Genomic DNA, 41,103 nt, shown 5'->3' with positions numbered 1-41,103 from the left:
AGTTCCTCCTCAGAGGACTGGATCGCCACCATCGCCCCACCTTGTGGTAGCGCCTGCATCAGCCGGGCTCGTGCTGCCACCAGCGCGCACGCGTCGCCCAACGACAACACCCCGGCCACATGCGCAGCCGTGACCTCCCCGATCGAGTGACCGGCCAGCACGTCCGGCCGTACCCCCCACGAGGAGACCAGGCGGAACAGCGCCGTCTCCAGCGCGAACAGCGCCGGCTGCGCCCAACCCGTCTGATCCAGCGCCTCCGCATCGGTGAACATGACGTCCCGCAGCGACCCCTCCAGCAGCGGGTCGAACTCGGCGATCACCTCGTCCAGTGCCGCCGCGAACACCGGGAACCGGTCGTAGAGCTCGCGGCCCATCCCGGCCCGCTGGCTGCCCTGACCGGTGAACAGGAACGCCAGCCTCGGCTCGCCACCCGCCACCCCGCGCACCACACCCGGCAGGTCCTGGGCCAGCGCGCCCAGCCCGGCCAGCACACCCTCGCGATCGTCGGCGACCACCACCGCCCGGTGCTCGAACGCCGACCGCGTCGTCGCCAGCGAGAACGCCGCGTCGGCCAGGGCCAGCTCAGGTGTGTCCTCCAGGAAGGACGCCAGCCGCCCGGCCTGCGCCCGCAGCGCCTCCGCCGTACGACCGGAGACCAGCACCGGCACCACACCGGCGACCGGCACCCGATCCTGGGGGCTGTCCTCTTCTTCCGGCCCCTGTTCGATGATGACGTGCGCGTTGGTGCCGCTGATTCCGAACGACGACACCCCCGCCCGCCACGGCCGATCCACCCGAGGCCACGACCGGGATTCGGTGAGCAGCTCCACCGCACCCATGGACCAGTCCACATGCGACGACGGCGCGTCCACATGCAACGTCCGGGGCAACACCCCGTGCCGCATCGCCAGCACCATCTTGATCACACCGGCAACGCCTGCCGCCGCCTGGGTGTGACCGAGGTTCGACTTGATCGAACCCAGCAGCAGCGGCCGGTCCTCCGGCCGGTCCTGACCATAGGTGGCCAGCAGAGCCTGAGCCTCGATCGGGTCACCCAACGTCGTCCCCGTACCGTGTGCCTCCACCACATCGACGTCGGCTGACGACAGCCCGGCCCCAGCCAGCGCCTGGCGGATCACCCGCTGCTGGGACGGGCCGTTCGGCGCGGTGAGCCCGTTGGAGGCGCCGTCCTGGTTCACCGCCGAACCCCGTACCACCGCCAGCACCCGGTGACCGTTGCGACGCGCGTCCGACAGCCGCTCCAGTACCACCACCCCGATGCCCTCGGACCAGCTCGTGCCGTCGGCCGCCTCGGCGAACGCCTTGCACCGCGCGTCAGGAGCCAGCCCACCCTGCTGACTGAAATCAATGAACGCGCCTGGTGACGCCATCACCGTCACACCACCGGCCACCGCCAGCGAGCACTCACCGCTGCGCAGCGCCTGCGACGCCAGATGCATCGCCACCAACGACGACGAGCACGCGGTGTCCACCGTCATCGCGGGCCCCTCCAAGCCCAGCGCGTACGAGATCCGGCCCGACAACACACTCCCCGCGTTACCGGTGCCGAAGAAGCTCATCACCTCCGGCGGGAACTCTACGCTCGACGCGTAGTCGTGATACGACACCCCGGCGAACACGCCGGTACGGCTGCCCTTCAGCGAGGTCGGGTCCATGCCCGCCCGCTCGATCGCCTCCCAGGTGGTCTCCAGCAGCAGGCGTTGCTGGGGGTCCATCGCCAGCGCCTCACGCGGAGAGATCCCGAAGAACCCCGGATCGAACTCCCCCGCCTCGTGCAGGAAGCCGCCCTCACGCACGTAACTGGTGCCTTGACTCTCCCGGTCCGGGTTGTAGAAGGCCGCCAGGTCCCAGCCTCGGGTCGTCGGGAACCCGCTGATGCCCTCTCCGCCCTCGATCACCATCCGCCACAGGTCCTCCGGAGAGGCCACCCCGCCCGGATAACGGCACGCCATGCCCACGATCACGATCGGGTCGTCCGCCACCGGCACGACGGACACGGGAATGATCACATCGGCCCTGTCGCCGAGCAGCTCACCCAGCAGGAACTCCGCCAGCACCACCGGGGTCGGGTAGTCGAACACCAACGTCGCCGGCAACCTCAACCCGGTCGCCGCGTTCAACCGGTTACGCAGCTCCACCGCGGTGAGACTGTCGAAGCCCAGCTCGCGGAACTCTCTGCGCACCTCCACCGCCTCCGGTGAGGCGTGCCCCAGCACCAGCGCCACCTCGGCGCGCACCAGGTCCACCAGGAGGCGGACCCGATCGGCCTCACCCAGAGCGGCCAGCCGACCCACCAGCGCGCTGTCGCCCGACGCCAACCCCGACGCCGCCGACCGGCGGACCCCCCGGATCAGCCCGCGCAGCAGGTGCGGCACCTCACCCTGCGCCCGCACCGCCGCCACATCGAACCGCGCCGCCACCACCACCGCGGCCTCCACCCCAGCCGCCGCTTCGAACAGCGCGACCCCCTGCTCGGCCGACAGCGGCACCACCCCGGCCCGCGCCATCCGCCGCAGGTCCACCTCACCCAGAGTTCCGGTCATCCCGGCGTCCCGCGCCCACGGACCCCACGCCAGCGACACCCCCGCCAGCCCCTGCGAGCGGCGCACCTGTGCCAACCCGTCCAAGAACGCGTTCGCCGCCGCATAATTGCCCTGACCCGCCCCACCGAACGTCCCCGCCACCGACGAGAACACCACGAACCCCGCCAGGTCCGCGTCCCGGGTCAGCTCGTGCAGATGCCAGGCCGCATCCACCTTCGGCCGCAACACCGCATCCAGCCGCTCAGGCGTCAAGGACGGGATCGTCCCGTCATCCAGCACACCCGCGGTGTGGATCACCGCCGTCAACGGATACTCCGCCGGAACCCGTGCCAGCAGCGCCGCCACCTGATCCCGATCGGACACGTCACACGCGACGATCTCCACCTCGACCCCATGCGCGATCAGCTCGGCCTGCAACTCCACCGCGCCCGGAGCGTCCGGGCCCCGGCGACCGGCCAGCAGCAGGCGCCGCACTCCACGCTCGGCCACCACGTGCCGCGCGAACAGACCACCCAGCCCTCCCGTCCCACCGGTGATCAACACCGTCCCCGCCGGATCCCACACACGGCCCTTGTCCAGGCCGGAGCCGGGCACCACCCGCGCCAGGCGCGGCGCCAGCACCTCACCCCCGCGCACCGCCGCCTGCGGCTCACCCGACGCCAGCACCCCGGCCAGCGTCTCCGGCCGCGCCGATTCCGGCCCGTCCACGTCGACCAGCACGAACCGGTCCGGGTTCTCCAACTGCGCGCTGCGCACCAGACCCCACACCCCGGCCGCCGGCAGGTCGGTGACCGCGTCCCCTTCCCGCGCCTCGATCGCACCACTGGTGAGAATCACCAAACGGGAGTCGGCGAACCGGTCGTCGGCCAGCCATCGCCGCACCAGATCCAGCACTCGGGCGGCCAGCTCATGCGCCGTCTCCACCACTCCGCACGCCGGGTCCGAGATCGCCTCGGCCAATGTCACGCCGAGTACCGGATCCTCCGGAAGCGGCAGATCCGCGTGAACCCGAACCGGCCGGCCGGCCGCCTCCCAAGCGGCGGCGACCCCCAGGAGGTCGGGGCCGAGCACCGCCGTCGGCGCCGCGTCGATCGCCGAGAGCCTCGTCAGCGGCGACCACTTCACCTCGAACAGTCGGCCCTGTTCCGCCCCGCGGCCACCGGAGGCAGCCGTGAGCCGATCGGCGGATACCGGCCGCAGCACCAGTGAACGTGCCGACAGCACCGGCTTCCCTGCGGGATCCGCCGCCGTCAGCGACACGGAGTCGTCACCCGTCCTGGCCAGGCGTACCCGCAGGACCGACGCACCGCCCGCGTGCAGGCTCACCTCACTCCAGGAGAACGGCAACCGGCCGCCCTCCACCGGCTCCAGCCCGGCGAAGCTCACCGCGTGCAGCACCGCGTCCAGCAACGCCGGATGCACCCCGAACGCGCCCGCGCCCGACACCGCCTGCTCGGGCAGCGCCACCTCGGCGAACACCTCGCCACCCTCACCCCGCCAGGCCGCCCGCAACCCCTGGAACACCGGGCCGTAGCTCAGTCCGTCCCCGGCCAGCCGCTCGTACAGCCCGTCCAGCTCGATCGCCGACACCCCTCGCGGCGGCCACACCGCGGTGTCGAACTCCTCATCTCGGTCACCGGCCTTCGCGCTCCGGCCGTTCGCCGCCAGGATCCCCCTGGCGTGCTCCACCCACGGCTCGTCCTCGGCCGCCTTCGCCGGGCGGGCGTAGACGCTCATGCCACGACGACCCGCCTCCACAGGGGCGGTCACCCACACCTGCACCGCCACCGCGTCGTCCTCACCCAGCACCAGCGGCGCGGCCGACGTCAGCTCCTCCACCACGTCGAAACCGACCTGATCACCCGCCCGGATCGCCAGCTCCAGGAACACCGTGCCCGGCACCACCACCGAACCCATCACCGCGTGATCGGCCAGCCACGGATGCGACCGCAGCGACAGCCGCCCGGTCAGCAGCACCTCGTCGGAACCGGCCAGCCCCACCGCCGCACCCAGCAGCGGGTGCCCGGCGGCGGCCAGGCCCGCCGCCGCCACGTTCGCCGCGCGGTCACCGGCGCCCCGGGGCCAGTACCACTGGTGCCGGAAGGCGTAGGTGGGCAGTTCCACCCGCCGCCCACCCGGCAACACCGCCTGCCAGTCGAGCGGTACCCCGTGCACGTGCAGCCCGGCCAGCGCCGTCATGGCCGCCGTCGGCTCGTCACGGTCCTTGCGCAGCACCGGCACCAGCACGGCGCCCGTCCCGTGCGCGTCCGCGTCGGACTCGGCCGCGAGCGTGTCGGCGGCCATCGCCGTCAGCACACCGTCGGGGCCCACCTCCAGATACGCCCGCACTCCCTGCGCGTACAGCGTCCGGACGGCATCGGCGAACCGGACCGCGCCACGCACCTGCTCCACCCAGTACTCCGGCGAACACAACCGCTCGGCGGAGGCGACTTCCCCAGTCAAGGTGGAGACCACCGGAACCTGCGGCCGATCGTAGGTCAGCCCGTGCGCCACCGAGCGGAACTCCTCCAGCATCGGGTCCATCAACGGCGAATGGAACGCGTGCGACACCCGCAGCCGCTTCGTCCTGATTCCCCGCCCCTTCAGAGCCGCGGCGATCTCCAGCACCGCCTCCTCCACCCCGGAGACCACCACCGAGGACGGGCCGTTCACCGCCGCGACCGACACCTCCTTCTCCCGCCCGGCCAGCAACCCGGCCAGTTCCTCCTCAGAGGACTGGATCGCCACCATCGCCCCACCTTGTGGTAGCGCCTGCATCAGCCGGGCTCGTGCTGCCACCAGCGCGCACGCGTCCTTCAGGGACAACACCCCGGCCACATGCGCAGCCGTGACCTCCCCGATCGAGTGACCGGCCAGCACGTCCGGCCGCACCCCCCACGAGGAGACCAGGCGGAACAGCGCCGTCTCCAGCGCGAACAGCGCCGGCTGCGCCCAACCCGTCCGATCCAACTCCTCCGCATCGGTGAACATGACGTCCCGCAGCGACCCCTCCAGCAGCGGGTCGAACTCGGCGACCACCTCGTCCAGTGCCGCCGCGAACACCGGGAACCGGTCGTAGAGCTCGCGGCCCATCCCGGCCCGCTGACTGCCCTGACCGGTGAACAAGAACGCCAGCCTCGGCTCACCACCCGCCACCCCGCGCACCACACCCGGCAGGTCCTGGGCCAGCGCGCCCAGCCCGGCCAGCACACCCTCGCGATCGTCGGCCAGCACCACCGCCCGATGCTCGAACGCCGACCGCGTCGTCGCCAGCGAGAACGCCGCATCGGCCAGGGCCAGCTCAGGTGTGTCCTCCAGGAAGGACGCCAGCCGCCCGGCCTGCGCCCGCAACGCCTCCACCGTACGACCGGAGACCAGCACCGGCACCACACCGGCGACCGGCACCCGATCCTGGGGGCTGTCCTCTTCTTCCGGCCCCTGTTCGAGGATCACGTGCGCGTTGGTGCCACTGATCCCGAACGACGACACCCCCGCCCGCCACGGCCGCTCCACCCGAGGCCACGACCGCGCCTCGGTCAGCAACTCCACCGCACCCGACGCCCAGTCCACATGCGAGGACGGCGCATCCACATGCAACGTCCGGGGCAACACCCCGTGCCGCATCGCCAGCACCATCTTGATCACACCGGCAACGCCTGCCGCCGCCTGGGTGTGACCGAGGTTCGACTTGATCGACCCCAGCAGCAGCGGCCGGTCCTCCGGCCGGTCCTGCCCGTACGTCGCCAGCAACGCCTGCGCCTCGATCGGGTCGCCCAGCGTCGTTCCCGTACCGTGCGCCTCCACCACATCGACGTCGGCCGACGACAGCCCGGCCCCAGCCAGCGCCTGGCGGATCACCCGCTGCTGGGACGGGCCGTTCGGCGCGGTGAGCCCGTTGGACGCGCCGTCCTGGTTCACCGCCGAGCCGCGCAGGACGGCCAAGATCTGGTGCCCGTTGCGCTGGGCGTCCGACAGGCGCTCCAGCACCACCACCCCGATGCCCTCGGACCAGCTCGTGCCGTCTGCCGCCTCGGCGAACGCCTTGCACCGCGCGTCGGCGGCGAGCCCGCCCTGCGCGCTGAAGTCGATGAACGCGCCCGGCGACGCCATCACCGTCACACCACCGGCCACCGCCAGCGAGCACTCACCGCTGCGCAGCGCCTGCGATGCCAGATGCATCGCCACCAGCGAGGACGAGCAGGCGGTGTCCACCGTCATCGCGGGCCCCTCCAGGCCCAGCGCGTACGAGATCCGGCCCGACAGCACGCTCCCGGCGTTGCCGGTGCCGAAGAAGCTCATCACGTCCGGCGGGAACTCCACGCTCGACGCGTAGTCGTGATACGACACCCCGGCGAACACGCCGGTACGGCTGCCCTTCAGCGAGGTCGGGTCCATGCCCGCCCGCTCGATCGCCTCCCAGGTGGTCTCCAGCAGCAGGCGTTGCTGGGGGTCCATCGCCAGCGCCTCACGCGGGGAGATCCCGAAGAAGCCGGGGTCGAACTCCCCCGCCTCGTGCAGGAAGCCGCCCTCACGCACGTAACTGGTGCCTTGACTCTCCCGGTCCGGGTTGTAGAAGGCCGCCAGGTCCCAGCCTCGGGTCGTCGGGAACCCGCTGATGCCGTCCCCGCCCTCGATCACCATCCGCCACAGGTCCTCCGGAGAGGCCACCCCGCCCGGATAACGGCACGCCATGCCCACGATCACGATCGGGTCGTCCGCCACCGGCACGACGGACACGGGAATGATCACATCGGCCCTGTCGCCGAGCAGCTCGCCCAGCAGGAACTCCGCCAGTACCACCGGGGTCGGGTAGTCGAACACCAACGTCGCCGGCAACCTCAACCCGGTCGCCGCGTTCAGCCGGTTGCGCAACTCCACGGCGGTCAGGCTGTCGAAGCCCAGCTCGCGGAACTCCCGCCGCACCTCCACCGCCTCCGGTGAGGCGTGCCCCAGCACCAGCGCCGCCTGCGCCCGCACCACCTCCACCACCAACCGCACCCGATCGGCCTCACCCAGACCGGCCAGTCGACCCACCAACGCGCTGTCGCCCGACGCCAACCCCGACACCGCCGACCGGCGAACCCCCCGCACCAGCCCGCGCAACAGGTGCGGCACCTCACCCTGCGCCCGCACCGCCGCCACGTCGAACCGCGCCGCCACCACCACCCCGGTATCAGCCGCTTCGAACAGCGCGACCCCCTGCTCGGCCGACAGCGGCACCACCCCGGCCCGCGCCATCCGCCGCAGGTCCACCTCACCCAGCGTCCCGGTCATCCCGGCGTCCCGCGCCCACGGACCCCACGCCAGCGACACCCCCGCCAGCCCCTGCGACCGGCGCACCTGCGCCAACCCGTCCAAGAACGCGTTCGCCGCCGCATAATTGCCCTGACCCGCGCCGCCGAACGTCCCCGCCACCGACGAGAACACGACGAAGTCAGCCAAGCCCCCGGTCAGCTCGTGCAGATGCCAGGCCGCATCCACCTTCGGCCGCAGCACCGCATCCAGCCGCTCAGGCGTCAGGGAGGGGATCGTGCCGTCGTCCAGCACCCCCGCGGTGTGAATCACCGCGGTCAACGGATGATCAGGGTCCACTCCAGCCAGCAGGGCCGCCACCTGGTCCCGATCCGCCACATCACACGCGGCGATCTCCACCTGAACCCCGTGCGCGATCAGCTCGGCCTGCAACTCCACCGCACCCGGAGCCTCCAACCCCCGGCGGCTGGCCAGCACCAGGTGCCGGACCCCGCGCTCGGCCACCACGTGCCGGGCGAACACCGCACCCAGACCACCGGTACCACCGGTGATCAACACCGTCCCCTCCGGATCCCACACCCTCTCCGGGTCAGAACCGGGCACCACCCGCGCCAGGCGCGGCACCCATACCTCACCCCCGCGCACCGCCACCTGCGGCTCACCTGAGGCCAGCACCCCCGGCAACACCCCGGGCAGCGCCGAAACCTCCTCGTCCACATCGACCAGCACGAACCGGCCCGGATTCTCCAGCTGGGCGCTGCGTACCAGCCCTCGCGCCGCCGCGGCCGCCAGATCGGCCACCGCCTCGCCCTCACCGGCCACAGCCCCGCGCCGGGTGACGAGCACCAGACGCGAATCGGCGAACCGGTCATCGGCCAGCCACCCCTGCAGCAAGCCCAGGACGCGCGAGGTCAACTCGTGTACCGACTCCACGACCCCGTCAGCCTGGCCGGAGAGCGCCTCCGTCAGCACCATGCCCGGCACCGGACCCGCCTCCACCAGCGACGGAAGATCCCCATGGGCCAGGGCCACCTGCCACGCCCCGGCGAGACCCAACGTGTCCGGGCCGAGCACCGCCACCGGGAGCGGATCGGCGGCCGGGAGATCCGTCAGCGGCGTCCACTCCAGGCCGAACAGGGCGTCCCCACCGGCACCGCCGGAGGCGGTCAACCCCTCCGTCGTGACCGGCCGCAGCACCAGGGACCGCGCCGACACCACCGGCTCCCCGGCCGCGTCCACCGCCACCAGCGAAACCGCGTCCCCCCGAGTCCTGACCAACCGAACCCGCAGCTCCGAGGCACCCCCCGCGTGCAGGCACACCCCACCCCAGGAAAACGGCAACCGCCCACCCCCGGACTCATCCAGCCCCGCGAACGGCACCGCGTGCAACGCCGCGTCCAGCAACGCCGGATGCAACCCGAAAGAACCCGCGCTCGACGCCGCCTGCTCGGGCAGAACGACCTCGGCGAACACCTCACCGTCCACGCCACGCCACGCCGCCCGCAACCCCTGAAACACCGGCCCGTAATCCAACCCACCCGCCACGAACCGCTCGTACACCCCATCCAGCTCGATCACCGACGCACCCCTCGGCGGCCACACCTCCGCGTCGAACGACACGATGGCGCGGCTTCCGGCCGCCAGCACACCGGTCGCGTGCTCGATCCAGGGCTCCTCGTCGGCGGCCTCGACCGACCGGGCGTGGACGCTCATAGCGCGACGGCCCGACCCGTCCGCCGCGCCCACCCACACCTGTACCGCGACCGCGTCCCGCTCGCCCAGCACCAGCGGCGCGGTCAGGTTCAGCTCCTCGATCACGTCGCAGCCGGCCTGGTCACCCGCCCGCACCGCCAGCTCCACGAACGCGCTGCCCGGCACCACCACCGAACCCGCCACCGCGTAGTCGGCGAGCCACGGGTGCGACCACAGCGACAACCGCCCGGTCAGCAGCACCCCGTCGGAGCCGGCCAGCCCGACCGCGGCCCCCAGCAGCGGATGGCCCGTGGCCGCCAGCCCGGCGGCGGCCACGTTACCCACCCGCGAGGCCGCGCCGTCAGGCCAGAAACGCCGGCGCTGGAACGCGTACGTCGGCAACTCCACCCGCCGCCCGCCCGCGAGCACCGACTCCCAGCCCACCGCCACCCCGTGCACGTGCAGCTCGGCCAGCGCCGACATGATCGCCGACTGCTCGTCCCGGTCCCCGCGCAGCACCGGCACCGCCACCGCGTCGGCCCCGGCCACCACGTCCGCGACGGGCCGATACTCGGCGGCGAGGGTGTCGACGGCCATCGCGGTCAGCACCCCGTCGGGGCCCAGTTCGAGGTACGCCCGCACGCCCTGCGCGTGCAGGGTCCGGATGGCGTCGGCGAAGCGGACCGCGCCGCGAACCTGCTCCACCCAGTACTCCGGCGAGCACAGCCGCTCGGCGGTAGCCGTCTCCCCTGTCAGGGTCGACACCACCGGGATCTGCGGCGGGCTGTAGACCAGCGTCCGGGCCACCGCCCGGAACTCCTTCAGCATCGGGTCCATCAGCGGGGAGTGGAAGGCGTGCGACACCCGCAGGCGCTTCGTCCTGATCCCCCGCCCCTCCAGGGCGGCGGCGATCTCAAGAACCGGCTCCTCTACCCCAGAGATCACCACCGAGGACGGGCCGTTCACCGCCGCGACCGACACCTCGCCCTCGCGCCCGGCCAGCAGGGCGGCGACCTCCTCCTCGGAGGTCCGCACCGACACCATCGCCCCACCGGCCGGTAGTGCCTGCATCAACCGGGCCCGCGCCGCCACCAGCGCGCACGCGTCCTTCAACGACAGCACCCCGGCCACGTGAGCGGCGGTGATCTCCCCGATCGAGTGACCGGCCAGCACGTCGGGCCGCAGGCCCCACGAGGAGACCAGGCGGAACAGCGCCGTCTCCAGCGCGAACAGCGCGGGCTGCGCCCAGCCCGTCCGATCCAGCGCCTCTGTTTCGGTGAACAGCACCTCGCGCAGCGACCCCTCCAGCAGCGGATCGAACTCGGCGATCACCTCGTCCAACGCCGCCGCGAACACCGGGAAACGCTCGTACAGCTCGCGGCCCATCCCGGCCCGCTGGCTACCCTGGCCGGTGAACAGGAAGGCGGCCCTGTCGCGTCGTCCGCTCTGTCCCAGCAGGACGCCCGCACCCGACCGGCCCTCGGCCACGGCTCGCAGCCCGGCCACGACCTCCTCGCGAGCACCGGCCAGCACCGCGGCCCGGTGCTCGAAGACCGACCGCGTCGTGGCCAGCGAGAACGCGGCATCGGCCAGGTCCAGCTCGGGCTCGGCGTCCAGGAGGGACACCAGCCGCCCGGCCTGTGCCCGCAGCGCCTCCGCCGTACGGCCGGAGACCAGCATCGGGAGCACGCCCACGGTCGCCGCCGGGGCCCGGTCCTCGGCTCCCACCTCGATCCGCCCACCGTCCGGCGCCTGCTCGACGATCACGTGGGCGTTGGTGCCGGTGAGGCCGAACGACGACACGCCGGCCCGCCACGGCCGGTCCACCTGAGGCCACGAGCGGGATTCGGTGAGCAGTTCCACCGCGCCCATGGACCAGTCCACGTGCGACGACGGGGCGTCCACGTGCAGGGTCCGGGGCAGTACCTCGTGCCGGAGAGCCATGACCATCTTGATCACACCGGCCACGCCCGCGGCGGCCTGGGTGTGGCCGATGTTCGACTTGATCGACCCGAGCAGCAGCGGCCGGTCCCGCGGCCGGTCCTGGCCGTACGTCGCCAGCAGGGCCTGGGCCTCGATCGGGTCGCCCAGCGTCGTTCCCGTACCGTGTCCTTCGACCACGTCCACGTCGGCGGGGTTCAGCCCGGCGCTGCCCAGGGCCTGGCGGATCACCCGCTGCTGCGACGGGCCGTTCGGCGCGGTGAAGCCGTTGGAGGCGCCGTCCTGGTTCACCGCCGACCCGCGCAGGACCGCGAGCACCTGGTGGCCGTTGCGCTGGGCGTCCGACAACCGTTCCAGGACCAGCACGCCCACGCCCTCGGCCCACCCGGTACCGTCCGCCGCGTCGGCGAACGCCTTGCACCGGCCGTCAGGGGCGAGCCCGCCCTGCCGGGTGAACTCCACGAACGCGCCGGGGGTGGACATCACGGTCACCCCGCCCGCCAGCGCCAGCGAGCACTCACCGCTGCGCAGCGCCTGCGTCGCCAGGTGTACCGCCACCAGCGACGACGAGCACGCGGTGTCCACCGTCACCGCCGGCCCCTCCAGGCCCAGCGTGTACGAGAGCCGTCCGGAGGCCGCGCCCGCGCCCATGCCGGTCCCGACGTTGCCCTCGAGGTCGGCCAGAGAGCTCACCATCAGGTACGAGTAGTCCTGACCGCTCATCCCGACGAAGACCCCGGTGCGGCTGCCGCGCAGCCTGGCGGCGTCGATCCCGGCCCGCTCGACCGCCTCCCACGACACCTCCAGCAGCAGCCGCTGCTGGGGGTCCATGGCCAGCGCCTCGCGCGGCGAGATCCCGAAGAACCCGGGATCGAAGTCCGCGACGTCGCGGATGAAGGCTCCCTTGTCGGTGTCGCTCCGGGCCCGGCCGTCCGGGCCACTGGCCGACAGCGTGTCGAGGTCCCAGTCGCGGTCGGACGGGAAGCCCGAGGTGGCGTCACCCCCTTCGGCGACCAGCCGCCACAGGTCCTCGGGGGAGGCCACCCCGCCGGGGAACCGGCAGCTCATCGCCACGACGGCGATCGGCTCGGTGGTGACCGCGACCAGCTTCTGGTACTGACGCCGTAGCCGTTCGGCCTCCCTCATCGAGGTCCGGAGCGCCTGTACGACCTGCTCACTGGGCGTATCCATCACAGCCTCCGTACGTCGGGCGGGGTCGGGAGGCCCACGGCCGGCGTCGCCGGTACCGGGACACCCGCCGCCGCCGCGTCGATCGCGTCAGTCACCACGGCCCTCTCCGCACGCACCGGCACCCGGCGCTCTCACCTGGCGGGGCGGTCCCCGCCGGGGAGGGGAGGCGGTAGCACGGGTCTCCGCATGGTCGAAGAGGGTGACCGGCGGTACGCACGACGGGACTCCCGTTGCGAGGGAGGTCGTCGAGCATGCCATCCATTCGGTGAAGTTAGGCCGATGGCGACTCGGCAAACGCCTAGTCTTTGGCAGGCCCGACGTCTTCGGCAGGCCCGACGCGGCGACCACCGAGGTGGCCGGTGAGGCGACCGCTGAGACGAGCGGTGAGACGAGCGGTGAGACGAGGCGGTGAGGCGACCGCTGAAGCGACCGGTGAAAAGACCGCCGAGACGACCGGTGAGGAGGCCGTGTTCACGGGTCGGGGCGCCCCGGGAAGACTAGTGATCCCCCTAATACCACCGCGATACCGTGCGGGCACGCCGGCGTGCGGGGCAGAGCGGACGCTCACGGCGACGACAGATCCGCACCGGAGCAGGCGCCCGCGCCTCACTGGCCGTTCGGCGGTCCGACTCCCGCGATGGAGGTACGTGTGATGGGCGAGAGCCGCAAACCACTGCTGTTCGTCAGCAATCCGGGAGTCGGTGTCTTCAATCCTCTGTACGTGATCGCCGCCGAGCTGGCCCGGCGCGGCACGGAGGACCTGTGGTTCGCGACGGACGAGTCGCTCAGGGCCGACATCGAGAAGATCGAGGGGGGAGGCGGCGTGCGCTTCGCCTCGCTCGGCGAGACCGACCCGACGCACTCCCCCGCCGACTGGGACGACGAGATGTACCGGCTGGTCACCCAACGGTCCCGCTGGAAGGCGCACCACGCGGTGGTACGGCGCGGGTTCGACCCGGACGGGGGCGAGGCGAAGTATCTGGCACTCGACGCCCTGGCCGAGGAGATCGACCCGGCCCTGATGGTCTTCGACAGCGTGAACCCCCTCGGGCTCCTGATAGCGCTCAAGAGGAAGATCCCGTTCGTCCTCAGCTCGCCCTTCCTGCCGAGCAACCTGCTTCTCGCCAAGACGCCTCGCGGGTTCCCGATGATGCACACCGGGCTGCCCCTGAACATGTCGTTCCGGCAGCGCGTCGCCAACAACGTGTTCAAGATCCGGGCCGGGCTGATGTTCCTGCACCCGAAGATGCTGAGGCTCGCTCTGAAGGGCGTCGCACGGGTCAGGCAGCTCCAGCTCCCACGGGAGATGCTCAGCCCGTCGGCGAAGATCGACTGTGCCGACGCCGTCCTGTGCTACACGGTCTTCGGGCTGGAGTACCCCCTTCCCCTCCCGGACAAGTTCCACCTGGTCGGCGCCATCATCCCGCCGTTGCCCGAGGCGGAGGAGGACGGCGAGCTGTCCCGCTGGCTCGACGCCAACCCCTCCGTGGTCTACATCGGGCTCGGCACCATCACCCGGCTGACCCGCCCCGAGGTGCACGCGCTGGTGGAGGTCGCCCGCCGGCTGGACGGCAGGCACAGCGTGCTGTGGAAGCTCCCCACCGAGCAGCAGCGCATGCTCCCCCCCAGGGACGAGCTGCCGGCGAACCTCAGGATCGAGAGCTGGGTCCCCTCCCAGCTCGACGTGCTGGCCCACCCCAACGTCAGGCTCTTCTTCAACCACGGCGGCGCCAACGCCTTCCACGAGGGCCTGTACTTCGGCAAGCCGCAGATCATCCGGCCCCTGTGGGTCGACTGCTACGACCAGGCGATACGCGGCGTGGACAGCGGGGTCAGCCTCACGGTGGACGACCCGCAGACCATCGACGCCGACGACGTGGTCGCCAAGATGACCCGGCTGCTGGACGACCCCTCCTTCCGCGAGCGCGCCGAGTTCTTCGCCGAGGCGCAGCGCGAGGCCGGAGGCACCCGGGCGGCGGCCGACCTGATCCTGGGCAACCCGGCGCTGAAATGACCTGACAGGTACTGCCGAAGGACGTGGCACAGCATGGAAACGCACAGTGGCGATCCGATATCCATCGAGTTCCCGAGGCGGCGGCGCGGGCAGCTCTCCCCCCCGGACGAGTACGCCTCGCTCCGGGCGCGGCCGGGGCCGGTCAGGTCGGCGCTGCCAGGAGGCAGCGCCGTGTGGCTGGTCTCCCGGCACGACGACGTGCGCACCGTGCTCACCGACCCCCGGATCAGCGCCAGCCCCCTGCACGAGGGCTTCCCGACGATCGGGCGCAACGGGACGGTGCCCCCGCCCGACCAGATCCCCGGCTGGTTCGTCGCGTACGACCCGCCGGAGCACACCCGCTTCCGCAAGGCCCTGATCCCCGAGTTCACCGTACGGCGGGTCGCCGAGCTCCGCCCGGCCGTCCAGCGGGTCGTCGACGCCTGCATCGACGACATGCTCAACGCCGGCACCAGCGCCGACCTGGTGCCCGCGTTCGCGCTGCCGGTGCCGTCGCTGATCATCTGCGAGGTGCTCGGCGTGCCGCGTACCGACCGCGAGCTCTTCGAGTCGAGGACGCGCGTCCTGGTGACGCTCACCTCGACCGACGACGAGCGCGAGGCCGCGACCAGGGACCTGCTGCTGTACATCTCCAAGCTGATCACCATGAAGCAGCGGTTCCCCGGCAGGGACCTGACGAGCCGGCTGCTGTCGGCGGGGGTGCTCACCCCCAAGGAGATCTCCGGCGTCGCCCTGCTGCTGCTGATCGCCGGGCACGAGACGACGGCGAACAACATCGCGCTCGGCGTGGTCATGCTGCTGCTGAACCCGCAGTGGGTCGGCGCGTCGGGGGTGGTGGAGGAGGTGCTTCGCTACCTGTCCGTCGCCGACCGGGTGGCGCTCCGGGTGGCCGTCGAGGACGTCGAGATCGGCGGGCAGATGATCAGGGCCGGTGAGGGCATCGTGCCGCTCGGCGCCTCGGCGAACCACGACCCCGCCACGTTCGAGCGGGCCGACGAGTTCGACCCGAGCCGCTCGGCCCGCCACCACGTCGCGTTCGGGTACGGGGTGCACCAGTGCCTCGGGCAGAACCTCGTCAGGGTCGAGATGGAGGCCGTCTTCACGTCCCTGTTCCGGCGGATCCCGACCCTCCGGCTCGGCACCCCGGTCGAGGACCTGCCGTTCAAGTACGACGGCGTGCTGTTCGGGCTGCACGCGCTCCCGGTCCGCTGGTGACGGAGCGGGAGGCCCCGGCGGGTCGCCCGTCGGCCCCGGTCCCCCAGGGATCCCTGTTCTCCGAGGATGAGGAATGTCATGCGTGTCAACGTGAACACCCAGCACTGCGTCGGCGCCGGCCAGTGCGTGCTCATCGCGCCGGAGGTCTTCGACCAGAGCGACGAGGGAACCGTCGTACTCCTGGTCGAGGCCCCGGACGATCCGGCTCAGGCCGTCACCCGGGAGGCCGTCCTGGCCTGCCCGTCGAGGTCCATCTCGCTGGCCGACGGCTGAGGACCGTACCGAGCGGGTGACCGTGGTCTGACCGCACGAATCCGACCCGGCCGGGGGACGCACACCCGGCCGGGTCAACGTGCGTTACGGGCCGTCCCGCTCCCCCGCGGCCCCACGGCCCCGCGGCCCTGCGGCTCAGCGGCCCTGCGGCTCATTGGCCTCCGCCGTCGAGGGCCGCCCGTACCAGCTCGTCGAGTCCCATCGAGTCGAGCGCGTCACCGGCTTCCCCGTCGCCGTCGGCGTCGGCGGACCTCTCCGGGGCACCGCTCAGGTGAAGCAGCGCGTCCAGCACGCCGATCTCCCGCAGCCTGGCCATGGACAGCGACGCGAACAGCGCCCGGACCCGCGCCTCCTCCGCGTCGACGCCCGAGGCCGCGCCCGTCTCCTGCAGGAGTTCCGCGATCACGTGTTCGGCGAGGGCCTCGGGGGTCGGATAGTCGAAGATCAGCGTGGAGGGCAGCTTCAGCCCCGTCAGGGCCGTGAGCCGGTTGCGCAGCTCGATCGCGCTCAGGGAGTCGAACCCGAGGTCCCTGAACGCCTGGTCGGCACCGATCACCACGTCGCCGGAGTGCCCGAGAACCAGGGCGATCTGGCCGCGCAGCAGGTCGAGCAGCACGCCGAGCCGTTCGGGACCGGCGAGGCCGGCCAGCCTGTCCCGCAGGGCGGACGCCGACCGCGCGGCCTCCTCCCCCGAACCCGCCGGCTCGACCAGCTCGCGGTATCCCGGCAGCTCGCACAGCAACCGGCTGGGCCGTCCCGCCGTGTAGGAGCGGACGAACCGCTCGTGCTCGATGTCGGCGACCACCGCGACCGGCTCGCCCCCGGCGACGAGGCCGCTCAGCGCGGCGACCGCCAGCTCGGGGTCCATCGGGCGTACGCCCATGCGCCGGGACGCCTCCTGCGCGGCGGCCGCCTCCGCCATGCCGCCGCCCGCCCAGGCCCCCCACGCCACCGCCGTGGCCGCCAGCCCGCGCTCGCGCCGCCGCTCGGCCAGGCCGTCCAGCACCGCGTTGGCGGCGGCGTAGTTGCCCTGGCCGGGGCTGCCGATCGCACCCGCCGCGGACGAGAACAGCACGAACACCGGCAGGTCCAGGTCTCGCGTCAGCTCGTCCAGCACGAGCGCCGGTGCCACCTTGGCGCGGAACACCGTCTCGAACCGCTCCCGGGTCAGGCCGTCCACCACGCCGTCGTCGACCACTCCCGCGGCGTGCACCACACCGGTCAGCGGGTACTCGGCCGGGATGCCCGCCAGTACGGCGGCCAGCGCGTCCGGGTCGGCCGCGTCGCAGGCCGCGACGGTCACCCGGGCGCCCAGTCCAGCCACCTCGTCACACAGTTCGGCGACCCCGGGGGCCTCCATCCCCCTCCGTCCGACCAGCACCAGGTGCTCCGCGCCGCGCCGGGCCAGCCACCGGGCCAGGTGCCCGCCGAGCGCGCCGGTGCCGCCGGTGATCAGTACGGTCCCGGACGGCGTCCACTCGCCGGGCTCGCCGGCCTGGCCGCTCTGACCGCTCTGGCCGTGCTGGCCCGCGGGGTCGCGCACCAGCCGCCGGGCGTACGTCCCGGTGGGCCGGACGGCGAGCTGGTCCTCGCCGTCCATCCCGGCCAGCACGCTCGCCAGCCGCCGCGCCGCTGCCCGGTCGAGGTCCTCCGGCAGGTCGATCAGGCCGCCCCACCGCTGCGGGTGCTCCAGCGCCGCGACCCGGCCGAGCCCCCAGACGGCGGCCTGCGCCGGATCGCGCAGGACGTCGCCGGGACCGGCCGCGACCGCGCCCCGGGTGAGGCACCACAGCGGCGCGTCGACGCCTGCGTCGCCCAGCGCCTGGATCAGCAGGGCCGTCAGCGCGAGCCCGCCGGGAAGCGCCGTGTTCCCAAGGTTCCCAAGGTTCCCAAGGTTCCCGGCGTCCCCGGCGTCCCCGGCGTCCCCGGTGACCGTGGGCTTCCGCAACGCCAGCAGGGAGACCACCCCGGCGAACGGCCGGTCGCCCGAGTGCGCGCCCAGCCACCCGGCCAGCGCGGCCCGGTCCTCGGGTACGGCGGCGAGGTCGGCCACCTCCATGCGGACCGTGTCGGCACCGAGCGCGCCGACCACCGAGTCCGTCCAGGCGTCCCCGGCGAGTTCCTCGGGGAGCACCACCAGCCAGGGGCCTGTCCGCGAGGTCCCGGGCGCTGCCGCGCCGTCACCGGTGAGAGCCGTCCAGGCGATCCGGTACCGCCAGGCGTCCACGGTGGACCTCCGGCGCCGCTCCCTGCGCCACGACGACAGCCCCGGCAGCACCTTGGTCAGCGCCTCGCCGTCCACGTCGAGCCTCGACGCCAGCTCCTTGGCGTCCTCCTCTTCGACCGCCGCCCAGAACTCGGCGTCCACCGGGTCCACCAGGCCGCCCGGGTCCGCCGCGCGGGCCGGGCCCGGGTGTCCCGCGTCGGGCCAGAACCGCTCGTGCTGGAAGGCGTACGTCGGCAGGTCCACCGGCCGGGCGCCGGTACCCGCGAAGATCGAGTTCCAGTCGGGGCTCATCCCGTGCACGTGCAGCCGGGCGAGCGCGGCGACGAGGGTCCGGTGCTCGTCGCGGTCCTTGCGCAGCAGGGAGACCAGCTCGGCTTCGGCCTCCGCCGGGAGGGTGTCACGGGCCATCGCGGTCAGGGTCGCGTCCGGACCGACCTCGACGTAGCGGGTCACCCCCGCCTCGTGCGCCGCCCGGATCCCGTCGGCGAACCGTACGGCGCCCCGCACGTGCGCCACCCAGTGATCCGGGGAGCACAGCTCCTCCGTGACGGCGCCGCCGGTCACGTTCGAGATCACCGCGATGCGCGGCGTGGAGTAGGAGAGTCCTTCGGCGACCGCGCGGAAGTCCGCCAGCATCGGCTCCATCAGCGGCGAGTGGAACGCGTGCGAGACCCGCAGCCGCCTCGTCCGGCGCCCGCCGCCCGCCAGCGCGGCCGCCACGTCGAGCACCGCCCGCTCCACCCCGGCGATCACCACGGACTCCGGGCCGTTGACCGCGGCGACGGAGACCCGGTCCTCGTACCCGGACAGCGCCCGCAGCACCTCCTCCTCGCCCGCCTGGACGGCGACCATCGCGCCACCGGCCGGAAGCCCTTGCATGAGCGCGCCCCTGGCCGCCACCAGCGTGCAGGCGTCCTCGAGGGAGAGCACGCCCGCGACGTGCGCCGCGGCCAGCTCGCCGACCGAGTGCCCGATCAGCACGTCGGGGGTGAGACCCCAGGACTCCAGCAGGCGGAACAGGGCCACCTCGACCGCGAACAGCGCCGGCTGGGTCCACCCGGTCTCGTCGAGCAGTTCGGCCTCGGGCGTGCCCGCCGGGGCGAACAGGATCTCCCGCAGCGGGCGGTCCAGCCCGGCGTCCAGGCGCGCCAGCACGGCGTCGAGCGCGTCGGCGAAGACGGGGAACCTGTCGTAGAGCTCGCGGCCCATCCCCGCCCGCTGGCTGCCCTGGCCGGTGAACAGGAACGCCGTCCTGCCCGGCCTCCCGGCCCGGCCGTCGATCACGTGGGGGGCCGGGTTCCCGTCCGCCGCCGCCATCAGGCCGTCCACCAGCTCCGCACGGTCACCGGCCAGGACGACGAGCCGCTGCCGGAAGCTCGACCGGGTGGTGGCCAGGGAGTACGCGACGTCGGCCAGTCCGGCGCCGGGGTGCTCGGCGAGGTGGTCGAGCAGGCGCAACGCCTGCGCCCGCACCGCGACCGGGTCCTTGGCCGACAACGGAACCGGCAGGAGCCCGGGAACCACCCCGCCGATCCCCATGACGCCCCCGAGCGGCTCGGCAGACCCGGCGGCTCCAGCGGCCCCGGACGGCTCGACGGACATGGACGGATCGACGGCTTCTGACGGATCGGCGACCCCGGATCGCGCGACAGACCCTGACGGATCGGCGACCCCGGATCGCGCGACGTCCCTTGACGACTCGACGGACATGGACGACTCACCGGACCCTGACGGATCGGCGGAGGCGGGCGATCCGGTGCGATCGGCGGGGGGTGCCTCCTCGATGATCACGTGTGAGTTCGTGCCGGTGGCCCCGAAGGACGAGATCCCGGCCCGGCGCGGGCGTCCGGAGTCGGGCCACGGCCTGGACTCGGTCAGCGGTTCCACCGCGCCCGCCGACCAGTCCACGTGCGAGGACGGCGTGTCCAGGTGCAGCGTCCTCGGCGCCACCCCGTGCCTGATGGCCATGACCATCTTGATCAGTCCGGCGACCCCGGCCGCCGCCTGCGTGTGCCCGATGTTGGACTTGATCGACCCGAGCAGCACCGGCCGTTCGCGGTCCTGGCCGTAGGTCTCCAGCAGGGCCTGCGCCTCGATCGGGTCGCCCAGCCTGGTGCCCGTGCCGTGCGCCTCCACCACGTCCACCTCGGACGGGGTCAGCCCGGCGGCGGTCAGGGCACGGTGGATCACCCTCCGCTGCGACGGGCCGCTCGGCGCGGTGAACCCGTTGGAGGCGCCGTCCTGGTTGACGGCCGAGCCGCGCAGGACCGCCAGCACGCGATGGCCGTTGCGCCGGGCGTCCGACAGGCGTTCGACGACGAGCATGCCGACGCCCTCCGACCAGCCCGTGCCGTCGGCGGCGTCGGAGAACGCCTTGCACCGGCCGTCCGGGGAGAGCGCCCCCATCTCGCCGAACTCGACGAAGCCCACCGGGGTGGACATCACGGTGACCCCGCCGGCCAGGGCGAGCGAGCACTCCCCGGACCTCAGCGCCTGCGCGGCCAGGTGCAACGCCACCAGCGACGAGGAGCAGGCGGTGTCCGCGGTCACCGAGGGCCCCACCAGGCCGAAGGTGTAGGAGAGCCGGCCGGAGATCACGCTGGCCGCCTGGGCCGTCTGCGCGTGGCCCCGATGGTCCCGGGGCGGCTGGTAGTCGCCACCGGTGGCGCCGACGTAGACGCCCACATCGCCGCCCCGCAGGCCGGCGGGGTCGATGCCCGCCCGCTCGAACGCCTCCCAGGCGGCTTCGAGCACCAGCCGCTGCTGCGGGTCCATCACCATCGCCTCGCGGGGCGAGATGCCGAAGAAGCCCGGGTCGAAGTCGGCGACGTCGTAGAGGAAGCCGCCTCCGGCCGCCGTACTGCGGCCACGCCCGTCGGCGCCCCCGCCGGACAGGGCGGCCAGGTCCCAGCCCCGGTCGGCGGGGAACGCGCCGACCGCGTCCACCTCGCCGGCGACCAGCCGCCACAGGTCCTCCGGCGAGCGGACGCCGCCCGGATACCGGCAGCTCATGCCGACGATGACGATCGGGTCGTCCGCGAGCCCGTACGGCACGGGCGCCCGGCTCCCCTCGCCGGAGCTTCCCGCGCCGGGGCTCTCCTCGCCGAGTACCAGGCCCGCCAGGTGCTCGGCGAGCTCCACCGGTGTCGGGTGGTCGAAGACGAGCGTGGCGGGCAGGGTGAGCCCGGTCTCGGCGTTGAGCCGGTTGCGCAGGTCGACCGCGGTGAGGGAGTCGAACCCGAAGTCCCTGAAGGCCCGGTCGGCCTCGATCTCGGCGCCGTCCGCGTGGCCGAGGACCGAGGCGGCCCTGGTCACCACCAGTTCGAGGACGAGGCCCTTACGTTCGGCCGCCGGCAGCCCGAGGAGACGGCTCCGGAGCGCGTCCGCCACGGTGGGCTCGCCGTCGCGGGCGCCGCCGCCCGCCGCCTCGATCGCCCGCCGGGCCCGGGGCAGCTCGTCCAGCAGCGGGGTCGGCCGCAACGCGAGGAAGGCCGGGGCGAACCGGTCCCAGTCCACGTCGGCGACCGTCACCGCGCTCTCGCCGCCCGCGACGACCCGGCCCAGCGCGCCGAGCGCGAGCTCGGGCGCCAGGGCGGGCAGCCCGTTCGCCCGCAGGTGCAGGTCCATTCCCCTGTCGGCGGTCACGCCGCCGTCCGCCCACGCCGACCAGGACACGGCGGTCCCCACCGCGCCCCGGGCGCGGCGCGCCTCGACCAGCGCCTCCCGGACCGCCTCCGCCGCGGCGGCGACCCCTCTCCCCGCCACTCCCCAGACGCCGGAGAGCGAGCAGAACAGCACGAACGCGTCCAGCTCCCGATCTCCCAGCAGGGAGTCCAGGTGCACGGCCCCGGCGGCGCGGGCCGCGGCGGCCGCGGCCAGGTCCGCGGGTTCGGTCCCTTCCAAGGGGATGGCCTTCGCCGGTTCCTCGGCGTGGACGACCGCGTCCGGCGGGAACTCGGCCAGCAGGGCGGCCACGGCCTCCCGGTCCGCCAGGTCGCAGTACCTGACCGTCACCCGGGAATCCATACCGGCGGGCTCCACCCGGCCGGCGACCCCCGGCGACCCCGCGGCCCCTACCCGAGCGGCGACCTCTCCCGCCCCTGCGAACACCTCCGCCTCTGCGGGCTCCGTCTGGGCGGGGGGACCGGCCAGTACGACCCGGTCGGCGCCCGCGTCGGCCAGCCAGCGGGCGACGCGCTCCCCGGCGGCTCCCGTGTCCCCGGCGACCAGCACCGTGCCGCGAGGCCGCCAGGACCGGTCGGCGTCCCCGGCGGGGGCCGGGACCGGGACGATCCTGCGGCCGAACACCCCGGAGGCGCGCACGGCGACCTCGCCCTCGCCGTCCGGGCCACCGGCCAGCACGCCGGCGAACCGGGCGACGGCCCGCCGGTCGAGCGACGCGGGCAGGTCGATCATGCCTCCCCAGCGCCGGGGGTGCTCCAGCGCCGCCACCCGTCCCAGGCCCCAGACCGCGGCCTGACCCGGGCTCGGCGGCCCGTCGGACCGGCCCACCGACACCGCGCCCCGGGTGACGCACCACAGCGGCGCGTCGACACCGGCGTCCCCCAGCGCCCGCACCAGCGCGGCCGTCAACGCCACCCCGAGCAGGCCGTTCTCATGCGAACCGTCTTCAACCAGGCCGTTCTCAACCAAACCGTCGCCTCCCGTACCGGCGAGGGCCAGCAGGGAGATCACCCCCGTCGGCGCCCGGCCTCCCGCGTCCGGATCGTCGAGCAGTTCGGCGAGCCGGGCGGCCAGCCTCGCGTGGTCGGTGTCCGTGACGTCGAGACGCGTCAGGGTGCCGGCACCCGCCAGGGCGGCGCCCACGGCGTCGAGCGCCTCGGCCCACGGCCCCTCCCCGGACCGGCCGGCCGGGACGGCCACCAGCCACCTTCCACCCGGGACGGCGGACGGCACGGCGGCCAGGGGTTTCCACGACACCCGGTAGCTCCAGGAGTCCACGAGCGTGCGCTCGCGGCGCGAGCGGCGCCAGGACGACAGCGCGGGCAGTACCGCCGACAGCGAGTCCTTCTCCAGGTCCAGGGTGGCCGCCACGGAGGCCAGGTCCGCACGCTCGATCGCGGCCCAGAACTCGGCGTCCACCGGATCCCCCGCCGCGCCATCGGCCGGGGCGGCGGCCTCGGGCCAGTACCTCCTGCGCTGGAAGGCGTACGTGGGCAGGTCGACGCGGCGCGCGCCGCACCCGGTGAAGAAGGAGCGCCAGTCCACCGGCACCCCGTGGACGTGCAACCGGGCCAGCGCGTCCACGACCGCCGCCTCCTCGCCGCGGTCCTTGCGCAGCATCGGCACGACCAGGGTCCCGGCCTCGGTGCCGTCGGCCGCGAGGCAGTGCTGGGCCAGCGCGGACAGCACGCCGTCCGGGCCGACCTCGACGAACGTGCTCACGCCGGAACCGCGCAGGGTACGCACGCAGTCGGCGAAGCGGACCGCCTGCCGGGCGTGGTCGACCCAGTAGCCGGGCGAGCAGAGCCGCTCGACGGCGACCGGCTCGCCCGTCAGGCCGGAGACGAGCGGGATGGCCGGCGGCGAGAACCCGATCCCCCGCACGGCCCGGCGGAACTCCTCCAGCATGGGGTCCATCAACGGCGAGTGGAACGCGTGGCCGACGGCGAGCCGGGTGGCCTTGCGGCCCTCGGCCGCGAACCGGGCCGCGATCTCGGTGACCGCTCCCTCCGCCCCGGCGATCACCACCGCCGACGGCCCGTTGACCGCGGCGATCGACACCTCGTGCTCGCGCCCGGCGAGCATCGGGAGGACCTCGTCCTCGGTGGCCCGCAGGGAGACCATCGCGCCCCCGGCCGGCAGCGCCTGCATCAGGCGTCCCCTGGCGGCGACCAGGGTGCAGGCGTCGGCCAGCGTCAGCACGCCGGCGACGTGCGCCGCGGCGATCTCGCCGATCGAGTGCCCGGCCACCAGGTCCGGGCGCAGTCCCCACGACTCCGCCAGGCGGAACAGGGCCACCTCGACCGCGAACAGCGCGGGCTGCGTCCAGCGGGTCCGGTCGAGCAGCTCGGCCTCGGGCGAGCCCGCCTCGGCGAACAGGATCGTCCGCAGCGGATGGTCCAGCTCGACGTCGAACTGCGCGAGCACCACGTCCAGTGCCTGCGCGAACACCGGGAACCTGGCGTACAGCTCCCGGCCCATGCCGGGGCGCTGGGAGCCCTGCCCGGTGAAGAGCATCGCCGACCTGCCCGCCACGGCGGTGGCCTCGCCGCGCGCGATCTCCGACACGCCGTCCGCGGTGGCCAGCAGCACCGCGCGGTGCCGGAACATCGACCGGCTCGCCAGCGAGTAGCCGACGTCCACCGGATCGAGGTCGCGGTCGGCGGCCGGTACCCGGTCGAGCTGGGCCCGCAGCGCCTCCCGGGTCCGGCCGGAGACGACCCACGGCACGACCGCGGGAACCGTCCCCCCACCGGGCCGCTCGCCGGACGGCGGCTCGTCCGGGGGCGCCTGCTCCAGGATGACGTGGGCGTTGGTGCCGCTGATCCCGAAGGCGGAGACGCCGGCCCGCAGCGGCCGCTCCTTCCGCGTCCAGGGCCGGGGCTCGGTCAGCAGCTCGACGGCCCCGGACGACCAGTCCACGTGCGACGCCGGTACCTCGGCGTGCAGCGTCCTGGGCAGCAGGCCGTGCCGCATGGCCAGCACCATCTTGATCACACCGGCGACGCCCGCCGCCGCCTGCGTGTGGCCCAGGTTGGACTTGATCGATCCCAGCCACAGCGGGTGGTCCCGCTCCTGGCCGTACGTCGCCAGCAGGGCCTGCGCCTCGATCGGGTCGCCCAGCGGCGTGCCGGTGCCGTGCGCCTCCGCCGCGTCGACCTCGGCCGGGGACAGTCCCGCCGCGGCCAGCGCCTGGCGGATAACCCGCTGCTGTGAGGGGCCGTTCGGCGCGGTCAGGCCGTTGGAGGCGCCGTCCTGGTTCACCGCCGACCCGCGTACGACGGCGAGGACCGGGTGGCCGCCGCGCCGCGCGTCCGACAGGCGTTCCAGCACGAGCACGCCGACGCCCTCCGACCACCCGGTGCCGTCGGCGGCGTCGGAGAACGCCTTGCACCGCCCGTCGGGCGCCAGGCCGCCCTGGACGCTGAACTCGACGAACGAGTCGGGGCTCGACATCACCGAGACGCCGCCCACCAGCGCGAGCGAGCACTCCCCGCCGCGCAGGGCCTGCGCGGCCCAGTGCAGGGCGACCAGGGAGGACGAGCACGCGGTGTCGACGGTGATGGCGGGCCCCTCCAGCCCCAGCGTGTAGGACAGCCGTCCCGACATGACGCTCGCCGTGGTGCCGGTGGCCACGTGTCCCTGCACGTCCGCGCCGGACCCCTTGAGCAGGCCGACGTAGTCCTGGCCGTTGGTGCCCACGAAGACGCCGCCGTCGCTGCCCCGCAGGTCGAGGGGGTCGATGCCGGCCCGCTCCAGCGCCTCCCAGGACGCCTCCAGCACCAGGCGCTGCTGCGGGTCCATCGCCAGCGCCTCGCGCGGCGAGATGCCGAAGAACTCGGCGTCGAACTCGGTCGCGTCCCGCAGGAAGCCGCCGACGCCCGTGGCCGACATGCCCCCGGCGAGCGCCTCCAGGTCCCACCCTCTGTCGTCGGGGAACGGGGACACGCCCTCCCCGCCGTCCACCAGCAGCCGCCACAGCTCCTCGGGGGAGCTCACCCCGCCGGGGAACCGGCAGCTCATGCCGACGATCACGATGGGATCGCCCTCGTCGGCGCGGGCCCGCGCGTCCTGCGTACGGCCGGCCGTCCCGGCGCGCGGCAGCGAGCCGAGCAGCTCGGCCAGCAGGAAGTCCGCCAGCGCGGCCGGGGTGGGATAGTCGAACACCAGCGTCGCCGGCAGGGTGAGTCCCGTCGCCGCCACCAGCACGTTGCGCAGCTCGACGGTGGTCAGCGAGTCGAAGCCCAGCTCCCTGAAGGGGCGGTCCGGCGCGACGCCGTCGGTGTCGGCGTGGCCGAGCACGGCGGCCACGCAGCCGCGCAGCAGGTCCAGGACGGTCCGGCCCCGCTCGGCGGCGGACAGCCCGGCCAGCCGCCGCCGGAACTCCGGCTCGGTCGTGGCGGCCTCGCCCCCTGTGGCGCCCGCGGCCCCGGCGCCCGGCACCGCTGTACCCGGCACCGCGACGGCGGCGGCCACCTCGGGCAGGTCGCCCACCAGCGGGTTGTGCCGGATCATCGCGAAGGCGCCGGCGAACCGGGACCAGTCGACGTCGGCGACGGTCAGCGTCGTGTCGTCCTGCTCGATCGCCTGCCGCAACGCGAGGATCGCCAGGTCCGGGGGCATCATCTCCAGCCCGCCCCGGCGCATCCGGTTCTCCACGCCGGCCGCGTCCGCCGCCATGCCCGCCCCGGCCCACGGCCCCCAGGCGATCGACGTCGCCGCGAGCCCCCGCGCGCGCCGGTGCTCCGCCAGCGCGTCGAGCACGGCGTTCGCGGCCGCGTAGTTTGCCTGCCCCGGCGAGCCGAAGGTGGCGGACGTGGAGGAGAACAGCACGAACGCCCGCAGGTCCATGTGCTCGGTCAGCTCGTGCAGGGTGAGCGCGGGGACCGCCTTCGACCGCATGACCGAGGAGAGGCGTTCCGGCGTCAGCCCGTCCAGCACCCCGTCGTCGACCACGCCCGCCGCGTGGAAGACCGCGGTCAGCGGGTGGGCCTCCGGGATCCCGGTCAGCACGGCGGCCACGGCGTCGCGGTCGGCGACGTCGCAGGCCACGACGCCGACCTCGGCGCCGAGGCCGGTCAGCTCGTCCCGCAGTTCGGCCGCGCCGGGGGCGTCCGGCCCGCGCCGCCCGGCCAGCAGGACGTGCGCGGCACCCGCGCGGGCCACCCAGCGGGCGACCCGCGCCCCGAGCGCGCCGGTACCTCCCGTGATCAGCACGGTGCCCCCGCCGAAGGACCCGGCGCTCGCGCCGTTCGACGAGGCGCCCGCACCGGCCGTGGCGGCGTCCGGCGAGACGGCCGGAGCCGCGTCCGGCGAGACGTCCGAGGCCGCGTCCGGCAAGGCGTTCGAGGCCGCGTCCGGCGAACCGGCCGGGACCGCGATCGGCGAGGAGAGCTCCCGTGCGGCGGGGTTCTCGCCGATCGGGGCGTGCGTCAGGCGGCGGCCGAAGACCCCCGAGGGGCGTACGGCGAGCTGGTCCTCACCCTTGAGACCCGAGCCCTTGAGACCAGAGCCCTCGACACCGGAGCCCTCGAGCCCGGACAGCGCGTCGACCAGGCGGGAGATCGTGCCGGGGTCGAGGTCCTCCGGCAGGTCGACCAGCCCGCCCCACAGGTGCGGCTGCTCCAGCGCCACGGACCGGCCGAGACCCCACACGGCGGCCTGTACCGGCCGGGACACCCGCTCCGAGCGTCCCACCGACACCGCGCCACGGGTCACGCACCACAGGGGCGCCTCGGCCCCGGCGTCGCCGAGGGCCTGCGCCAGCGCGACCGTCGCCGCCAGGCCGGCGGGCACCCCCGGGCAGCCGTCGACGTCCCGCTCGTCCAGGGCCAGCAGCGACACGATCCCTGCGGGCCGGGGTCCGGCGGAGCACAGCTCCCGTATCCGTACGGCCAGCGCCGCCCGGTCGGGTTCGGCGACCTCGATCCGGTCGGCCTCCGCGCCCAGCGCGCCCGCCAGCGAGGCCGCCCACTCCTCGGACGCGTACCTCGCCGGGATCACCACGAGCAGCCGGGCCCGCCCGTCCGGGGAGGGCTCGATGGGCGGTGACCAGGGCAGCGGCTTCCAGACGGACCGGTAGCGCCAGCCGTCCACGGCGGAGCGCTCCCGCCGCCGGCGGCGCCACGAGGACAGTGCGGGCAGCAGCGTCTCCAGCGCGCCGCCGTCGACGCCCAGCCCCTCCGACAGCGCCGCCGCGTCGCCGCGCTCCACCGCGTCCCAGAAGTCCGTGTCCGCCGCCGCGCCGGAGGGCGCGGGCAGGACCCCCGCCCCGGCGTCCGGCCAGAACCGCCGTCGCTGGAAGGTGTACGTCGGCAGGTCGACCGTCTCGGCGCCCGTACCGGCGAAGAACCCTCGCCAGTCCACGTCGACGCCCCGGGTGTGCAGCCGGGCCATCGCGTCCGTGAGCGCCCGGTCCTCACCCCGGTCCCGGCGCGCCGCCGGAACCGTCCGGACGTCCGGGCGGTCGGCGAGGCAGTCGGCGGCGATGGCCGTGAGCACGGCGTCGGGGCCGAGTTCGAGGAACGTGACGACGCCCTGCTCCGCGAGCCGGCGCACGCCGTCGCCGAAGCGGACCGGCCGCCGGATGTGCTCCACCCAGTACTCGGGCGAGCAGAGCTGCTCGGCCGTCGCCGGCTCGCCGGTCACGTTCGAGATGACCGGGATCTCCGGCGGCGCGTACGACAGGCCGCGCGCGACCCGGCCGAAGTCGTCGAGCATCGCCTCCATGCGCGGGGAGTGGAAGGCGTGGGAGACCTGGAGCCGCCTGGTCCTGCGCCCCCCGGCGGCGAGCCGGGCCGCGATCTCCAGGACGGGGTCCTCCTCGCCCGCGACGACGAGCGAGGCGGGGCCGTTGACCGCCGCGATCGACACCTGGTCCTCGCGCCCGGCCAGCAGCGGCAGCACCTCCTCCTCGCGGGCCTCCAGGGCGACCATCGCCCCGCCCTCGGGCAGCGCCTGCATCAGGCGCGCGCGGGCCGCCACCAGGGTGCACGCGTCCGGCAGCGACAGCACGCCGGCGACGTGCGCCGCGACGATCTCCCCGACCGAGTGGCCCGTGAGGTGGCCGGGCCGCACGCCCCACGATTCGAGCAGCCGGAACAGGGCCACCTCGAAGGCGAACAGCGCGGGCTGGGTGTAGCCGGTCTCGTCCAGCAGGGCGGCCTCGGCCGTGCCCGCCGGGGCGAACAGCACCTCGCGCAGCGGGCGGTCCAGGTCCGCGTCCAGGTGGGAGAGCACCTCGTCGAGCGCGTCGGCGAACGCCGGGAAGCGGCCGTACAGCTCGCGGCCCATTCCCGCGCGCTGGCCGCCCTGCCCGGTGAACATGAAGGCCAGCGAGCCGTGGACGGCGGTGCCGTGGACGACGGCCCCCGGGACGGCGCCCTCCGGGGTCTCCCGGGCCAGTGCCCGCAACCCGTCGACGATCTCCTGGCGCTCCCGCCCGACCAGGACCGCGCGCCGGTCGAGGTGGGACCGCGAGGTCGCCAGGGAGAAGGCGACGTCCGTGGGGTGGAGGCCGGGCGACCCCTCCAGCAGGGACGCCAGCCGTCCCGCCTGGTCGCGCAGGGCCGGCTCGTTCTTCCCCGACACCAGCACGGGGACGACGACGGGCTCGGCCGTCCTCGCGCGCGCGGCGACCGGCGGCGCCTCCTCCAGCACCGCGTGGGCGTTGGTGCCGCTGAGCCCGAACGACGACACCCCGGCCCGGCGCGGACGACCGTTCCGCGCCCACTCCCTCGGCTCGGTGAGCAGCTCGACGGAACCCGCGCTCCAGTCCACGTGCGACGACGGGGTGTCCGCGTACAGGGTCCTGGGCAGCAGGTCGTGCCGCATCGCCATGACCATCTTGATCACTCCGGCGACGCCGGAGGCCATCTGGGTGTGCCCGATGTTGGACTTGACCGAGCCCAGCAGCAGCGGGCGGTCCCGGTCCTGGCCGTAGGTCGCGAGCAGCGCCTGCGCCTCGATCGGGTCGCCCAGCGCCGTGCCGGTGCCGTGGCCCTCCACCGCGTCGACGTCCGCCGCCGAGAGCCCGGCGTTGGCCAGCGCCTGCCTGATCACCCGCTGCTGGGAGGGGCCGTTCGGCGCGGTCAGCCCGTTGGACGCGCCGTCCTGGTTGATCGCCGACCCGCGGATGACCGCGAGGATCGGGTGCCCGTTGCGCTCGGCGTCGGACAGCCGCTCCACCAGCAGCAGGCCGACCCCCTCGGCCAGGCTCATCCCGTCCGCCGAGTCGGAGTACGCCTTGCACCGGCCGTCGGGGGCCATCGCCCGCTGCCTGCTGAACCCGATGAAGGCGTCGGGGGTGGACATCACGGTCACCCCGCCCGCCAGGGCGAGCGAGCTCTCCCCGTCGCGCAGCGACTGGCAGGCCAGGTGCAGCGCCACCAGCGACGACGAGCAGGCGGTGTCCAGCGTGACGGCCGGGCCCTCCAGCCCGAACAGGTACGACACCCGGCCCGACAGCACGCTGGAGATGGTCCCGGTGATCAGGTGGCCCTCCAGGCCCTCCCGCCCCCCGGCCATCGCCGCGCTGTAGTCCTGGTAGCTGGACCCGATGAAGGTGCCGGTCAGGCTGCCGCGCAGCGACGCGGGGGCGATCCCGGCCCGCTCTGCGGCCTCCCAGGCCGTCTCCAGCAGCAGACGCTGCTGCGGGTCCATCGCCAGCGCCTCGCGCGGCGAGATCCCGAAGAAGTCGGCGTCGAACTCCGCCGCGTCGTGCAGGAAGCCGCCCCAGGTGGAGTACGTCTTGCCGGACCGGCCGGGGTCGGGGTCGTAGAGCCCCTCGGCGTCCCAGCCCCGGTCGCCGGGGAACCCGGAGATCGCGTCGACCCCGTCGGCCACGACCTGCCACAGCCGTTCCGGCGAGCTGACCCCGCCCGGGTAGCGGCAGGCCATCCCGATGATCGCGATCGGCTCGTCGGAGGCGGCCCGCGCCGGGCCCGCCACGGCCGCCGGGCCGCCGCGCGTCCCGGCGATCGCGGTGCGCAGGAACCCCGCCAGCGCCTCCAGGTTCGGGTGGTCGAACACCAGCGTGCTGGGCAGCGTCAGGCCCGTCGCGCCGGCCAGCCGGTTGCGCAGGTCGACCGCGGTCACCGAGTCGAAGCCCATGTCCCGGAACGCCTGCCGCTCGGCGACGGCGTCGGCCGAGGAGTGTCCCAGCACGGCCGCCGCCTGGGCGCGTACCAGCTCCAGCAGCAGGCGGTCCCGCTCGGAGGCGGGCAGCCCGCGCAGCCGGGTGACGAACTCCCCGTCGCCCGCCGGGACGGCCGGCCGCTCGGAGGTCTCGGTCAGCAGCCGCACGGCGGGCACCTCGCAGAACAGCCGGCTCGGCCGTACGGAGGTGAAGACCGGGAAGTACCGCTCCCAGTCGACGTCGGCGATCGCCAGCACGGTCTCCTCGCCGGCCAGCGCCTGCCGGAACCCTTCGAGCGCCAGGTCCGGCTCCATGAACACGAGCCCGCTGCGCCGGATCTGCTCGGGATCGACCCGCCCGAGGTCGCGGTCGTCGGACCAGATGCCCCAGGAGATCGAGGTGGCCGGCAGCCCCCGGGCGCGCCGGTTCTCGGCCAGCGCGCCGAGGTAGGCGTTGCCCGCCACGTACGCCGCGTGCCGCCCGCTTCCCCACATCCCGGCCGTCGAGGAGAACAGCACGAAGTCGTCGAGCTCGTCGGGGTCCAGCAGCTCGTCCAGGTGCCGGGCACCGGTGACCTTGGCCCGTACCACCTCGGCGAACGCCTCCATGGTGGTGTCCCGCAGCGCGTGCAGCTCGATGGAGGCGGCGGCGTGCACCACCGTGCGGACGGTGTGGCCCTCCTCCCGCAACCGCGCGAGCAGGGCGGCGACGGAGTCGCGGTCGGACACGTCGCACGCGGCCATCGTGGCGCTCGTGCCGAGCTCGGCCAGCTCCGCCAGCAGCTCGGCCGCGCCGGGGGCGTCCATGCCCCGGCGGCTGGTGAGCACCACGTGCTCGGCCCCCTCGGCCGCGAGCCAGCGGGCCAGGTGCGGGGCGAGCGTCCCGGTGCCGCCGGTCACCAGGGTGCTCCCGCGCAGTCTCCCCCCGCGCGACGGCTCCCGCCCGGCCCCGGGTTCCGGCGCCGGTGCCGGTACCACCCGGCGGGCGAACAGGCCGGAGGGCCGGATCGCGAGCTGGTCCTCGCCGCCGCCCGCGAGGACGCTCGCCAGGCGCCGCGCCGCGCGCTGGTCGAGCGTCCCCGGCAGGTCGACGACGCCGCCCCACCGTCGCGGGTGCTCCAGCGCGGCCGTCCAGCCCACGCCGTGGACCTGCGCCTGGACGGGGTTGGTCAGCGGATCCGACCGGCCGGTGGAGACCGCGCCACGGGTGAGGCACCACAGGGGCGCGTCGATGTCCGCGTCCCCCAGGGCCTGCACGAGCGCGACGGTCAGCGCCAGGCCCGCGGCCAGCTCGGGGTGCCGCTCGGCGGGCCCTTCGGCGAGGGCCAGCAGGGACACCACGCCGGAGACGTCGCCCGGCATGTCACCCGGTGTGTCGTCCGGCGCGTCGTCCGGTATGTCGCCCGGCGCGTCGTTCGACGCCCCGGCCAGCACGCGCGCCAGCAGGACGCGGTCCGTGCACGACCCGTCGAGCACGACCCTGCGGACCCGCGCGCCGTGCGCGGCCAGCGCGTCGGCGACGTCACCCGTGATGCCATCACCCGCGTGATCTTCCGTGGTGACGAGCAGCCACGTGCCGGACAGGGCGGCGGGGGCGAAGCCGGTCACCGGCCGCCACGCGACGCGGTAGCGCCAGGAGTCCACGGTGGACCGGGCCCGCCGGCGGCGGCGCCAGGACGACAGCGCGGGCACCACCTCGGCCAGCGCGCCCGTGCCCACCTCCAGCCCCGAGGCCAGCGCGTCGAGGTCCTCCCGTTCCACCGCCGCCCAGAACCGCTCGTCCGCCGGGTCCGCCGCACCGGCCACCGGGGCCTCGGCGCGCCGTATCCAGAAAGGCTCCCGCTGGAAGGCGTACGTCGGCAGCTCCACCCGGTGGGCGCCCGTGCCCTCGAAGGCCGCTCGCCAGTCGACCGGCACGCCGCGCACGAACACCTCGGCCAGGGAGGTCAGGAAGCGCTCCGTGCCGCCCTGGTCGCGGCGCAGGGTCCCGGCGACCACCGTGCCCCTTCCCGGCTCGCTCGCCTCCTCGGCCGTCTCCTGGATCGCGCCCGTCAGCACCGGGTGCGGGCTGACCTCGATGAACGCCCGGTACCCGGCGGCCAGCAGGCACCGCACCGCGGGCTCGAACCGGACGGTTCGCCGCAGGTTGCGGTACCAGTAGTCCGCGTCCAGCTCCGTGCCCTCCAGCCACTCCCCGGTCACCGTGGACAGGAACGGCACCTCGGCCCGCTCCGGCCGGATCGCCGACAGGGCCGGTGGCAGCTCCTCCTGGAGCCGCTCGACATGGGCCGAGTGCGACGCGTAGTCGACCGCGACCCGCCTGGCCCGTACCCCCTCCTCGGTCAGCCCCCGCGCCAGCTCGTCGAGCGCGTCGGGATCGCCGCACACCACGACCGAACGCGGCCCGTTCACCGCGGCGACCGAGATCCGCCCGCCCCAGGGGCGCAGCCTCTCCTCGACGTCCGGCGGCGCGAGGGCGACCGACATCATCCCCCCGGCACCGGCCAGTCGCCGCGCGATGGCCCGGCTGCGCACCGCCACCACCCGCGCGGCGTCGTCCAGGGACAGCGCGCCCGCCACGCAGGCGGCGGCGATCTCCCCCTGGGAGTGCCCGATCACCGCGTCGGGCTCCACCCCGTGGGCACGCCACATCGCCGCCAGCGAGACCATCACCGCGAACGACACCGGCTGCACGACGTCCACCCGGTCCAGCGACGGCGCGCCCTCCACCTGGCGCAGCACGTCGGCCAGTGACCAGTCGACGTACCGGCTCAGGGCCAGGCCGCACTCGGCGACGCGCTCGGCGAACACCGGGGACTGCTCCAGCAGCAGGGCGCCCATGCCGGCCCACTGCGCGCCCTGCCCCGGGAACACGAAGACCGTCTTGCCCTCGACGTCCGCCACTCCCCGGGTCGTAGCGGGCGCGGGCTCGCCCGCCGCCACCGCCCGCACACCGGCGAGGAGCGCGTCACGGTCACCGCCCACCACGACCGCGCGGTGCTCGAACGCCGACCTCGACGTCACCAGCGAGAGCCCCACGGCGGCCGGGCCGGGCTCACCGAGACCGTCCGGGTGCGAGGCCGGTTCCAAGGCCGAGTCCGAGACCGAGACCGAGACCGAGTCCGAGGTCAGGTGCGAGGCCAGCCGCTCCGCCTGCGCGCGCAACGCCCCCGCCGTCCTGCCCGACACCACCCACGGCACCGTACGGGCGCCGGAACCGGCCCCGTGACCGACACGGAGACCGGGGTCACGGTCGGAGGCTTCGGGACCGGCGGTGACGACGGAATCCGCGCGCCCGCCGGGACCGGCGAGCCCGAGGGCGCCCGCGGGTTCCGTGGCGTCCGGCGCCTGTTCGAGGATCGCGTGGGCGTTCGTGCCGCTGATCCCGAAGGAGGACACCGCGGCCCGGCGCGGGCGTCCGGTCTCCGGCCAGGGCACGGCCTCGGCCAGCGGCTCGACCGCGCCCGCCGTCCAGTCCACGTGGGTCGACGGCGTGCCCACGTGCAGCGTCCTGGGCAGCGTCCCGTGCCGCATCGCCATGACCATCTTGATCACGCTGGCCACGCCCGCGGCGGACTGCGTGTGGCCGATGTTCGACTTGACCGACCCGAGCAGCAGCGGACGCTCCCGGTCCTGCCCGTACGTGGCGAGGAGGGCCTGGACCTCGATGGGGTCGCCCAGGCCCGTGCCCGTACCGTGCGCGTCGATCGCGTCGACCTCGGCCGGGGACAGCCGCGCGCCCGCCAGGGCCCTGCGGATCACCCGCTGCTGTGAGGGGCCGTTCGGCGCGGTCAGCCCGTTGGACGCGCCGTCCTGGTTGATCGCCGAACCGCGCACCACCGCGAGGATCGGGTGGCCGTTGCGCCGGGCGTCGGACAGCCGCTCCACGAGCAGCAGGCCGACCCCCTCGGCCAGGCTCATCCCGTCCGCCGAGTCGGAGAACGCCTTGCACCGGCCGTCGGCGGCCAGGGCCCGCTGGCGGCTGAACGCCACGAAGGCGGCCGGGGTGGTCATCACCGTCACACCGCCCGCCAGGGCGAGCGAGCTCTCCCCGTCGCGCAGCGACTGGCAGGCCAGGTGCAGCGCCACCAGCGACGACGAGCACGCCGTGTCGACCGTGACCGCGGGCCCCTCCAGGCCGAGCACGTACGACACCCGGCCCGACAGCACGCTCGGGATGGTGCCGGTGACCTGGTGCCCCTCGGCGTCGGCGGAGTCCGAACCGTACTCCTGGTAGCTGGAGCCGATGAACGTGCCGGTCGAGTGGCCGCGCAGTGAGAGGGGGTCGATCCCGGCCCGCTCGATGGCCTCCCACGCGGTCTCCAGCAGCAGCCGCTGCTGCGGGTCCATGGTCAGCGCCTCGCGCGGTGAGATCCCGAAGAACCCGGGGTCGAAGTCGCCCGCGTCGTGGAGGAACCCCCCTTCGACCGAGTACGTCGTGCCGGAGTGGTCGGGGTCGGGGTTGTAGAGCCCGTCCGTGTCCCAGCCCCGGCTCGCGGGGAATCCGGAGATCGCGTCGACCCCGTCGGTCACCAGTTCCCACAGCTGTTCGGGGGAGCCGACGCCGCCGGGGAACCGGCAGGCCATCCCGATGATCGCGATCGGCTCGTCGGCGCGGGCGGCGGCGGCCGGAACCCCCGTGTCCGCGTCGGCCGCGTCCCGCGCGCCCACGACCTGCGAGCGCAGGAACTCCACCAGCGCGGCCGGGTTCGGGTGGTCGAACACCAGCGTGCTCGGCAACGCCAGGCCGGTCGCCGCGACGAGCCGCTTCCTCAGCTCCACCGCGGTCAGTGAGTCGAACCCCAGCTCGCGGAAGGCTCGCCGCTCGGAGACCGCCTCGGCGGAGGCGTGCCCGAGCACGGCCGCCACCTCGGCGCGTACGAGATCCAGCAGCCCGCGCCGCTGCTCCTTCTCGGCCAGGCGCCGCAGCCGCGCGACGAGTTCGGAGTCGCCGGAGGTCGTCCCCGTCCCGTCCTCGCCCTCGCGCTGCGCCCTGACCTCGGCGAGCTCACCGAACAGGTTGCTGGGCCGGGTCGAGGTGAAGATCGGATAGAACCGGTCCCAGTCGACGTCGGCGACCGTCACCACCGCGTCCCGGCCACCGGTCGCCCGGCCCAGCTCACCGACCGCGAGGTCGGGCGGCAGGAGGGAGAGCCCGCGCCTGAGCAGGTAACCGGCCATGCTCCCCTCGGCCGCCATCCCGGCCTCCGCCCACGCCCCCCAGGCCACCGACGTCGCGGCGAGACCGCGCGCGCGCCGGTTCTCGGCCAGCGCGTCGAGGTAGGCGTTCGCCGCCGCGTAGGCGCCCTGCCCCGCGCTGCCCCACACCCCGGCGATCGAGGAGAACAGCACGAGGAAGTCGAGCTCGCGATCCCCGAGCAGGTCGTCCAGATTGGCGGCCCCGGCCACCTTCGCCGCCATCACCTCGGCGAGGACGGCGGCGTCCGCCTCCTCAAGGGGCGCGGCGGCCTGTCCCACCCCGGCCGCGTGGACGACCCCGGTGAGCGGGCGCTCGGCCGGGATCGCGGCCAGCACGGCGGCCAGCGCGTCGCGGTCGGCCACGTCACAGGAGACGACGCTCACCTCGGCACCCAGCGCGAGCAGCTCGTCGCGCAGCTCCGGCGCGCCGGGGGCCTCCAGGCCGCGCCGGCCGGTCAGCACGAGGCGCGTGACGCCGCCGCGTACCAGCCACCGCGCGGTCGCCGCCCCCAGGGCACCGGTCCCACCGGTGACCAGCACCGTCCCCCCGGAACCCGGCACGGCGGCACCGGGGCTCGGCGTGGCGGCACCGGCCGGTCCGGACGGATCGGGCGCGGCGGGGTGGCGTCGCAGCCGGCGGCCGAACACGCCCGTCGCCCGTACCGCCACCTGGTCCTCGCCGTCCAGGCCCGCCAGCACGCTCGCCAGCCCCTGGGCGGCACGCCCCTCGACGACCTCGGGCAGGTCGACCAGGCCGCCCCACCGCTCCGGGTGCTCCAGGGCCGCGACCCGGCCCATGCCCCACACCTGCGCCTGGACCGGGCGTGTCACCCGGTCGCCGGGAGCCGCGGACACGGCGCCACGGGTGACGCACCAGAGTGGTGCGCCGATCCCAGCGTCACCGAGCGCCCGCAGAAGCGTGACCGTGAGCGCGAGGCCACCCGGCACCACCCCGCCGTCCTCGACGGGCGTCTCCACCGGCGCGAGCATCGACACCACACCGGCGAGCTCGCCCGCCTCCCGGAGCCGGGCCGCGAGCACGGCATGATCGGCGTCCACCCGGCCGACATTCAACCGGTCAGCGTCCACCCGGCCGGCGTTCACCTGATCGGCGTCCACCCGGCCGGCGTCCACCCGGCCGGCGTCCAACCGATCAGCGACCGCGTCCTCCAGCACGAGCCGTTCCACCCGCGCCCCGTGCCCCTCCAGCGCGGCCACCACGTCACCGTCCGGGACCCCGTCGGCGGTCACGACCAGCCAGGTGCCCTCCAGCAGCGTGAGAGGGGGCACACGGCGGGGCTTCCACTCCACCCGGTAGCGCCAGGAGTCGAGCGTCGACGCCTCCTTCCGGCTCCGCCGCCACGACGACAGGGCCGGGAGCAGGGTGTCCAGCGAGGAGGAGTGCTCCTCCCCCAGGCCGAGGATCGCGGCCACGTCCTCGGCGGCGCCGCGCCCGACCGCGTCCCAGAGCCGCGCGTCCGTAAGGTCGGCGACCGCTCCCGCCGCACCCTTGACCACCGGCGGCGGCTCCGGCCAGAACGACTCGTGCTGGAACGCGTACGTCGGCAGCTCCACCCGCCGGGCCCCCTGGAGCAGGGCCGGCCAGTCGACGCGCACGCCGTTCACGTGCAGCTCGGCCGGCGCGGTCAGGAGGGCGGCGCTCTCGCCGCGGTCGGCGCGCAGCACGGGCAGGAGCAGCGCCTCCGCCTCGGCCTCCGGGGGAAGGGCGTCCTGGGCCATCGCGGTCAGCACGCCGTCCGGCCCGATCTCCAGGAACGCGGTCACGCCCGCCGCGTGCAGCTCCCGCACCCCGTCGCGGAACCGGACCGCCTCCCGCACGTGCCGCACCCAGTAGTCAGGGGAGCACAGCTCGTCCGTGACGAACCCGCCGGTCACGTTGGAGATCATCGGGATCCGCGGGGGCGCGTACGACACCGTCTCCGCGACCGCCCGGAACTCCGCGAGCATCGGCTCCATCAGCGGGGAGTGGAACGCGTGCGACACCCGCAGCCGCTTGGTCCTGCGCTCCCGGGCGGCCCACCCGGCCGCGATCTCCAGCACCGCGGCCTCGGCCCCGGAGATCACCACCGACGCCGGGCCGTTCACCGCCGCGACGGACACCTCGCCCTCGCGCCCGGCCAGCGACTCCAGGATCTCCTCCTCGCCGGCCTGGATCGCCACCATCGCGCCGCCCGCCGGGAGCGCCTGCATCAACCGGCCCCGCGCGGCCACCAGCGCGCAGGCGTCCTCCAGCGTCAGCACCCCGGCGACGTGCGCGGCGGCGAGCTCCCCGATCGAGTGCCCCGCCAGCGCGGCCGGGCGCACGCCCCACGACTCCACCAGCCGGTACAGCGCGACCTCGAGGGCGAACAGCGCCGGCTGCGTGTACGCCGTGCGGTCGAGCAGCTCGGCGTCGAAGAAGATCGCCTCCCGCAGCGGGCGGTCCAGGTAGGGGCTCATCCGGGGGGCCAGCGCCGCGAGCACGGCCTCAAGGGCCTCGGCGAACACCGGGAACCGCTCGTAGGCCTCCAGCCCCATGCCCACCCGCTGGGCACCCTGGCCGGTGAACAGGAACGCCGTCTCCCGGTCGTCCCCGGCCCGGCCGCGCACGACCCCCGGCGCGACCCGGCCGACGGCCAGCGCGCGCAACCCGGCCAGCGCCCCGGCGTGGTCCTCGGCCAGTACGACGGCCCGGTGCTCGAAGAGGGAACGGGCGGTCACCAGCGAGAACGCGACATCGGCCAGGGACGCCTCGGGGCGGCCCTCAAGGTGGGACAGCAGCCGCGCGGCCTGTTCCCGTACCGCCCGCTCCGTCCTGCCCGAGACCGGCAGGCCCACCGCCGGCGGCCCTGCTGCCGGGGGCGCCGTCCCCTCGTCCGGCGAGGTCCGCCCGGCGGTGTCCTGCTCGATGATGAGGTGGGCGTTGGTGCCGCTGAAGCCGAACGACGACACGGCGGCCCGGCGCGGGTGACCCGTCTCGGGCCACTCCCGCGCCTCGGTCAGCAGCTCCACCGCGCCCGCGCTCCAGTCCACGTGCGAGGACGGCTCGTCGACGTGCAGGGTTCTGGGTACGACGCCGTGCCGCATGCCCATGATCATCTTGATCACGCCCGCGACACCCGCCGCCGCCTGCGTGTGGCCGATGTTCGACTTGATCGACCCGAGGAGCAGCGGACGCTCCCGGTCCTGCCCGTACGTGGCGAGGAGGGCCTGGGCCTCGATCGGGTCGCCCAGGGTGGTCCCGGTCCCGTGCCCCTCCACCACGTCCACCTCGGCCGGGGACAGGCGCGCCCCGGCCAGGGCCTGGCGGATCACCCTCCGCTGCGAGGGGCCGTTCGGCGCGGTCAGCCCGTTGGACGCGCCGTCCTGGTTGACCGCCGAGCCCCGGATGACCGCCAGCACGTCGTGGCCGTTGCGGCGGGCGTCCGACAGGCGCTCCAGCACCAGCACCCCGACGCCCTCGGCCCAGCTCACCCCGTCCGCGCCGTCCGCGAACGACTTGCACCGCCCGTCCGCGGACAGCCCCCGCTGCCGGGAGAACTCCACGAACGCCCCGGGGGTGGCCATCACGGTCACGCCACCGGCCAGCGCGAGCGTGCACTCCCCCGAGAGCAGCGCCTGTGTCGCCAGGTGCACAGCGACCAGCGAGGACGAGCAGGCCGTGTCGACCGTCACGGCCGGGCCCTCCAGGCCCAGCGTGTAGGATACCCGGCCGGAGACGACGCTCGCGGCGGTCCCGGTGCCCCGGTATCCCTCGAACTCGCCCGCGCCCAGCATCCCGCTGTAGTCGGTGTACATCACCCCGGCGAACACGCCCGTACGGCTGCCGCGCAGCGAGACCGGGTCGATCCCGGCCCGCTCGACGGCCTCCCACGAGGTCTCCAGCAGCAGCCGCTGCTGCGTGTCCGTCGCCAGCGCCTCTCGCGGGCTCATCCCGAAGAAGTCCGCGTCGAACTCCGCCGCGTCGTGCAGGAAACCGCCCTGCCTGGTGTACGAGCTGCCCGCGTGGTCGGCGTCCGGGTGGTAGAGCGCGTCCAGGTCCCAGCCACGGTTGGCCGGGAAGCCCGTGATCGCGTCACGGCCCTCGGCCACCAGCCGCCACAGGTCCTCCGGTGAGGCGACACCGCCCGGGTAGCGGCAGCCCATCCCGACGACCACGATCGGGTCGTCGGCGACCGGCGCGACCACGGCCGGGACGGCCACGTCCCGCTCGCCCAGCGCCTCGTCCAGCAGGAACTCCGCCAGTACGGCGGGCGTGGGATGGTCGAACACCAGCGTGGCCGGCAACCGCAACCCGGTCGCCGCGTTCAGCCGGTTGCGCAGCTCCACCGCGGTCAGCGAGTCGAAGCCCAGCTCCCGGAACTCCCGCCGGACGTCCACCTCCTTCGGTGAGGCGTGTCCCAGCACCAGCGCCACCTCGGCGCGCACCAGATCCACCAGGAGCCGGACCCGCTCCGCACGCTCCAGCCCGGCCAACCGACCCACCAGCGCGCCGTCCCCGGTCCCGGCCGACGACACCGCCGACCGGCGAACCCCCCGCACCAGCCCACGCAGCAGATACGGCACCTCACCCTGCGCCCGCACCCCCGCCAGATCAAACCGGACCGGAACCGGCACCGTCTCACCCGAGCCGATGGCCGCCTCGAACAGCGCGACCCCCTGCTCCGCCGAGATCGCCGACATCCCCGCCCGCGTCAACCGCCGCGCCTGAACCT

At 74.4% G+C, this 41,103-nt stretch carries 5 protein-coding genes; 3 read left to right on the top strand and 2 right to left on the bottom strand.

From position 1 onward, the window contains the following. The coding region (locus tag ACFYWM_RS42365; protein ID WP_389926804.1) for an SDR family NAD(P)-dependent oxidoreductase at positions 1-12,641 on the bottom strand (12,641 nt) is incomplete at its 3' end. 637 nt (positions 12,642-13,278) lie between these two features. On the opposite strand from ACFYWM_RS42365, the gene ACFYWM_RS42360 reads away from it, so the two are divergent. From ACFYWM_RS42360 to ACFYWM_RS42350, 3 genes are all read left to right on the top strand, one after another. Next, positions 13,279-14,655, top strand: a complete 1,377-nt coding sequence (locus ACFYWM_RS42360; RefSeq protein WP_389926801.1) for a glycosyltransferase — start codon at positions 13,279-13,281, stop codon at positions 14,653-14,655. 33 nt (positions 14,656-14,688) lie between these two features. Beyond that, positions 14,689-15,870 carry a cytochrome P450 gene (locus tag ACFYWM_RS42355; protein ID WP_389926799.1) on the top strand — a complete coding sequence of 394 codons (1,182 nt, stop codon included), beginning with the start codon at positions 14,689-14,691 and terminating at the stop codon, positions 15,868-15,870. Between the two features lie 78 nt (positions 15,871-15,948). Beyond that, on the top strand, positions 15,949-16,143 hold the full coding sequence (locus ACFYWM_RS42350; RefSeq protein WP_389926797.1) for a ferredoxin: 195 nt from the start codon (positions 15,949-15,951) through the stop codon (positions 16,141-16,143). 151 nt (positions 16,144-16,294) lie between these two features. Here the strand turns inward: ACFYWM_RS42350 and ACFYWM_RS42345 are convergent, their stop codons facing one another. Next, positions 16,295-41,071, bottom strand: coding sequence for a type I polyketide synthase (locus ACFYWM_RS42345; RefSeq protein ID WP_389926795.1), 24,777 nt, complete (start codon positions 41,069-41,071; stop codon positions 16,295-16,297). Positions 41,072-41,103 lie beyond the last annotated feature (32 nt).

The sequence above is a fragment of the Streptosporangium sp. NPDC002721 genome, assembly GCF_042888905.1.
Lineage (GTDB): Bacteria > Actinomycetota > Actinomycetes > Streptosporangiales > Streptosporangiaceae > Streptosporangium.
This window is presented reverse-complemented; position numbering and strand designations above follow the sequence as displayed.

Excerpts from the sequence above, each read along its gene's own strand:
- ACFYWM_RS42355 (WP_389926799.1), top strand. The coding sequence starts at position 14,689 with ATGGAAACGCACAGTGGCGATCCGATATCCATCGAGTTCCCGAGGCGG.
- ACFYWM_RS42360 (WP_389926801.1), top strand. The coding sequence starts at position 13,279 with ATGGAGGTACGTGTGATGGGCGAGAGCCGCAAACCACTGCTGTTCGTC.
- ACFYWM_RS42345 (WP_389926795.1), bottom strand. The coding sequence starts at position 41,071 with ATGTCGGCGATCTCGGCGGAGCAGGGGGTCGCGCTGTTCGAGGCGGCC.
- ACFYWM_RS42350 (WP_389926797.1), top strand. The coding sequence starts at position 15,949 with ATGCGTGTCAACGTGAACACCCAGCACTGCGTCGGCGCCGGCCAGTGC.